Raw genomic sequence first — 57671 nt, forward strand, 5'->3', positions numbered from 1 at the left:
TACTCTGAGCATGGTCCCTCATGTCGTCTACTACGTATTACTAAAACGTAGTAGGTAGTATGGGCACGCCCAACCCGCGGGGTCAAGATCGTCGCGTGGAATTCTCACGATGGAGGACGCAGGCATGGCGAAACGGCCGACCGGCCACGACGTCGCACGGCTCGCGGGGGTCTCGCAGACGACCGTCTCGCTCGTGTTCACCGGGCGCAGCGGCATCTCGTCCGCGACCCGGGAGCGGGTCCTCGAAGCCGCCGCCGAGCTCGGCTACCGCCCCAACCTCGCCGCCCGCTCCATGCGCACCCACCGCACCGGGCGGCTCGCGGTCGTCATCCCTTACACCGGTCTGAACCTCGCCCACGTCCTGGAAGGCGCCGTGAGCACCGCGCGCGACGCCGGGTACGCCGTCGAGATCGTCAGCCTCCCCGACGACGGGATCGACGCGCTCCTCGACTCCGCCGAGTACGAAGGGGTCCTCTCGTTCTCGCCGGTGCCCGCGCCCCGGAAGGCGGCCGGGGAACCGGCCACCGCGTTCCTCGTCCTCTCCGAGTTCGACGCGGAAATGCACGCGACGGGCGCGTTCAGCGACGCGCAGCCGGTGGTGGAGATGATGGAGCGCCTCGCCGGACTCGGCCACCGGCGCTTCCTGCACCTCGCGGGACCAGCCAGCTACCCTTCGGCGGTCGCGCGCCGCGACGCCTACCTCGCGACGGTCGACCGGCTCGGGCTGGAGTCCCTGGGCGTCGCGGCGACCGACTGGAACGGCACGGCCGCAAAGGAATGCGTGCTCGCGCTGCCCGGCGACGCCCCGCCGCTCGCGATCATCGCCGCGAATGACACCCTCGCGGCGGGCGCGGTCCGCGGCGCGGTCGAGCGCGGCTGGTCCGTCCCCGGCGACGTGAGCGTGACCGGCTGGGACGACGCGCCGCTGAGCGCCCTCTTCATCCCGTCCCTGACCACGGTGTTCCAGGACCGGCGGCGCCTCGGCGCCTACTCGATGCGCCGCCTCGTCGCCGCGGTCCGGGGCGAAGAGGCCCCCGAACGCGAGACCGGCCTTCAGAAGGTCGTGTGGCGCGAGTCCACGGCACCGCCCCGCCCCCGCTGAACGCCGCCTCGGTCCACTGAGCACCCTCCGACTACTCGACCGCGGCGGCGCGCAGGAGCCGCTCGGTGAGGCGGTGGAGGCGGGCGGCCGCCTCGTCGTCGCGGGGCGTGGTGCGGGGATCGACGGGGCGGCCGTTCGCCCAGGCGGTCAACGGTTCGGCGGGCGGGTCGTCGATGAGTGCCGACAGCGGTGGCACGGCGGCGGCGACCGGGCGGGCGGTGCGTTTCATGTGCTCGATCATGGCGGCGGTGGCGGGGTCGTATTCGCCCGCGAAGCTGGAGGCGACGCCGCCGGGGTTGACCAGGGTGTAGCGGGTGCGGGCGGCGGGGTGCTCGGCGGCGAAGGCGAGGCCGAGGAGGTCGTTGGCGCGCCCGGCGTGGAACTGGGCCTCCATACCCGAGTAGCCGCGGCGGAAGGCGAGGTCGTCCCAGCGGATCTCGGGCTTGGGCGCGCCGGGCCCGGAGACGTTCACGACGACCGGAGCGGGCGCGGCCTCCAAGGCGTCGAGCAGGCCGTGGCTCAGCTGGAAGCGGCTGAGGTATTCGAGTGCGAAGCACGCCTCGAAGCCGTCGGGCGTCTCGTGCCGGTGCGAGCGGAAGTACCTGGCGCAGAACACGAGCGCGTCGATCGGGCGGGACGCGAGCAGGTCGGTCACGCGGCGGTGCTCCGCCACCAGGCTGAGGTCGGCGGGGATGAAGCGCGCGCCGAGGGCGGCGAGCGCCGCGCCTTTGGCCTCGTCGCGGCCGATCACGGTGACCGCGTCGCCCAGTGCGAGCCGCTGTCGGGCCAGGGCGGCGCCGATGCCGTCGGTGCCTCCGGTGATGACGAGGTGCTTCATGCTGCGCTCCTTGCGGTTTCGGCGGCGGGTGCGGGGATGTCGGTGCGGCCGGGGAGGAGCCACGTGGCGGCGAGGACCGTCGCGAGGGTCGCGGTGAGGAACCAGTACATGCCCTGGAAGCCGCGCACGGGATCGGCGGCGGTCTCCAAGATGAGGGCGACGACGGCGATGCCGATGGAGCCGCCGAGCTGGTTGAGCGTATAGAGGACCGAGCTGCCTTGGGTCACTTGCGATGCGGGCAGGGTCCGGTACAGCGAGCCCATGACCGGGGCGCTGACGAAGCCGCTGGCGAGGCCCATGACGAGGGTCGCCGCGACGGGCCACGCGATGGGCGTGTCTGCGTCGAGCCGCGTCAGGGCCAGCGCGCACGCCAGGAGCACGACGGCGCCGGCGCGGGCGAGGCTGCGGCTGCCGATGCGGTCGGAGATCCAGCCCGCGAGCGGCATCGAGATGGTGCCGCCGATGCCGAAGGGCGCCACGAGGAGTCCGGCGGTGAGCACCCCGGAGGCGTGCACGTCCTGGTAGTACAGCGGCAGGCCGACGAGGCTCGCGTACATGACGACGCCGGTCATGCCCATGATGGCGACGCTGCCGCTGAAGCCGCGGCTGGCGAACAGCCGCAGGTCGATGAGCGGCTCGGCGCCGGACCGCAGCGCCCGGACCGCGTAGACGGCGAGGAGGACCGCACCCGCGGCGAGCGGGAGGAGCGTCTGCCAGGCGATGAACGCATGGTGCTCGGCGGCCTGGGAGGCCGCGAGCACGAGGGCCGCGACGCCGGGCCCGATGAGCGCGAGGCCGATGACGTCGAGGCGGGGGAGCGCCCGGGCCGCGTCGCGGGGCGGGTCGGCGGGGAGCACGCGCAGGGACAGCGCGAAGACGACGGCGGCGATGGCGATGCCCAGGTGGAACATCCACGGCCAGTCGAGGCGCTCCAGGACGGCGCCGCCGAAGACCGGGCCGACGACGGGCCCGAGCGACAGGACGACGCCCATCAGGCCCATGACACGTCCGGCGCGGGCCGGGCCCGCGGCGCGCGCGAGCAGGATGAGCACGAGCGGGTCGAGGATGCCCGCGCCGAAGCCCTGGACGACGCGGAAGGCGATGAGACTGCCCGCGTCCCAGGCGAGCCCGGCGCCGAGGGAGGCCGCGGCGAACAGGATGAGTCCCGCGAGCCACATGCGGCGCCCACCGAAGCGGTCGACGGCCCAGGTGGTGAAGGGGATGGCGACGGTGACGGCGAGGAGGAACCCGGTCGACGCCCAGCCCATGACGGCCAGCGAGGCGTCGAACTCGGCCGCCAGCAGGTCCAGGCCCACCGCGACCATCGTGCTGCTCAGCAGGCCGAGCACGCCGCCGAGGAGGATCACCCCGACCTGGCGCAGCAGCGCCGCGTCGAGGCGGTCGCTTTCATTCGAGGACAAGACGGCTCCGATCAAAACTAGACTGATGAGTCTAAAAACATGACCTCGAAAGTATTGCATACTCACGGGGACGCAGAACTGGACCCGCGAGTCCAGAACCGGCCCTCTCGGCTACGCTGGCCCGATGGGTGCGGCGACGAAGGCCCCGCGGGGGCGGATGGACAAGCGGCAGGCGATCCTCGCGGCGGCGTTCGCGGAGTTCGCGGCCCGCGGCTACGCCCAGACGGGCGTCGACGAGGTCGCCGCGGCCGCCGGAGTCGCCAAGGCCACCGTCTACAACCACTTCGGCGACAAGGAGACCCTGCTGCGCGAGGCCATCGCCGCCAGCGCCGAGCAGGCCACCGCCAAGAACCTCGCCGCCGTCGAACGCCTCGTCGACACCGGCGGCGACCTGCGCCCGGTCCTCGAAGACGTCGGCCTGCGCCTCATCCAGTGCTACTGCGACGAGGACTCCTGGGCGCTGCGCCGCCTCCTCTACGCCGAGCTCGCGCACCTGCCCGACCTCCTGGAGATCGTCCAGGTCCGGGCCGCCGAGCGCGTCCAGCGCGCCCTCGCCGACCGCCTCGCCCGCCTCGCGCTCGCGGGCCGTCTCGGCGTCACCGACCCCGACGCCGCCGTCGAGCACCTGAGCGCCCTCCTCACCGGCCCCCTCGAAGCCCGCGCCCGCTGGGGCACCCGCCGCCTCCCGGTCAAGGAGATGCGCGAGGTCGCCGCCGCCGCGGTGGACGCATTCCTCACTCTTTACGGCCGCAAGTAGTCCCCGGGGAGCGTCACCATCGGCCGAGGCTTCGGCAAGAGGCGTGTGTTCCGTTCGAAAGTTTCGATGTTAAGCTCGAAACGTTTCGAACGTGAGGGAGTGCTCATGAATCGGCAGTCCCGTCGCGGGAAGGTCACCCTGAACGACGTTGCGGCGAGGGCCGGCGTCTCGCCGTCGACCGTTTCGAAGGTCCTCAATAGTCGTTCCGATGTCTCCGCTGCGACGCGCGAACGCGTGCTCTCCGTGGTCGCCGAGACCGGCTACCGGGCCGCGCCGCGGCGCGACCGGGGAGGGCGGCAGGCGCTGACCGTCGTGCTCGACTTCCTGGCGTCTCCGTATGCGGGCACCCTCATGCAGGAGATGCTCGCCGCCGCAACGGAACTGGAGGCGGACCTGCGGCTCAGCCTGCCTCCGGGCGCGCCCGCGGAGGTGTGGGTGGCCGAGCAGCGGGCGGCCGGGGCGGTCGGGCTCATCGAGCTCGCCGTGCCGCTGCCCGGAGCGGTGCTCGCCGCGGCGCGCGATCAGGGGCTGCCGGTCGTCGCCATCGACCCGCTCGGGATCGCCGATCCCCGCGCGGTCACCATCGGCTCCGCGAACTGGGCCGGGGGCCGCACCGTGACCGAGCATGTGATCCGCTTCGGGCACACGGACATCGCGTGGGTCGGCGGGCCGCTGCACTCGGCGCCGTCCGCGGAGCGGTTCCAGGGGTACCGGGCCGCGCTCGACGCCGCGAACCTTGTTGCCGACCCGGCGCTGATCTGCCACGACGCGTTCACCGTCGAGGCCGGGTTCCGGCACGGCGGCCGCCTGCTCGCCCTCGACCGGCCGCCGACCGCCGTCGTCGCGGGGAACGACGAGATCGCCATCGGCGTGCTCGCCGCGGCGAGGGAGCGGGGCGTCGACGTGCCCCGCGACCTGTCGGTCACCGGGTTCGACGGCACCCCGCTCGCCGAATGGGCCACGCCCGGACTCACCTCGGTGGAGCAGCCGCTCGCTGGCATGGGCCGGATGGCCGTGGAGACCGTGCTCGGCATGGCCCAGGGCGTGCGGCCCGCGTCCCGGCACCTGCAACTCGCGACGACCCTGACCGTTCGCGACTCGACCGGCCCTGTCTCCGTTTGAGTGCTTCGAGCGGCCGGAAGCTCGCGAGGCCCCGGCCGCCGATTCCTAAGTGATGGTCCATTGTTGGTTGGTGCCGGTGTGGCAGGCCCACAACTGGACCCGGGTCGCGTTGGCGGTGGCTGCGCCCGAGACGTCCAGGCACGTGCCCGTGGCGGTGTTCCTCAGCGTGCCGTTGGAGCCCAGGACCCATTTCTGGTTCGCGCCGCCGTGGCACGACCAGATCACCGCGGCCGTCCCGTTCGCGCTAGAGGACCCGGAGGCGTCCAGGCACTTGCGCGAGGACCCGGTGTAGACCGACAGCTCCCCGTTCGCGAACGTCCACTGCTGGTTCGCACCCGACCAGCAGTCGTAGATCTGCAACTGCGTCCCGTTCGTCGTCGACTGGTTCGGCACATCCAAACACCGACCCGAACCCACACCACGCACCTGACCGGAGTCACTGCCGCCGCCGGGCGAGCCGCAGTCGGGCGTCGGGTTCGTGTTGGTGAGCAGCCCGAGCCGGTAGGGGAGCTGCGAGTACTCGCCGCCCGAGTTCGGGTTCCTGCCCTGGTACAGGTACTGCATGCTGCACGGGTTGATCTCCATGGTCTGGTTCCCGTCGGTGCGGACCATCTCGCCGTGGCTGATGTCGCTCGTCCACGCCCCGCCCGGGAACGTGACGTTGGCGGCGCCGGCGAAGGGGTTGGACTGGGTGTCGGCCAGCGGGGTCCACTCCCCGAAGTTCGCGTCGAGCTGGTTCGAGGTCCACGACCGGAAGTAGCGGACGCCGCCCGAGCCGATGCCCTCGACCACGAGCAGGTACTGGCCGCTGTCGCCGACCTTGTAGACGTTGGTGGCCTCGAACAGGCTCTGGTTCGGGGCCTCCATGAACAGCTCGACGTCGCCGAAGCCGTTCGGGAACTCCGCCACGGTCGTCTGCGCCCGGTAGAACTTCTGCTTGTCGTTGTTGAAGTACAGGTAGCAGTTCACCTCGTCGCAGGCGATCCAGTAGTCCAGGATGTACGACGAGCCGGCGTCGGCGATCCCGTGGTTGCTCATGAAGTTCCGCGGCGCCGAGGCGCTCTGCGGCTGCCCAGGGTCGGTAAGGGTCGAGAACGACGGCAGTCCGGTCTGGTACAGCAGGTACCACTGGTCGTCGGGTTCGAAGTAGAACACCTGAGGCGCGGCGCGGTAGCCGCCGCCGATCGGGGTGCGGGACAGGTGGTACTGCGGCGCCTGGCCCGCCTGGCTCCAGTCGGTGAAGCCGCCGAAGTAGGTGAGGGACCAGCCGCCGTTGGAGTCGGCGGTGGTGGCGTACACGTGGTACTTTCCGTCGACCTGCACGACCGACGGGTCCTTGACCGAGACGAGGGTCCGTCCCGGCGCGGTCTGCTGCGGGGCGACCAGCGCTCCGGTCGAGGTCCAGCGGAACGTGGTGGGCAGGGGCGCGGCCGATGCCGGGGCGGGCGCGGGGTCCGCTGCCACACTCAGTGTCGCCGCGGCGAGCGCCGCGACCAGTGTCAGCGCCAGCATGGCGAGCCGGGGTCGCCATCGGGTCGGCAGTCTCATGGGATGCCTCTCTGCTCGGGTCTTGCGTGGTTATCGTTAACAACCGCAACGGAACTCGAATGTTTCGAAGTCGGCTCCGAACGTTGACGGTGCACACAGGATAGCCAGCGGCTTCGCGATATGTAAATAGATCGATGTCAACGAAGTCGGCCCGGCCGCCCTGAGCGGCCCTTGACTAGATATCGACTCATGTCTATAGTTCGAATCACGTAAGTTTCGGAACTTCTCCGAAAACTTTCGACGACTCCGGAGCCGCGCGCACCCGGTGCCCCGGCATCCCCGGACGCGCCGCCTGCGGAGTACCTGAGCCACAGGGAGCACCATCGCCATGAGAAACAGTCCAACGAGCCGACGGCGCCGCGCCTGGTCGGCGCTCGCCGCGCTCGCGGTCGCGAGCCTGGGCGCCACCACCGCGCTCGTGCTGTCGGCCGCGCCCGCGCAGGCCGCGAGCACGCTCGGCGCCTCGGCCGCCGAGTCCGGCCGCTACTTCGGCGCCGCCGTCGCCGGCAACCGCCTCAGCGAGTCCGGCTACGCCAACACCCTCGGGACCGAGTTCAACTCGGTGGTCGCCGAGAACGCCATGAAGTGGGACGCCACCGAGCCCAACCCGGGCCAGTTCACCTTCTCCGGCGGCGACCAGATCGTCAGCTGGGCCCAGGCCCGCGGGATGAAGGTCCGCGGCCACACCCTCGTCTGGCACGCGCAGCAGCCGGGCTGGGTCCAGGGCCTCACCGGGAACAACCTGCGCAACGCCATGGTCAACCACATCACCGGCGTCGCGAACCACTACGAGGGCAAGGTCTTCGCGTGGGACGTCGTCAACGAGGCGTTCGAGTGGGACGGCTCGCGCCGCCAGTCGAACCTCCAGCAGCAGTTGGGGAACGGCTGGATTGAAGAGGCGTTCCGCGCCGCCGACGCCGCCGACCCGAACGCCCGGCTCTGCTACAACGACTACGGCACCGACGGGATCAACTCCAAGAGCACCGCGATCTACAACATGGTGCGCGACTTCAAGGCCCGCGGCGTCCCCATCGACTGCGTCGGCTTCCAGAGCCACCTCAGCGCGGGCGACAACCTGAGCAGCTACCAGTCCAACCTCCAGCGCTTCGCCGACCTCGGCGTGGCTGTGGAGATCACGGAGCTCGACGTCGGCGGCTCCGGCTCGGCCCAGGCGGCCACGTTCGGGACCGTCACCCAGGCGTGCATGGCCGTCGCGCGCTGCACCGGCATCACCGTCTGGGGCGTCACCGACAAGTACTCCTGGCGCAATGACGACCCGCTCCTCTTCGACGACAACTACCAGAAGAAGCAGGCGTACACCTCGGTGCTCAACGCGCTGAACAGCGGTACGCCCGGTGGTGGTGAGGACGCTGGTCAGGTTCGTGGTGTGGGTTCGGGGCGTTGTCTGGATGTGCCGAACCAGTCGACGACGAACGGGACGCAGTTGCAGATCTATGACTGCTGGTCGGGTGCGAACCAGCAGTGGACGTTCGCGAACGGGGAGCTGTCGGTGTACTCGGGGTCCTCGCGCAAATGCCTGGACGCCTCGGGGTCCTCTAGTGCGAACGGGACGGCCGCGGTGATCTGGTCGTGCCACGGCGGCGCGAACCAGAAATGGGTGCTGGGCTCTAACGGGACCTTGCGGAACACCGCGACGGGCACGTGCCTGGACGTCTCGGGCGCGGCCACGGCCAACGGCTCGCGCGTCCAGCTGTGGGCCTGCACCAACGGCACCAACCAACAATGGACCATCGTCTGAGCAGATAGATGAGGGAAGCGATCGCCCGGGCCCCAAAGGGACCCGGGCGATCGTGTGCGCGGTAGCGCCTGCTCGGGCGCTATGCCTGGATCAGGCCCGCGAGCGCGTCGGCGAGGGCCGCCGCCGCATCGTCCACCTCCTCCTGCGCGGCGCCTTGATCGTCCGAGGCCGCCGCCGCGGCGTCCCGAGCGGCGACCAGGGCGGCCCAGGTCTCCGCCGTCCAGTCGGACTCGTGCAGCGCGGCAGCGTCGTCCAGCAGCACGGCGAGCCCCGACTTGTCGACGACCGCGACGATGAACTGGAGTTCGGCCACATTGCAGTAGCCGTTGCCTCCGCTGATGCGCAGCGCCCCGAAGTCCACGGGTTCGGCCAGGTCGATCGTGTTCCATCCGCGCACCGGCGTCCCGGTGTTCGCGAACGCGGTCCAGGTGGCGCCTCCGTCGGTGGAGCCGTCGATCGACATGTTCGTCGCGCGGTTCACCGCGGCGTCCTTCGGGAAGTACCTGACGCCGACCACCTCGAACCCGGTCCCGTCGTCCGGGACCACGGTGTTCGTGCACGACTTCGTCGTGGTGTCGGTCCAGGTGCCGGTGTCCCCGTCGAACATCCGCCAGCCGTTGTCGGCGGCGTCGAGCTTGTCGTCCCAGCTCACCGTGCTCGCGGTGACCCAGTCCGGGTCGAGCGCGGCCGGCGCCTCGGTCACCAGGGGGTCCAGGAGGCCCCAGGCGTCGATGAGCCGCCGCGCGAGCGCGTCCTCGTCGGCGCCCGGCTCCTCGGCGGCCTCGCGGACCGCCGCCACCTCGCGCGGGAAGAGGATCCGCGAACCCCGGCTGTACTGCGACAGGTCGACGGCGTCGGCCTGCGCCAGCACGGTGTCGAGGTCCCCGCTGACGTCGCCGAAGATTCTGAACTCCGCGACCGAGACGGCGTACCGGTTGCGCAGCCGCAGGTACCGGTACGGGGTCTCGTCCCCGGACTCGAGGTTCTGCCAGTCGTACCCGCGGAACGCCGGCTCCGTCAGGGTCGTCCAGTGCTCAAGGTCGTTGGAGCCCTGGAAGACCATGGTGTCGATGAGGCCCGGGTACCTGGTGTCCTGGTTGATCAGGAAGTCGACGCGGTCGAGCGCGAGCCCGCGGCCCTCGCCGAAGTCCCAGGTGATGTGGTACTCGCCGGTGGTCCCGCTCAGCGCGCCGACGGAGTTCGCACTGCCGTCGAGCATGAGCGCGGCCTGCGCCTCCCTCGCGGCGTCGGGCGCGCCGCCGTCGTCCACGACTTCGGCGAACACCGCCGGATCGACCATGTCGCGCTCATCGGAGAAGTACAGGCGGCTGAAGTCCGTCGTCCCGAGCACCGCCGGCGCGGCTTCGCCGCCGATGCTGTAGTCGATGCTGAACGGCACGTCGCCCACCGGCTCGTCCTCGCCGAGCTCGATCGCGGCCGTCCAGGACAGGCCGTCCTCGCTGACCGCCTCGACCTCGTGGCCGCCGATCTCGACCGCCACGTCGGAGATCGCCTCGTCGCTGGTGAACGCGAGTTCGGCGGTGTCACCCGAGGTCACCCGCTCCCGCAGCGCGCCAGGAGAGGTGAGGGACGCGGTGTCGATCGCGCCGGGCAGCTCGGTGCGCTCGCCCATGATGTGGAACTCGTCGACGATCCAGATGCCCGGGTAGGCCGGGTCGTTCGGCAGTGCGGGCTCGTCGACCTGGAGCTTGAGGAAGCGGTACTCCTCCCCGCGGTGCTCCTCGACGACCGGGATGTGCTCCCAGCTGTTGACCTCGGCGGTGGGCCGCTCCGACAGCAGGTCCCATTCGATCCCGTCGTTCGAGCCGTACACGTTCGTCCCGGCCGAGCGCATCGCGAACGCGTACGGGCCCTGGAACGCGAACTCCTCTGCGGCGACCCGGAAGCGCGTCCCGAAGTCGAGCACGAAGGAGGTGTGCAGGATGTTACCGGTGTGGCCGGGGCCGACGATGGTGTCGACCTGGGCGGCGGTGACGTCGTGCGGCGTGACGACGCCGCCGGAGATGTCGAGCCCGCCGTCCTCCAGACGCGGGTTGAGGAGCCGGTTCGCCTCGGCCGCATCGCGAAGCGCATCGAGCGCGGCCAGGAACTCCTCGTCCGTGCCCGACTCGGACGCCTCCTTGGCCGAATGCAGCGCCGCGTCGAACTGCGCGGCGCTGGCGGTCTCGTACACGGCGTTGGGGTCGTACACGTCGGCCAGCAGGGCGTCGATCGTCTTGGGCCGGTTGGCCGCGACGACGAGTTCGAAGGTCCGGGAAGCGGTGGTCTCGCCGTCGTCGGCGAAGATCCGCACTTCGTGGCGGCCCCGGTCGGCGTCGCCGGGCGTCCAGGTGAGGTCGCCGGTCGCGGTGTCGAACGAGGCGCCTTCGGGCAGGCCGTCAGCCGAGTACACGACGTCCCCGCCGGTGTCGACCGCCTTGACGTCGAGCGTCCGCTCCATGTTCGCGGCGAGGTAGAGGGTCCCGTCGGCCTGCGGGAACTGCGGCGGCGTCAGGTCCTGGGCGCCCGTGACGATCACCCGGTCCATGTCCACGGTGGTGCCGTCGGCCCCGGTGAGCCTGAAGTAGTTGATCGGGTTTCCGGACATCGGGTAGGCGACGTAGCGCCACTCTCCCCCGGTGTCGGGGAGGTCCTGCGCAGCCAGGACGCTCTCGGGCGCCTCATTCGGGTTGAGCCCCGAGGGCCCGGGGTTGCGGAGCACGTCCAAGTGCGCGGGGCCGTCGCTGCGGTACCGCAGGCCGAACACGGCCCCCTGGGGGAACTCCAAGCGGCTCATGGCACTGGTCGTGCCCTCCTCGCTGAGGCTCGCTCGCGCGAACGTCGCACCGTCCTCGGTGACGAGCTCGGTCCGGTCGTCGAGCATGATCCCGGCCTTGTCGAAGCGCCACGCGGGGTCCTCGCGCTGGGGCGGCGGCTCCGTCCCGGCCAGCTCCTCGGGGAACGCGACCCAGTACTCGGGGTTCTTGTCGCCCGGTCCCCAGAAGTTCGCCGCCGAGGAGCCGCGGGTGTAGAGCGGACCGTCCATCCGGGACGCCAGCTGGGCGAGCCACGGCGCTTCGGCCTCGACGTCGACGCCGCGCTCGATCCCGTACTCGTAGTACAGCTCCGCGACCGAGATCGTGTTGAAGATGCGGCCCCGGTACGACTGCGAGACGGTGCCGAACCAGTCGTCCCCGCGCTCGTCGACCCACGGCATCCAGCCGCCCTGCATGTACTTGTAGAACTGCTCGGCCCCCTGGAGGAGCCGCTGGTCGAGGAAGTCGTACGCGGACACCGCATCCGAGGCCGTGGAGACGGTCCCGGCGGTCGGATCGACCTTCGTGCCCTGCACTTCGAGCATCCGCGCCAGCCCGGCGAAGTTGTCGATGTTGCACTCGCCGTGGGCCTGATCGCGGCCCATCTCGCGGACCTGCACGAAGTCGTACCCGTAGGGGTTGATCGGGTCGTCGGCCCCGATGAGCGGCATCTGCTCGGCCATCGAGCCGTTGTCGTACGCGTCGTCGCCCTCGTTGACGGTGAACCACTCCACGCCCGTGGCGTAGCCCTCGGGGTCGTCCGAGTAGATCGCGGTCGCGATGCGCCCGAACAGGCCGAAGTTGTGCTGGTTCATCCAGGTGTGGTTGGAGTACAGGAACGTCTCCACCACGGGGTTCGCGAAGTTCGCGAGCAAGCGCTCGTCGTCCTGTTCGGACCAGACCACGTCGTAGCCGCCGTACTCGCCGGGGGAGTCGTCCTCGATAGGGTCCGTGGCGCGGATGATCTCGGCGGCCATGAGGAACTGGTACAGCGGGTGCCCGGTGTGGATGTGCGCGTCGGGGAAGTACGTGTACCCCTCGGGGTCCATGTCGGCCCAGACGCGCAGCGCCTGGATCGCGTTCCTGCGGTACACCTCGTCGCCGGTGTTGACCCACATGAGCGCCTGAGTGAGGGCGCCGAAGGAGTCGTTGGTCTCCCGGCCACGCATCCCGGCGTCGACGAAGGTCTCGGTCTTCGCCTTGTCGGGTTCGGCCGCCGACAGGGCGTTCGAGGCCCGCCAGGTCGTGGACGCGAAGCCGGTCTTGGTCATTGCGTCGAAATAGGACGCCCACGGCTCCTGGCCCGAGCGGACCATCTCCTGCGTGGTCCGCAGGTCGTCGGCCGAGAGGCCGACGCCGGGGTGGACGAACCCGGCGTCGCTCACCGTCTCGTTGATCGCGACCACATTCTCGGTGATCAGGTCGGGGGGTTCGGCGGCCGCCGCGGGCGGGGACGCCGCCAGCATGCCCGCCGCGAGCGCCAGCACTGCCGCCGCCGCGGTCGGCCAGGGCCGTCCTCTGGACTGGGTCTGCTTCATCGCAGGTTCCTTCCGTCGTCCGGCACGCGCAGAAGGGGGACAGGGGCGGCGTGCCGGGGTGTGAGGATATCGTTATCCATCGATTGATGCTAATGGTGCCAGGAACAGGAAGCAAGACTCCGATATCGTTTTCCTGAAAACGCGTGCCATGACGGCCGCGGCCCACCGATTGCCTTGCTCTGATCGTAGGATTGGGATATCGTTATCCCTCGATGGAAAACGATCTCTCGAACGGAGTAGTCCCGCTCATGCAACCCCCCACGGCCGCCTCCCGCCGCCGACGCGCCCTGCCACGGCGCGCCGCAGCGCTCATGGCGGCGATGCTGCTCTCCATAGGACTCGTCCAACTCGTCGCCCCCGGCGCCGCCCCCGTACAGGCGGCCGCCACCTGCGACGTCCAGATCAACGCCACGACAAGCGAATCCGGGTTCAGCCATCCCGGCATCGGGCTCACCGAGCCGATCATCGAGAACGTGCGCACCCAGCTCGCGGTCGGAGCCGAGCCCTGGGCCTCCGGGTTCGCGGATCTCCAGGCGTCCGCCTCCGGGGGCGAGAACGTGCGCCCGTCCAACGCCGGGTCCGACCCGACCAAGCCGCGCACGACCGCGTTCAACGCGGGGACCAAGGGCATGTTCGTCGCCGACGGCGAGAAGGCCTACGCCCAGGCGGTCATGTACGTGCTCACCGGGAAGGAGGTCCACCGCAAGAACGCGCAGGACATCCTCCGCAACTGGGCGCAGATGGACCCCGCGAAGTACGAGTACCACGCGGACTCGCACATCTACACCGGCGTGCCGCTCTTCCGCATGGCCTCCGCCGCCGAGCTGCTGCGCTACACCGACTGCGGCGACGACGAGGCCTACCCCTGGACCGAGACCGACACGCAGGCGCTGACCGACAACCTCATCGAGCCGGCCATCGCGACGTTCATGTCCTCGCCGGACCGCTTCATGAACCAGCACAACTACCCGCTGCTGGGCTCCATGGCCGGGGCGATCTTCATGGACGACAAGGACCTGTACGAGGAGAAGGTCGAGTGGTTCACCGTCAACGAGTCCGCCAAGGACGAGGGCTTCAACGGCTCCGTCGCACGGCTGGCCCGCTGGGTGGACACGAACGACAAGACCGGTGAGCCGATCGACGACCCGCACGTGCAGCTCGTCGAGATGGGCCGCGACCAGGCCCACGGCGGCGGCAACCTCACGAACTTCGCGGCCCTGTCGCGCATGCTGATGTCCCAGGGCACCGAGGTCGACCCGGTCGACGGCACGGTCTCGACCGCCGACGACGCGGTGGGCCCCTACGAGTTCCTCGACGACCGCCTCCTCAAGGCCGCCGACTACTTCTGGCAGTTCATGCTCGGCTACGACACCGAGTGGACCCCCGTCGCGTACGCGATCTCGCCGGACGGCACGATCCGCGACACCTACGACCACATCGCGGACGGCTACCGCGGCCGGTACGCGACCGCGAGCTTCTGGGAGTTCTACTACCACTACAAGTTCGAGCGCGGCCTCGACGTCGAGGAGATCGCGCCCTACTTCGCCGAGGCCTACGCCAAGCGCCCCAGGATCGGCTGGGAGGGGCACGACGGCGGCGGCGACTCGTGGCTGTTCGCGCCCGCCGAGGCGGCGGGGGAGGCGGCGACCCCGCCGGGCGACCCGACCGTCCTCGAAGTCGAGCAGCGCTACACGCACCTGTCCGGTGACGTCGAGGCCGGCGACGGCTACGTGAGCATGGCCGACGGCTCGGAGATCGCCTACCTCAGCGGCGCCACCAACCAACCCGAACTGGGCTTCCTCGTCCGCACCGAGGACGACGCCGTGCTCAACCTCCGCACCCAGCGGAACGGCCAGTCCATCGACCAGGTGTACCCGGTGACGATTCCGGACACCGGCGGCGAATGGCGCTACGTCACGACCGACGGGCCCATGGACAACATCCTGTTCATCGCGGCCGAAGGCGGCGCGGTCGACATCGACCACATCAACACCAACGCCGCGGCCGAACTCGACCCGCTCGCCTTCCCCGAGGACGCCGCCGACCGCGTCGTCGGCTGGGACGGCGCCGACCTCGCCCTCGACCTCGCCGCCACCGGAGCCGACGGCATCGCCTACAGCGCCGCCGGACTCCCCGACGGCGCCGCATTCGACACCGCCACCGGGCAGCTCACCTGGACCGGCGAGGACTCGGGGACGGTCACCGTCGCCGCCGACGACGGCACGAGCGCCGTCGCGCGCACGATCGTCCTCGACGCCGCCGCCGACCGCGAAGGGGCGCTGGCCCTGGCAGAGGAGGACTTCGAACCCGAGGACGGATACGAGTCCGCGACCGAGGCCGCTTTCACCGCCGCGCGAGACGCGGCCGAAGCGGCGCTCGACGACGGCACCGACGCGGAGTTCGCGACCGCCTTGGCTGGCATGGTCGCCGCGTTCGACGGCCTCCGCCTGATCTCGCCGAAGACCGATGCGGACGGCAGCCTCGACTTCCCGGACCTCCTCCACTCGTCCACCGCGAAGCAGTACGCGGGGACCCTCGTGGACGGCGACAACCAGACCGGCCTCGGCTATCCCTTGGCCGTCAACATGTCGCACACATTCGACTTCGGCGCCGACTTCCGGGTCTCGGCCAGGGAGTTCGGCTTCCAGAGCAACATCTTCGAAGACCGGCTCGCCAACTCGACGGTGTACGGCTCGAACGACGGTGTGAACTGGACCCGGCTCACCCCGGGGGCCACGCAGTACACGCAGGACTTCAACACCCTCGAAGTGAGTCCGGAACTCCGGGACGACCAGTTCCGGTACGTCAAGGTCCAGATGATCGAACAGCTGCCGGAAGTCCTGTACGGGCACATCAGCACCGTGTTCGAGATGACCGAGTTCCACATCTACGGCGAGCGCCACGAGATCGGCAACCGGATCGCGTCGGCCACGATCGCCTCCGACGACGCGATCGCCGGGAAGGTCTCGAACGGCGACACCGTGAACGTCGCGGTCACCACGAGGGAACCGGTCGACGCCGTCACGGTGAACGTGATGGGCATCGAAGCCTCTGCGACATCGGAGGACGGCGTCAACTGGCTCGCCTCGGTCGCCCTCGACGGCGTCGAACCGGGCACGGTCACCCTCGCCGTCGACTACACCGACGACGGCGAGGCCGGGCCGACCCTCTACGGCGCCACCGAAGGCGCGAGCCTGTTCGTCGGCGGCGACGGCGACCGATTGATCGACGTCGCGAATCTCGCCACGGTCCTCGCCTCCGACAAGCAGTGGCCCGGCAACGGCCTACCCGCCGACCAGGTCGGCTACCTGCTCTTCGACCATGACGGCGCCACCTACGGCGACCTCAACACCGGCACCGGCTCCTACTACACGATCGACTTCGGCGCGGGAACCGAAGCGCACCTCGACGAGGCGTACTTCCTGCCGCGGGCCTCGCATCCGACGCGGGCCAACGGCACGATCGTGCAGGGCTCGGACGACGGGACCACCTGGACCGACCTGACCGCGGCGCTCACCGGCGCTGCCGCGGACAAGTGGATCCAGCGGACCGCCACCGGCGACGACCACTACCGGTACCTCCGCATCTACAACGCGGGAGCCTGGAGCGGCAACCTCGCCGAAGTCGAGCTCTACGGCGACCTCGCCTGATCACCGACCGTTTCGGCCGCCCGCCCCGCCACGCTGACCGCGCGGCGGGGCGGTGCGGTGTCAGGCCTGGATCGACAGCAGCCCGGGGTCGACGGCGTGCAGCAGCGGCTCGCCGGCGGCCAGCCGCTCGGCCTCCTCGACGATGAAGCGCCCCATGCGGGCGAGCTCGTTCCCCTGCGACCCCGCCACATGCGGCGTCAGGAACAGGTTCGGCAGGTCGAACAGCGGCGAGTCTGTGGGCAGCGGCTCGGGGTCGGTGACGTCGAGGATCGCCGAGACCCGCCCGGCCGCCAGCTCGGCGACGAGCGCGTCGGTGTCCACGAGCGAGCCGCGCGCGGTGTTCACCAGCACCGCGCCGTCCTTCATCGCCGCCAGCCGCTTCGCGTCGACGAGCCGCCGCGTCTCGGGCAGGTCGGGGGCGTGGACCGAGACGATGTCGGACCACGCCATGAGCGAGTCGAGGTCGACCAGCCGCACGCCGAGGCGGGCGGCCTCCTCCGCATCGACGTGCGGATCGCTCAGCAGCACCTCGAAGTCGAAGGAGCGCAGCAGCTCGATGACGCGGCGCCCGATCCGCGAGGCCCCGATCAGGCCGACCGTGCGCCCGAAGTTGCCGGTCGTGCCATGGTCCTCGCCGATCACGAAGCCGCGCTCTGCGCGGAACCGGTCGCGCAGGCCGAAGATGTCCTTGCCCGCCAAGAGGATCATCCCGAGCGTGTACTCGGCGACGGGGACGGCGTTGGCCTGCTGCGCGGAGACGACGGCGATGCCGCGCTCGTAGACGGCGCGGTCGACCCACTGGGCGCTGCCCGCGGCGTGGAGCACGGCGCGCAGCTTGCCCGCCGCGGCGAGCACCGGGGGATCGAGCCGGGGCGCGCCCCAGCCCGTGACGACCACTTCCGCCTCGGCCAGCGCGGCGGCCGCCCGATCGTCGGTGAAGTCGCGTGCGACGTAGTCGGGGTCGATGTCGAGGACCGAGCGGAGGCGGCGCAGGTACGGCTCGGGGAACAGCTTCGGAAGGTAGACGGGGTCCATCGCGAACAGCCCGGGGATGCGGTCGGTCATGCGGAATCCTTGCCAGGTCTGAGAGATAACGATTTCTAACTTAGGTCGCGCCGTCGGTTTTGTCGAGACCCGAACCCACGATGCAGGATCGCCGGGCCTTGGTCCTTGTGGGTCTTGATGCTGGTGGCGTTCAGAGGCGATCAGAAAACCGCTAGGCATAGATATTGACATGCCTCGATGATAACCTTATCTTCGTATATGAGGGATAACGTTATCCGCTCGCGGTCCGCGTTCCCTCCCCACCCCCTCGCCACCGAAGCCGAAGGAGCACCATGACCGACAACCGCACCGGCAGCGCCCGCTTCAAGCGACGGAACCTCTTCAAGGGCGCCGTCGCCGCGAGCGCCCTGGCCGCCACCGGAACCGGCGGCATCGCCGTCGCACAGGCCCAGCAGCAGGAGCAGGCCGACGCGCTCGCGTTCGGCCACCCGGGCACCCTCCACGTCCAAGCCGACTTCGACCGCATGAAGGCCAAGGTCGACGCCGGGTCCGCGCCCTGGAAGCAGGGCTGGGACAAGCTGGTCGCCAACGGCCACTCGCAGAGCACCTGGGAGCCCAAGCCGCTCGCCCAGGTCGTGCGCGGCAGCACCGACACGCCGGAGAACTACTGGGTGCTGTACAACGACGTCCACGCGGCCTACCAGAACGCGCTGCGCTGGAAGATCGCGGGCACCGCCGCGAACGGCGACACCGCGCGCGACATCTGCAACGCGTGGTCGCAGACCCTGGAGTCGATCCACACCGGCCCTTCGGAATCGCGCCTCGCGTCGGGCATCTACGGGTACCAGTTCGCCGTCGCCGGCGAGCTCCTCCGCGGCTACCCGGGGTTCGACCTGGCCCGGTTCCAGGGCATGATGAACGACGTCTTCTACCCGCTCAACAGCGACTTCCTGGTGCGGCACAACGGCACCTGCGACACCCACTACTGGGCGAACTGGGACCTGTGCAACATGGTCTCGATCCTCGCGATCGGCATCCTGCGCGACGACCAGTCCCAGGTCGACGAGGCGGTGGACTACTTCTGGAACGGCGTCGGCGCCGGGGCCGTCGACAACGCGATCCCCTTCGTCCACGGCGACCTCGCCCAATGGCAGGAGTCCGGCCGCGACCAGGCCCACTCCATCATGGGCATCGGCCTCATGGGCGCCTTCATGGAGATGGCCTGGAACCAGGGCATCGACCTGTACTCGGCCCGCGACAGCGCCTTCGCGAAGGCGTCCGAGTACGTCGCCCGCTACAACCTCGGCTACGACGTGCCGTTCTCGACCTACCGCAACTGCGACGGCGTCGAGCACACCGTTGTCTCCGCGGGCGGTCGCGGCCAGATCCGGCCGGTGTGGGAGCTGGTCTACAACCACTACAGCGTCAGGAAGGGCCTGCGGATGCCCTACACCGCGCGCATGGCCGCCCTCGCCCGTCCAGAAGGCGGCGGCGGGGACTACGGCGGCAACTCGGGCGGCTTCGACGCCCTCGGCTGGGGCACGCTCGCGCACATGCGGTCCACCCCGGCGGTCGCCTCCGGCGCCACCTACCTCCTGATGTGCGAGCGCTCAGGGAAGTTCCTGGAGAACGGCCGGTCCACGGTCGACGGGAAGCCGGTGATCCAGTGGGCGGAGAGCACCGGCACCCAGCAGCGCTGGAAGATCACCGACGTCGGCGGCGGGTACCACAAACTCATCTGCGAGCACTCCGGCAAGGCCCTCGACAACGCCGACTCCACGACCGAAGGCGGGCAGGTCCGGCAGAGAGCCGAGAACGGCACGGCCGCGCAGCGCTGGAAGATCGCCGACGTGGGCGGCGGCGCGGTCACGCTCACCTGCGAACGCTCCGGCATGCTGCTCGACAACGGCAACAAGGAGGCCGACGGGGACGTCGTGATCCAGTGGCCGAACAAGAACTCCGTGCCGCAGCGCTGGCGTCTGATCCGGGTCTGACGCGGTGGAATGCGAGAGGGCCGAGCGCGAATGCGCTCGGCCCTATCGTGTGTCGCCGTTCAGCCTTTGATGGCTCCGGTGAGGACGCCTGAAGTGAAGTAGCGCTGGAGGAACGGGTAGACCACCAGGATGGGGACGGTCGCCAGGACGATGACCGCCATCTGGAGCGTGACGCCCGGGGGCGGGGGCTGGTCGGGCGAGACGATCGCGCCGGGGATCTGCACGCCCGCGAGCACGTACTGCTGGAGGACCACTTGGATGGGCCACTTCTCCGAGTCGTTGATGTAGAGCAGCGCGTTGAAGTAGGTGTTCCAGTAGCCGACCGCGTAGAACAGGCCCATGACCGCGAGCACCGGCTTCGACAGCGGCAGCACGATCCGCAGGAAGATCCTCCATTCGCCTGCGCCGTCGATCCTCGCCGCCTCGATCAGTTCCTCTGGGAGGCCCTGGAAGAAGTTCCTGATGACGATCATGTTGAAGGCCGAGATGAGGCCGGGAACGATCAGGGACCAGGTGGAGTCCAGGAGGCCGAGGTACTTGACGAGCATGAAGTTCGGGATGATGCCCGCGGAGAAGAACATGGTCGCGAGGATCATCACCAGGACGAACTTCGCCCCCGGGACTTGGCGGGTTCGCACCAGGCCCCAGGCCAGCATCGAGGTGGCGGCGAGGGAGAGCAGCGTGCCCACGACGGTGATGAACAGCGAGTTCTGGAGACCTTGAGTGACGGTGCCGCCGTTGAAGATCGCGCGGTAGGCGTCGAGGGAGAACTCGGTCGGGAAGACCACGCCTGCGCGGGCCTGCGACGGCGCGGCGAAGCTCATCGCGATCACGTACACCAGCGGGTAGATCATGGTGATCACGATCAGCGCGATCACGAGGCCCTTGACGGCCCTCACCCCGACCGACGGCGGGCTCATCCACGGCGGGATGGTCTTGCGCCCCTTGGCGATGGTCGTCATCAGAAGATCCCCTCTCCGCCGAGGCGCTTAGCGAACCGGTTGGCCGCCAGGACGAGGATGGTGCCGATGACCCCCTTGAGGAGTCCGGCGGCGGTGGCGATGCCCCACTGGCCGCCGAGGACGCCGCGGAAGTACACGAACGTGTCGAGCACTTCGGACGCCTCAGCGCCGACCATGGGCTGCTGGAGCAGCAGTTGTTCGAAGCCGACCGTGAGGATCGACCCGATGTTCAGGATGAGCAGGAGCGTCGCGACCGGGACGAGGGCCGGGAGCGTGATGTGCCAGGTGCGCTGCCACGGGGTGGCGCCGTCGATCGCCGCCGCTTCATAGCGGTCGTTCGGAATGCCCGCGATGGCGGCGAAGAAGATGATCGTGCCCCACCCGCAGTCCTTCCAGACGACCTGCGCGACGACGAGGAGCTTGAAGGTGTCCGCGTTCGTCATCGCGTCGAACCCGGAGACGCCCCAGCCGTCGAGGAGTCCCGCGACCAGGCCGCCGCCGCCGAGGACCTGCTGCCACACCGAGATGACGATGACCCAGGACAGGAAGTACGGCAGGTAGACCACGGTCTGGACCATGCGCTTGACGCGGTCCGACAGGAGCGAGTTCAACAGCAGCGCAAGGGCGATCGGCGCAGGGAACGCGAACAGCAGCTGGAGCACCGCGATGATGAGGGTGTTCTCCAGCGCGTTCAGGACCGCCGGGTCCTCGAACAGCACGGTGAAGTTCGCGAAGCCCACGAACGGCGAGCCCGCGAACCCCCGGAACGGCGAATACTGCTGGAACGCGATCACGTTGCCCAGCATGGGCACGTACGCGAAGACCAGGAAGAACAGCGCGCCAGGGACGATGAACGTGTAGGCCCAGCGCTCGCGCCAGATCCGCTGGCGCAGTGAGGTCTTCGGCTTCCGGGACGAGGCGGGGCCCGAGGCCCGCTGGGTGCGGGCCTCGGGGCGTGCTGCGATGTTCACGCTCACTCGGACGCGTCCTTGAGCGCCTGGGCGTACTCGTCCCTGACCTGGGTGCCGCCCTGGGCCATGTAGTTGTCCACGAAGGACTGGAGGCCGTCGATGCTCTCGCGGCCGGTGATGACCCCGTTCTCGAAGTCGGTCCACGACTGCTTGAGCTGGGCGCCCTTCGTGATGAAGGTCTGCGACGCGCTCTCCAGACCGGTCAGGGGCCGGTCGATCGAGTTCTGGGCGAGCGACTCCATGGCGGACACGAAGGAGTCGACCCACGGGAGCGCGTTCGGGTGCACCTGGTACCCGCCGCTGTCGCCCGGGACGCCGACGTACTGGACGCCCAGCTCGGTCGCGTACTCCGGGTTGGGAATCGGGATGCCGTGCTCGTCGAAGTCGAAGTGGCGGCCTTCCTGCCCCGAGTTGAGGAACAGGCTCTCCTCGGAGCCGAACGGCGCGCAGAAGTAGTCGAGCACGTTGAGGACCTCGGTGAGCCGGTCCTCGTCCTCGGCGACCGCGGCGGACACGCAGGTCGACTTGCCGTAGGGGATGTTCCGCACCGCGAGCTGGGCGGAGCCGTCGAAGCCGGGCATGTCGAAGAAGTCGTACGTCGCGCCCGGCAGGTCGGCCTCCCACTGGGGGAGCCCGGTCGCGCTGGTGGCGCCCCAGACCGCGTCGTAGCGGATCGCGGCGCCGGAGACGATGTCGGTCGCGGTGGGGGTCATGGAGACCGGGTCGAAGATCCCCTCGGCCCAGGCGCGGGCGAGCCATTCGAGCATGGCCTTGTAGTTCTCGGTCTGGATCAGGTGCACCAGGTCGCCGTTGCCGTCGAGCTGCCATTCGGGGCCGACCTTGAACAGGCGGTGGAACACCGCCGCGGTCCCGGGGAAGGGGTCGTACCTGTTGAGGCCGTACACCTGCTGGCCGCCGGGGCCCGAGCCGAGGGCGGAGACCTCTTTGAGCATCGTGAAGAGCTCGTCGGCGTCCTTGGGGGCGCGGCCGATCGAGGTCTGGTCGACCAGGTCGGTGCGCATCGTGGGGATGTTCGTCAGCGCCGCGCCGACGGACGGCACCTGGTAGATCCGGCCGTCCTTGAGGCTGGCCTTCCAGATCTCCTCCTTGCGCGCGGCCAGGTTGGGCCACTTCAGGATGTTGTCGCCCGAGAAGACCTCCGACAGGTCCGCGAAGGCCCCGTCGCGGATGCCCTGCAGGCTGACGGCCTTCTGGTCGTCCATGAACACCAGGTCCGGGACCTCGCCGGAGGCGAGCATCGTCGCGAACTTCTCGTAGAACACCGGCTGCGGCACGAACTGCGGCTCGTAGCTGGCGCCGATGCGCTCGTTGAGCTCCTGCCAGTACGGGTTCTCATCAAGGGGCTTCGAGGGGTCGCCCCAGGTCAGCTGGAAGCAGGTGACCTTGCCGCCCGAGCCCGGCTCGCGGTCGACGGACTTGAAGTAGGTCTTCGGGTACTCGGTGTAGACGTCCAGCATCCCGGGCGTCTCGGTCGCGTAGTACGGCTCCACATCGAGCTCGGGGGCGGGCTGGTACGTCGGCATGTCGTAGTCGCCGCCGGTCGCGCCGCCGGCGTTGCCGGAGCAGGCGGCGGTGGAGCCGACGGCCGCGGCCGCGGCCGTCGCCCCTGCGGCACCGAGGAGTGCGCGGCGTGAGAATTCGACCATGAGAGGGGTCCTCCTAGTGATGTCCCTGCGGGAGATGGCGCTGATGTCGACCAGTGGGAGAGGCCGCCAGGTGCCGGAAGGGTCGGCCTCTGTGCCTCACAGCCGAGAGAAGGTTATCAAGACGATTGACGACGGTCAATGATGAGGCCGCGCGGAGGCGTCCGCCCCAGGGGAGCGCGACGATATACGTCGATCATCATCGCAGGTGAACTGGCATGAAACTCAAGTCTTCGGAGCCTGAAGTTGATCATGCTGTCGTCTAGATGTTGAGATAACGATTATCTGAAACATCGATCCCGGCCGTGATGTGGGACGACTGTCTCGTATCCTCGACACCATGGCCTCCTCGAATGCATACCGCGCCCCCGTCCTCGCCGACGTCGCCAAAGCGGCGGGCGTCTCCGTGCCCACCGTCTCCCGCGTGCTCAACGGGACCAAGAACGTCGCCCCCGAACTGGCGCAGCGGGTCCACGCCGCGGTGAAGGAGCTCGGCTACCGCCCCAACAGCGCCGCCCGGTCGCTGCGGCTGAGCCAGCCGAACCTCATCTCGATCATCGCAGAGGCCACGACGTCGGCCTACGGCTACGCGAACACCCTGGCGGGCGTCGAGACCGCCGCCCAGCGGGCGGGGATGTCCGTGTCAATAACGATCGTGGCGTCCGATGAGGACGAATCGGTGATGCGCGCGGTCGACCTCGCGCTGTCGCAGCCCATCGGGGGCGCGATCGTCCTGGAGTTCCGGCGCGCGGGCATCAAGGCGTCGAAGGCGCTCCCCGAGTCGCTCCCGGTCGTCGCCGCCGGAGGCGGGTCGGAGCGCGTGGACGGCTCGCTCGCCGCGCTGATCGACGAGGCCGCGGGCGGCCGCCAGGTCACCGAGTACCTGCTGCGGCAAGGACACCGCACCGTCCACCACATCGCCGGACCCACCGGCGGGAAGACCTCCGGCCGCACTGAGGGCTGGCGCGCCGCGCTGGAGGACGCGGGCGCCGAGGTCCCCGAGGTGATGGACTCCGAATGGGACGCGCCCTCCGGCTACCGCTGGGGCGAGCGCATAGCCGGGCGCGACGACGTGACCGCCGTCTTCTGCGGGAACGACGAGATCGCCCTCGGGGTCATGCGGGCCCTCGCGGACCGCGGCCTCGACGTCCCGGGCGACGTCTCCGTCGCCGGATTCGACGGCCAGCCCCTCGTGTCGCTCTGGCGCCCTTCGCTCACCACGGTCGAGCAGGACTTCGAGGACCTGGGAGCGCGCGCATTCGGGCTGCTGTCGCGGCAGATGCAGGGCGAGCGCGACCTCGTCTCCTCAGTGGTCAAACCGCAGCTGGTGGTCCGGGAGTCCACCGCGCGACCCCGCCGCTGACCGGGTCCCTACCGCGGGGTCACGCCGGCGACGCCGATGGTGAGCAGGAGGTTCGCCCACTGGCGCTGGTCGCCGGTGGCGATGACCACGGCGACGTCCGGCTGCCGGGCGAGGTCGTAGAAGGCGAAGCGCTCCACGGCCTCGAACGCGACGTGCGGTCCGAGTGCGGCGCGGTAGCCCTCGTGTGCGGGGACGGCCGGCCCGCCGGAGTCCATGACCGCCGCGTGCTCGATCGGGACGGCGTCGAGCAGGGTTTCGAGCACCTGGTCGCCGTCGAGCAGGCCGGGGCGCAGGTTGAGGTGGACCGTCGCCGCCGCGGGGTTGGTGTGCGTGGAGCACGGGAAGTGCCCGTCGGCGACGAGGATCCGCGAGCCGTGCCCGGCCGAGGCGAGCGCGGCGAGGAGCGGCGGGTGGATGAGGCCGTAGGTGAGCATGCGGTCCTTTCTGCTGCGGCGGTGGCTACTTCGCGGAAGCCCGCTGCTTCCAGTGGGCGCCGTCCGGGTAGGCGAACTCCTCGATCGAGGCGGTGTGCATCTCGGCGGAGTACCCCGGCTTGGAGGGGAGCACGTAGTTGCCGTTCTCGACGATGCACGGGTCGGTGAAATGCTCGTGGAGGTGGTCCACGTACTCGGTGACCCGGTCCTCCAGGCTGGCCGAGACGGCCACGTAGTCGAAGACCGACAGGTGCTGCACGAGTTCGCACAGGCCCACCCCGCCCGCGTGCGGGCACACCGGCACGCCGAACTTCGCGGCCAGCAGGTACACGGCGATGATCTCGTTGACGCCCGCGAGCCTCGCGGAGTCGAGCTGGAGGTAGTCGATCGCCTCGGCCTGGAGCATCTGCTTGAACAGCACCCGGTTCATGCCGTGCTCGCCGGTGGCGACGCCGATCGGCGCGACGGCGCGGCGGACCGCGGCGTGGCCGAGGACGTCGTCGGGGCTGGTGGGCTCCTCGATCCAGTGCGGCTCGAACTCGGCGAGCGCCTTGACCCACTCGATGGCCTCGGGCACGTCCCACACCTGATTCGCGTCGATCATGAGCTTGGCGTCCGGGCCGATGACCTCGCGCGCGATGCGCAGGCGGCGGCGGTCCTCTTCCAGGTCGGCGCCCACTTTGAGCTTGACGTGGCGGTAGCCGGAGTCGACTGCCTCCTGGAGCAGGCGCCGGAGCTTGTCGTCGCTGTAGCCGAGCCAGCCCGCGCTGGTGGTGTAGCACGGGTAGCCGCCGCGGGCTTCGAGCTCGGCGATGCGGTCGGCGCGGGTGTCGGCCTTGTCGCGCAGGATCGCGAGGGCCTCGTCGCGGGTGAGCGCGTCGGAGAGGTAGCGCAGGTCCGCGGCGTCCACGAGCTGCTCGGGGGTCATGTCGGCGAGGAGGCGCCACAGGGGCTTGCCCGCGGCGCGGGCGGCGAGGTCCCAGACGGCGTTCATGACCGCGGCGAGCGCGATGTGAACGACGCCCTTCTCCGGGCCCAGCCAGCGCAGCTGCGAGTCGGACTGGAGCTCGCGGTAGAGCCCGCCGAGGTCGCCGACCACGGTGTCGAGGTCGCGGCCGATGAGCTTGACGGCCCACTGGAGTGCGGCGGCGGTGACGAGGTCGTTGCCGCGCCCGATGGTGAAGGTGAAGCCGTACCCGGCCAGGCCGGGGTCGTCGGTGCGGACGACGACGTAGGCGGCGGAGTAGTCGCCGTCCTTGTTCATCGCGTCCGAGCCGTCCAGCGTGAGCGACGTGGGGAAGCGGACGTCGTGCGTCTCGACGGCCTCGATGAGCGTCATGCGGTGTCCCTCGGTTCGGGGTGCGCGGCGCGGCTCCGGGGTGAAGCGGCGCTGGGAGCGGCGGGGTGGGGCGGCGGTGCACCACCGGTTGCGCAAACGATTGATCAAGCGCGAGACTATCCGGAAAGCACGGCCCGGCGCAAGGGCGGGCGGCGTCAGTTCCGCGGCGCGGCGGCCGATTCGCGGCCGACGAGCACCGGCTCCGGATCGTCCACGCTGCGGTGGACGACCGCGCCCCCGTCGACGATCTCGGCGAGCGTGGCGACGGCGGTGCGGCCGAGTTCGTACAGCGGCATCCGCACGCAGGTGAGCGGCGGCCAGGTGTGCTCGGCGGTCCACGCGTCGTGGATGGCGACCACCGAGAGGTCCCGGGGCACCGCGAGCCCCTGGGCCCGGGCCTGGGCGAGGACGCCGATCGCGGCGTTGACGTTCGCGGCCACGATCGCGGTGGGCCGCTGGGGGAGTGCGAGCAGTTCCGCCGCGGAGGCCCGGCCGTCGGACTCCCGGTAGCCGCGCCAGGTGACCAGCTCAGGTGCGGCGGCGATGCCCGCCCGCAGCAGCGCTTCGAGGTGCCCGTCGGCCCGGCGCTGCGCGGTCGGCGACCCGGCCAGGCCCCCGGCGAAGCCGATCCTGCGGTGCCCCAAGGCGATCAGGTGCTCGGTGGCGCGGCGCGCGGCCAGCTCGTCGGGCACCACGACCGAGCTCGCGCCCGGAATCCGCTGGTGGATCGTGACCAGCGGCGCGCGCTCGCCGACCGTGCGGGCCAGCTCCTGCGGGTCGGCGCCGTCGCGCGGCTGGAGCACGATGCCGTCCACCCGGCCCTCGCCCACGAGCCGGTCGAACATGGGGCCGCCGGGCTGCATGTCCTCGCTGCGCGCCAGCAGCATCACGCAGCCGCGCGCCACCGCCTCGTCCTCCACGCCGCGGGTCAGCTCGGTGAACAGCGCGTTCGTCACGTCGGGGACGATGAGCGCGATGACGTCGGTACGGGCGAGCTTGAGCGCCCGGCCCGCGAAGTTCGGGTGGTAGCCGACCTCGGCCGCGGCCTTGCGGACCCGGTCGCGCGTCGCCTCGCTGACCCGCGCCGCGGGGTCGCCGGAGAGCACGCGGGACACCGCCGACACCGAGACGCCCGCCCGGGCCGCCACATCGCTGAGCTTCGCCATCGGACCAGTATCGCCTATCGGAAAAACCGATGCTCAAACGATTGCGCAAACAGTCGATGTGTGCAATCCTCATCCGCGACCGTTCCCCACGACCGAGGGAGGCACCCGTGCTCGCCGCACACTACGCCGGGAACCGGACCATGACCGTCGACGAGGCCGACCCGGCGCCCCCGGGCCCCGGCGAAGTGCAGATTGCCGTGGCCTACAACGGGATCTGCGGCACCGACCTGCACATCCTCGCCGGTCACATGGACGCCCGCGTCGACGTCCCCGCGGTCATCGGGCACGAGATGAGCGGGACCGTCGCCGCCCTCGGCGACGGCGTCGCAGGCTGGGCCGTCGGCGACCCGGTCACCGTCATGCCCCTCGCCTGGGACGGCACCTGCCCGGCCTGCCTCGCCGGGAACGCCCACATCTGCCAGAACCTCGACTTCGTGGGCATCGACTCGCCCGGCGCGCTCCAGCGGCGCTGGAACGTCGACGCAGGGCTCCTCGTGCCGCTCCCCGCGACCCTGTCGCTCCAGCACGCGGCCCTCGTCGAACCCACCGCCGTCGCCGTCCACGACGTGCGCCGCGCCGAGCTCGAACCCGGCCAGAAGGCCGTGGTCATCGGCGGCGGCCCCATCGGCGTGCTCATCGCCGCGGTCGCCCGCTCCTTCGGCGCCGACGTGGTCGTGGTCGAACTCGACCCCAAGCGCCGCAGCCAGGTAGCCGACCTCGGCTTCACCGCCCTCGACCCCCGCGACGACACCGTCGCCGCGGTCGAGGAGTGGACCGGCGGCGCGGGCGCCGACGTCGTCTTCGAGGTCTCCGGCGCCGCCGCGGCCGTGCTCGGCGCCGTCGACTACGCCAAGGTCCGCGGCACCCTCGTCGTCGTCGCCATCCACCCCGAGCCCCGTCCGATCAACCTCCAGCGCGTCTTCTGGCGCGAACTGCGCCTCCTCGGCGCCCGCGTCTACCAGCGGCAGGACTTCGACACCGCCGTGGCGCTCCTGGACGCGGGGGAGATCCCCGCCGACGCGCTCATCACGAAGGTGATGCCGCTCAGCGAAGTCCAGGCCGCGTTCGACGCCCTCACCGGCGGCGAGGCCATGAAGATCCTCATCGACGTCCAGGCCGGCGAGCAGAGCGAGGCCGCATGAACCCCTTCGACCTGACCGGCCGCCTCGCCGTCGTCACCGGCGCCAAGCGCGGCATCGGCTTCGCCATGGCCGAGGCCCTCGCCGCCGCGGGCGCCGACGTCATCGGCGTCAGCGCCACCATCGAACCCGAAGGCTCCGCCATCGGTCGGCGCGTCACCGCCCTCGGCCGCTCCTTCCGCGCCCTGCGCGCCGACTTCAACGACCCGCAGGCGGTCGCCGACCTCGCCGCGACGCTCGCGGCCGAACCGGTCGACATCCTCGTCAACAACGCCGGGACCATCCGCCGCGCCCCCGCCGCCGAGCACTCCGACGCCTATTGGGACGAAGTGCTCCAGGTGAACCTGACCAGCCAGTTCGCGCTGGCGCGGGCCGTGGGCGGCGGGATGCTGGAGCGCGGCTACGGGAAGATCGTCTTCACCGCCTCGCTCCTGAGCTTCCAGGGCGGCATCAACGTCCCCGGCTACGCGGCCGCCAAGTCCGGTGTCGCCGGGCTGACGAAGGCGCTCGCGAACGAGTGGACCGGGCGCGGTGTCACCGTCAACGCGATCGCCCCCGGGTACATCGCGACCGACAACACCCAAGCGCTGCAAGACGATCCGGATCGCTCCCGGGCGATCCTCGAACGCATCCCGGCCGGCCGGTGGGGCCGGCCCGAGGACCTCGCGGGCGCGACGGTGTTCCTCGCCAGCGCCGCCTCCGACTACGTCTCGGGTACGGTGCTCCCGGTCGACGGCGGCTGGCTCGGCCGCTGACGAACGTCCATTCCATGAAGCCGAGGAGTCCCGACCAGTGAGTTCCGCACGGCCCGAGTACGCGGGCTACCTGTACGTCCACTTCAAGCGCGAGTCCGCCGACGGCGAGCAGATCCACTTCGCCCTCAGCGACGGCGACGACCCGCTGCATTTCGACGACCTCAACGGCGGCAGGCCGGTCCTGTTCTCGACCCTCGGGGACCGCGGCGTCCGCGACCCGCACATCGTTCGCTCGCCCGAGGGGGACCGCTTCTTCATGGTCGCCACGGACCTGCGGGTCTTCGAGCGCACCGACTGGGACCGCATGCAGCGCTGGGGAAGCCGCTCGATCATGGTGTGGGAGTCGGGCGACCTCGTGGACTGGGGCGAGGGCCGACTCGTCGAGGTCGCGCCCCCTGCGGCGGGCAACACCTGGGCCCCCGAATCGGTCTGGGACCCCGAGCAGGGCGCCTACCTCGTCCACTGGTCGTCCTCGCTGTACGACGACGCGGCGCACGAGGGCCCGAGCTACAACCGGATCATGTACGCCACGACGCGGGACTTCCGCGAGTTCTCCGAGGCGTGCCCGTGGGTCGACCGCGGTTGGAACACCATCGACGCCACGGTCATCGCGCACGACGGCCTGTACTACCGCTTCCTCAAGGACGAGCGGGCCCGCGACGGCGGTGCGCCCCACGGCAAGTCGGTGTTCTCGGAGACCGCGGCCTCGCTGACGGCCGAGCGGTGGGAGCCGCTCGCGGAGGGGATCGGCCTCGGCGCGGTCAAGCAGGGCGAGGGCCCGCTGGTGTACAAGTCGAACACCGAGGACAAGTGGTTCCTGTGGATCGACGAGTTCACGCCAGAGCGGCGCTACGTGCCGTTCGAGACGACCGACCTGGCGGGCGGGGAGTGGCTGCCCTGCACCGATGTCCGGCTCCCGGCCGACCCCTGCCACGGCGTGGTCCTCCCCGTCACCGCCGCCGAGCACGCCCGCCTGAAGGCCGCCTGGGCCTGACGCGCGCGCACTGAGCGGACAGCGGCCGCCGAGCCCCGGATCCGGGCCCGGCGGCCGGTCGTCCCGGCTCCGGGGGCGCCGCCCCCGGGGCCGGAGTCCCGTCAGTCCGCGATGTCGCCGTAGACGATGCCGCGGCCGTTCGTGGTCAGGTAGACGCGGCCGTAGATCTCGGGATCGCCGGTGATCGCCGAGCCCGACCAGGCCCACTGGTGGTCGTCGTCGTTGACGCGGGACCAGTGGCTGCCGCCGTCGGTGGAGCGGTAGATCCCGGCCTTGCCGCCGATCTCGGCCGAGGTGTAGACCGCCGGGTAGCCGGACCGCCTGGCGGCCTTGCCGAAGCCGACGGACTCGGCGGTCTCGAACACGGCGATGCGCTTCCAGGTGGCGCCCCCGTCCTTGGAGCGCCACACGCCCCCGCCGATGCCCTCCTTCTCGTCGCCGCGCCCGGCGAGCCAGACGTGGCTCTTGTGGCCCGGGACGGCCCGGAAGTCCTCGACGGCTCCGGTCGGCAGTCCGGTCGCCCCCGTGTCGGCGAACGTCGCGCCCCCGTCGGTGCTGCGGTAGAACACTCCGCCCGAGAAGGCGTACAGGACCGAGGCCCTGACGCGGTCGGAGCGGATCTTCGCGCCCGCGGGGAGTCCCTGGACCGGCGTCCACGTCTCGCCGAGGTCGGCGCTGTACACCGGGGTCACCTCGGAGTCGCCGGGGGTCCAGAGGATGCGGGACCCGTCGGCGGTGACCGCGACGGTGCCGCCGTGGCCGTCGCCGGGGACGCCTTCCACGGGTGCGGCGTTCTTCCAGGTCTTGCCCCGGTCGGTCGAGACGCCGACGTGGCCCTTCTCGTTGCCGTGCACGTTGCCGGTGCCGACGACGATGTCGGGGTTCGCCTGCGCGAAGTCGACGCTCGTGCCGGTGGACCAGCCGGTGTCGATCATCGGCACGGCCCGGTCGAGGTCGGTGTGGACGAAGCCGCCGACGTCGCCCACGGCGGACACGAGCGTTCCGCCGAGCGCCGCGAGGTCGAGCGACGCGGTCTCCTCGATCCCCTCGGCCCGCACGCCGACGGTGAACTGCTCGACCGGCAGCGGGACCCGCTGACCGGCCTCGTCCTCGCTGATGAGGTCGCCCTGGGCGTCCCACTGCGTCAGCGACTCGGTGCCCCAGATCGTGGCCCCGGTGCCCCACATGATCCGGTCCGAGTCGTGCGGGTCGATCGCGAGGGCCTCGATCATCCAGCCGTGCTTGACCGCGTACTGCGGGAGCTGGTCCTCGCCGTTCCACGACAGCCACGGCGAGCCGGAGCTGTCCATGGCGAACCGGTCGTGCCGGTCCTGGCCCTCGGCATAGTCCCAGCTGAGCGACCAGGTGGCGCCTGAGTCCGTGGAGCGGTAGAGGATCTCGTCGGGCCACCAGTTGTTGCACGTGGACGCCATGAGCGTGCCGGGGTTCTGGCGGTCGACGGTGATGCCGCCGAAACCGGGGATGACGCCGCGCGGGTTGTAGGCGGGCGTGATGTCGGTCCACTCGCCGGTCTGCGTCGCGAGACGCATGATCCTGCCGCCGTCGCCGGACGCGGGCGCGCCGTTGTAGGGGCCGGGGTCGTAGCTCGTGATGACGTACAGGTACCCGTTGGTATTGTCCACTGCGGACTGCTTGGGGATGGTGCGGTTCCCGTCGGCCGAGCCGAGCGCCTCGGCCGCGCCGGGCACGGCCTGCCACGTGGCGCCGCCGTCCTCGGAGACGTAGAGCGGGTCCGCCGGGTCGGCCACGCCCACGTAGATCTTCCCGCCGATCTGGTCGAAGTCGATCCAGATGACGCCCTGGTTGTCCGCGAGCGTGGGGTTCGAGGGGTCGACGACGAAGTTCCCGGGGTTGGGGAAGCTCTCGACCTTCGCCCACGTGCGGCCGTGGTCGACCGAGCGCCACAGGCCGTTGCCGCTCGGCGTGCCCAGGTACACCTGGGCGTTGTCGGCCGGGTTCACCGCGAGGCGCTCGCCCATGCCGCGGCCGGGCATGTTGCCGCCCTGCTTGAACGGCAGCTCGGCTGCGCCCCAGGTGTCGCCGCGGTCGTCGGAGTACAGGACCGCGCCGTTGTTCGGGTCCCAGTCGATCGTGTAGGTGCCGACGGCGGCGTAGACGCGGTCGGGCTCGACGGGGTCGGTCGCCATGGAGACGACGCCGGACCAGCCCCACTTGTCGCGGCCGACCCAGTCGAGCAGCGGCGTCCAGGTGCGCGAGTCCTCCTGCCACCGGTAGCACCCGCCGATGTCGGTGCGGGCGTAAATGAGGCCCGGCTCGGTCTCGTTGAAGACGATGCCCGGGACGAAGCCGCCGCCGTTGACCGCGGCGTTCCTCCAGACGTAGGCGTCGCCGCCGCGACCGCCCTCCTCGCGGGCCCAGGCGGGCAGGGTGCCGGCCGCGACCGCGGCGGCGGCCGCCGCCGCGCCGACGGAGGCGGTGAATGTGCGTCGTCGCAAAGGGTTGCTCCTTCTGTACCGGGAATGCGAGCACGGGCCAGGCGTATAGGGGTATGTGGATGCCTGATCCGGTGCGATGTACGGTACGCAGCATCCATCGAGTTTGTCAATATGTGAAACTAACTTCGGCTCGCGATGACCCGGCGAAGACCCGCGAATGCGGCATTCGATCCCATCGCACGTCGCCCGACCGCCCCGATACCGTGGGCAGTGAACAAACCGAGGAGACCGCAATGAAGCCGACACCGGCACCCGTGGAGGAAGGCGCGCCACCGCGCGCCCCGCTCAGCGGCCTGGAGCGCAGCACGCTCCGCGAACTGCTGATCCGCGGCCCGAAGTCGCGCGCCGAGATCGCGCGCGAACTCGGCATGTCCCGCGCCAGCCTCACCCGCGTCACGCGCGCGCTCATCGAGCAGGGCCTGCTCGCCGACGGCCCCGTCGAGCTCCGCGGCGCCACCGGCAGGCCCAGTGAAGTGCTCCGCATCCGCCCCGAGAGCCGCAAGTTCCTGGGCGTCAAGCTCACCGGCGACCACCTCTTCGCCGTCGTCACCGACCTCGCCGCGCAGGCCCTCGCCGAATACGACGAACCGCTCGCCTCCCGGCGCGTCAAGGACGCCGTCGCCCAGATCGGCGCCGTCCACGAGCGCCTCGCCGAGGAGCACCCCGGCGTCGTCGCCGCCGGGATCGGCCTCGCCGGGGACGTCGTGTCCACCGACAAGGGACAGACCGTCGCGCAGTCGCCGTTCCTCGAATGGAGCGGCGTGCCCCTCGCCGCGCTCGTGAGCGAGCGGCTCGGCATCCCCGCCACCGCCGAGAACGACATGCGCGCCCTCACCGCGGCCGAGCACTGGTTCGGCGTCGGCGCCGGCCACGAGTCGATGGTGCTCATCGCCGTCGGCGCGGGGATAGGCGTCGGCATCGTCGTCGACGGCAAGGTCGTCACCGGCATCAACGGCAAGGCCGGAAGCCTGGAGCACCTGCCGATCGACCCCAGCGGCCCCAGATGCGAACGCGGCCACCGCGGCTGCGCCGCCTCCTACCTCTCGAACGCCGCGATCGTGGCCGCCCTGCGCGCCCCCGGCCTCGACTACGCGAGCGTGCTCGACCTCGCGCGCGGCGGCGACCCCGCCGCCGTGCAGGCGTTCCGCGACGCCGGGCACGCCCTCGGCGTCCTCATCGCCACGCTCGCGAACACCATGGACCCCGAGAAGATCGTCGTCACCGGCGACGGCATCGCCGTCGCCGAACTCGCCCGCGGCGAGATCGACGCCGCCGTCGCGACCTACCGGCAGCACCTCGGCGTCCCGACCCCGCTCGACATCCAGCCCTTCGACTTCGCCGAATGGGCCCGCGCCGGGGCCGTGCTCGCCATCCGGGACTTCCTCCACTTCTGAACCGCGGGTTGGTTCCGCGCGTTGACGAACCCGAACGGCCGTGCCCGGCCCGCGAGGACCGCGGGCCGGGCACGGGTCCTCCTAAGCGAACGTCCACCGCTGGTTCGCGCCGCCGTTGCACGACCACAGCACCACCTTGGTGCCGTTCGCGGTCGCCGCGCCCGACACGTCGAGGCACAGCCCCGACCCGGCGTTGGTGACCGTCCCGTCGGCGTTCCGGTTCCACCGCTGGTTGCTCCCGCCGTGGCAGGTCCAGATGATGGCCGCCGTGCCGTTGGCGGTGCCGCCCCCGGACGCGTCCAGGCACTTCAGCGACCCTCCCGAGTAGACGGTGAACTCGCCCGCGGCCGTGTAGGTCCACTGCTGGTTCGCGCCGCTCCAGCAGTCGTAGACCTGCATCTGCGTCCCGTTGGCCGTCGACTGGTTCGGCACGTCGAGGCACCGGCCCGCGCTGACCGAGCGCAGCGCGCCCGTGGTCGTGCCGCCGCCGTCCGCCCTCGGGCCCGCGTCGGCGATGATCTGCGCGGCCGTCGCCGGCACCGAGCCCGGGCTGTAGGTCGTGTTGTTGCGCACGGTGTTGCCGCGCTGGCCGTCGACCAGGCCGGTGATCGCGCTGTTGGTGGTGTAGTTCCCGGTCAGCGTGATGTCGCCGGTGAGGTTGCTGTTCTGGTTGTTGGCGTGCGCCCACTGCCCGGCCGTGCTGCGGAAGACGTTGCCCGTGGCGGAGAAGTACCGCGAGCCCTCGTCGAAGTACAGGCCGAGCTGCCCGCTGTTCTCGCAGTAGTTCCCGGAGATGGTGCTGGACGGGTGCGCCGACAGCGAGTAGATGCACCCGGCGTCGAACAGCTTCTGCACCACGTTGCGCACGTGGTTGCCGGTGACGCGGACGTCCCGCTGGGTCGTCGCGGTCTGGTAGATCGGCTGGAAGTCGTACAGGCCGCGGTTGAGGTACTCGGGGCTCCCGCCCGGATCGTTGGCGCCCCAGCCGAACCCGACGTTGATGCCGCTGTAGGGCATGTCCGACACGTAGTTGTGCGCGATGGTGAGTCTGGTGGCGTAGGTCCCCAGGATCGCGGCGTGGTCGAGGTACTCCAGTGCGGTGGCGTACACGCTGTTGTCGCTGATCTCGATGTCGCTGTTGAGCATCCGGGTGTCCGACGGGTGGTGCGCGTCGGGTCTGACGCCGCCGACGACGATGCCGCCGCCCGCGCTCGCGGTGAAGGTGTTCTCGCTGACGAGGATGTTCCTGGCGCCGAGGCCGACGCCGGTGCTGTGCGCGTTGGCGTCGTTGCCGATGCCGAGCCCGACCGACCCGAGGTTGCGGAACGTGTTGTCCGCGAACGTGATCCCGTCGGCCGCGGAGACCTGCACGGCGGCGGGGACCTGCGCCCAGCCGTTCCGCGCGGCCTCGAACCCGCGGCAGCCGGACCGGCACGAGGTGAACGCGTCGGCGGGCCGCTGGGACTGGACGCCGGTGATGAACGTGCCGGTCTGCTGGTTGGCGTACCCGTTGTTCGAGCCGGGGTCGAGCCAGCTCGTGCCGGTGAACGTGAGCCCGGTGAACGACAGGGCGCGCACCGGCTGGTCGTAGGTGCCGCCGACCTCGATCAGCGTCTCCAGCCGCGGCAGTTCCACCTTCGCGGTCGACATGCTCTGCCCCGCGAGGGGCTTGTAGTAGAGCCGCCCGGCGCTCGTGTCGAGGTACCACTCCCCGGCCTGGTCGAGGAAGCGCTTCGAGTTGAGCAGGAAGAACTGCGGGCTGCGGAACGGGTTCTGGATCGCGTCGTACCCGTAGGTGTTGTTGTCCCAGGCGGGCTGCTGCATGGTGACGGTGCGCCCGCTGATCCCCTGGACCGGCGCGAACCGGTTGGTGAACGAGAGCAGGGCCTGGAACTCGATGCGCTGCTGGCTCGGCAGCGACGCGAGGTAGTCGAAGTTCCCGTTGTTCAGGGTGAACCCGGACGCGTTGAGCGTCAGGTCCGCGGACGAGATGGAGGTGCGCGCCCGCTGCGCGAGGACGCCGTCCACATAGAGCTGCCGGGTGTCGAAGCCGGTGCCGACGTCGGCCCGGTAGATCCCGGCCGCGGCGTCGTCGAGGACCCAGCCGGTGACGGCCTGGGCGCCGGTCACGACCGGGTCGGCGCCGTCGGCGGCCCGCCAGGCCACGGTGTGGCCGTTCCTCCCTGAGTCGCGCGAGTCGAACCGGAGCGGCGCGGTGAGCCGGTAGGTCCCGTCGAGGAGGGTGACGGCGACGTCGCCGTCGCCCGCGGCGGCGGCCTGCCGGGCCCGCTCCTGGGCCTTCGCCAGGGTCTTCAGGGGCTGGGCGGAGGTGCCGGCGTTGCCGTCGTTCCCGTTGGGGGAGACGTAGATGTCGTAGGAGGTCTGTGCGTGTGCCGGGGACGCGCCGGGGCCCGCGAGGGCTCCGGCGACCGCGATGAGGAGGGCCGCTGCGAGGGCGGGGGCCCGCAGGCGCCCGGGGGGTGAATGCCGCATTGCATTCCCTTTCCGTTGTCGGCGAGGCGGTTCAGTGCTCGATGGCGGGCACCCGTCGGTCGGCGGTCGCTGCCTCGGGGTCGGCGCGCCTCGGACGGGTGGGGGATCGGTCGGGGTCGGCGGGCCGCTCGCCGGCGAGCAGGCGCAGTCCGGCGCGCTCGGGCCGGACGGCGGTCCCGGCGGGGTCGGCCGGGGCCGGGCGGCGGTCGAGCCGGGCGATGGCCTCGGTGAAGACCGTGAGCCCGAGGCCGGGGGCGTCGCCGAGGACGAACGCGCCGTCCTCGATGTCGAGGTCGGCGGTGATGCCGACGGGCGGCCGCAGGTCCTGGAGCTCGCTGACGAGGTGGTTGGGCACGGCGGTCGCGGCGTGGAGGACCCCGACCGGGATGTTCCCGACGGGGCTCACGGGGAGGTCGTGGGCGTGCGCGAGCGCGGCGACGCGCAGGAAGTGGGTGACGCCCCAGACCGCCGCGGTCTGCACGACGTCGACCCCGCCCGCCTTGAGCAGCGGCGTGAACTGCTCCAGCCCGGTGAGGTTCTCGCCGCTGGCGACCGCGGCGCGCACGCCGCGCTGGACGGCGGCGTGGCCCTCGGCGTCCCAGCGGCGCACCGGCTCCTCGACCCACGCGAGGTCCATCGTGCGCTCGATCGCGCCGACGTGCTGCACGGCCTCCTTGCGCGACCACGCCTCGTTGGCGTCGAGCATGAGGCGCGGGCGGGCCGCCCCGGCGTCGGCGAGGACGTCCCGCACGATGGCGAGCCGCCTCCGGTCCGCCTCGACGTCGAGGCCGCCCTTGAGTTTTGCGGCCCGCAGGCCGCGGTCGGCGTAGAGCCGGTAGGCGTCGGCGAGCGCCTCGTCGTCGAGTCCGATGTCGAGGCCGGACGCGTACGCCGGGACGACGCGGTCGCGCCCGCCGAGGAGCCGCCACAGCGGCTCGCCCGCGGCCTGGGCCTTGAGGTCCCACAATGCGGTGTCGAGCGCGCCGATCGCGCCGAACACCGCGCCCGCGTGCCCGGCCTTGAAGGCGCGGCGCAGCATCCGGTCGTACAGGCCCGCGACGGCCCGCGGGTCCTCGCCTTCGATCGCGCCGAAGACGCCCTCCAGCCCCGCGTGCGAGCCGAGCCCGACCCCGGTGGCGCCCTCGTCGGTGTCGACCAGGACCACCGGGAGCGTGGTGACGCCGTCTTCGAAGCGGCCGTTGGCGTCGCCGACCGGCCGGGCCCATTCCTGGACCGTGGTCAGCGTGCGGTACCCGGTGATGCGCATGTCATCCCTTCGTGGACCCGGCGGTGACGCCGGAGGCGATCTGGCGCTGGAAGAGCAGGTAGAGGACGAGCACGGGGACGGCGGCGATGAGCACGCCCCCGGCGAAGGTCGGGATGTCGGCGGAGTACTGGCCGCGCAGGGCGGTGACGCCGACCATGAGCGTCCGGTGCTCGGCCGAGGGCATGAGGAGCAGCGCGATGAGCACGTCGTTCCAGCAGAACAGCGCGTTGAGGATGCCCACCGACAGGAGCGCGGGGCGGCCCAGCGGCAGCATGATCCGCGCGTACACGCCGTACAGGGAGTTCCCGTCGATGCGGGCCGCGTCGATGATCTCGGCCGGGATGCGGCTGTAGTACCCGGTCATGAGGAAGACTGTGAACGGCAGGAACTGCGCGGTGTAGGCGAGGATCAGGCCCGGGTAGGTGTCGACGAGGCCGACCTGCCCGAGGGTCCGGGCCAGCGGGACCATGATGACCTGGAACGGGATGAACAGCGCCGCGAGGCAGCCGAGGTACAGCGCCCGCGAGCCGCGGAACCGCAGGCGGCTCAGGGAGAAGCCCGCCATGGACCCGACGAGGAGCAGGAGTGCGACGGCGCCGGTGACGACGATGAGCGAGTTCGCGAGGTACCGGCCCATGTCGGCCCCGGTCCAGGCCGCGGCGAACGCGTCCCAGCGCAGGCCCTCGGCCGGGGCGAAGCGGTCGAGTACGTACTCGTGCCGGGTCTTCATGGCGACGTTGGCGGTGAACACGAGCGGGTAGACCGTGGCGATCGCCAAGGCGGCCATGGGAATCGCGGCGATCCAGCGCCCTGCGCGCAGAGGTGCCACTCAGTCCTCCCTTCCGGAGCGCCGCAGGACGGCGAGCTGGAGCATCCCGACGACGAGCATCACGCCGAAGAGCACTGTGGACGCGGCCGAGGCGAGCGCGGGGCGGCCCATCTGGCCCTGCTGGAACCAGATGTAGTACTCCGGCAGGTAGGTCGAGCCCTCCGGGCCGCCGCCGGTCATGACGTACAGGAGCCCGAACATCGAGGTGAGCATCCCGATCATGGTGGTGACGACGACGAACTGGATCGTCTGCGACAGGCCGGGGACGACCACGTGCCTGACCACCTTCGGGATCGAGGCGCCGTCGACGCGCGCCGCGTCGATGAGCGAGGGGTCCAATGTGGCGAATCCGGCGAGGAACACCACGAGCGCCATCCCGAAGGTCGCCCAGATGTGGACGCCCACGACGGCGTACATCGCGGTGTCCGGGTCGCCGAGCCAGTCGACGGGCCCGAGCCCGACCGTCCCGAGCAGGGAGTTCGCGGGCCCGTCGAAGGCGAGCAGGAGGTTGAAGATCGCGCCGATGATGACCGGCGACAGGACCGCGGGGAAGAAGTAGACGCCCCGGTAGACCCGGTGCCCCGGCACCCGCAGGTAGATCAGGGTCGCCAGGAGCCCCGGGACGGCGACGGCGACGGGCAGCAGCAGCACGAGCAGCCCGACGTTGCGCATCGCCGCGGTGAACAGCGGGTCGTCGAACAGGGCCGCGTAGTTGTCGAGCCCGACGGCCTGCCCGTTGCGGTCGCCGTCGCCGGTGAACGAGAAGTTGACGCCGAGCGCGAGCGGGTAGAGCCGCAGCCCCGCGATGATGAGGACCGCGGGCGCGACCAGGATGTAGGGGGCGAGGCGGTCGGCGCGGTGGAATCGCTGGTTCCCGCGCCGACGCCCCCGCGCCGTCCGGACCCCCGCCCGTGCGGTGTCCGCGGCCGGTCCGAGCATCTCGGATGCGACCGGGGGAGGCGGGTTTCCGACCGGCATGTCTAGGCCGCCCCGTCGCTCTCGGCGAGCTGGGCCAGCGCATCGTCCACTGTGACCGATCCGCTGAGGAGCTGCTGCGAGAGGCGGCCCATCAGCTCCAGGGTCTCGGCCGAGAGCGCCACGTGCAGCGCGGGCTTGCCGGTCGGCAGCTGCGCCACGATGGCGGCGGTCGCCGGTCCGGCACCGGAGGCGTCGATCGTGGTGTCCGCGGCGATGGCCCCCGCGTCGGCGTAGAACGCCTCCAGCGCGGACGTCGAAGTGAGCGACCGGACCAGGTCGGCGGCCAGCTCGGGGTCGTCGGTCCACTCGGCCACGCCGTAGCCGATGCCGCCGTCGTAGGGGAGGACCGGCGCGGCCTCGGGGCTGACGACCGGGGCGGGCATGACGCCGACGTTCTCGTCGCCGATGAACTCGCCGAACTCCTTCCAGTGGCCCACGTCGGACATGAGGCCGACGACGTGGGCGGCCTCCCCGGAGTCGAAGAGCGCGAACTCGTCGTTGAACATCGCGGTGGAGTTGACGCCGTCGTTGTTGAGCCCGGCCTGCTCGGCCTCGACCCACAGCTCGAAGATCCGCTTCACACCGGGGGAGGTCCAGTCGCGGTCCCCGGCGATCCAGGCGTCGTACTCCTCCGGGCTGAGTATCCCCGGTCCGAGGCCCGACATGAAGAACTGGATGCCGTAGCCCTCCTTGTTGCCCATGGCGAAGCAGTCCGCGCCGGTCGCCTCCTCGATCTGTGCGCAGTCGGCGAGGAACTCCTCCCACGTGGCCGCGGGCGCCTCGGGGTCGAGCCCGGCCGCCTCGTACAGGGCCTTGTTGTAGTAGAGCGGGTGGCCTTGCAGGGTCACCGGCGCGGCGTAGACGTGCCCGTCCGCGGTGAACGCCTCCCACCCGGCGAGGCGCTCCATGTCGTCGGCGACGTAGTCGTCGAGGGGCACCAGCGCGTCGGTGCGGTCGCGGAGCTGGCCGCCGCCGTTGAACAGCATCACGTCGGGGCCTTCTCCGGCCTGGATGGCCGTGCCGAGGAGGTTGTAGTACTGGTCGAAGGGCTGGGCCGTGAACTCGACCTCGACGCCCGGATGCTGCTCGGCGAAGTCGGCCTTCGCGGCCTCGATATAGGACTTGGCGGTCTCGTCGCCCGACTTCCAGTCCCAGACCACGAGCGTGTCGCCGCCGCCCGAGGAGGATTCCGGTGCCGCGGCGCTGCCGCAGCCGTACAGCGCCAGCGGCGCGATGAGGGCGGTCGACCACAGTGCTCGTCGCTTCATTGCAGATCACTCTCCGTGGGGCGGCCGGGGGGTCCGGCCGAGGGTCGCGGTAAACATAACTTGTATGACGTCTTACGTCAATGGAGTGACGTATACTAAGCCGCATCCGCGACCGGCGCGGCGGCACACGGAGGCCCGATGACGACGACGCACGAGGACGGGCCCGCGCGGCCGACGTGGACGCGGCGCCCCGCCAGCCTCGCCAAGGCCGTCACCGCCGAACTGGTGCAGCGCATCGTCCGCGGCGACTACCCCGCCGGCTCGGCGCTCCCGGCCGAGCACGCCCTGTGCGACGCGTTCTCGGTGAGCCGCACCGTGGTCCGCGAGGCCGTCAAGGTCCTCCAGGAGAAGGGCCTGGTGCAGATCCGGCAGGGCTCGGGCACCCAGGTCCTGCCCGCGGCCTCCTGGAACATGCTCGACGAGCTCGTGCTCGCCGCGACCATCGACGAGGACGAGAGCCTCGGCGTCCTCGACGACCTCGTCGTCACCCGCCGCCTCCTGGAGTCCGACATGGCCCACGTCGCCGCGCGCGCCGCCGACGCCGCGGCCCTCGACCGGATGCGCGAGCTCGTCGACCGCATGGACGAGCTGGTGGACGAGCCGGAGTCCTACCACGAGCACGACCGCGCCTTCCACGACACCGTCATGCGCGCCTCCGGGAACCGCATCGCCCGCGCCGTCGTCCGGTCCCTGGAGAGCCAGGTCATCAACACCGCGCGGTACATGGGGCGCACGGAGCGGTCCCTGTGCGAGGCCTCGAACCGCGGCCACCGGCGCGTCTTCGAGTGCATCGCCGCGCGCGACCCCGAGGGCGCCGCCGCCGCGATGTTCGCCCACATCACCGAGGCGTGGCTCGTGCGCCGCGCCGCGGCCGGGGACCCCGACCGCCTCGAACGCTGAACGAGGGCGCAGAGATCCGATGTCTGCGCCTGCGCGGCACGGACATTCCGCGGCGAACTTCCGATAACGCTCGACCCTTGACGGCATACATCCAATCTATATAGACTGACGTCGATATTCAAGGCGTTGCACGGCTTCATCCGAGACGATCTGGGAGCGATTCCAGCACTCGGACGGCCGCATCCTCCTGCACGGACCTCTCATGCGACGCCGGTCCACAGTCCAGACTCCGAAGAGCCTGAACCGCAAGGAGTTCCAACCATGTCGAGATTCAGATCCGCGCTCGCCTGCCTCGGTGCGGCGGCCGTCCTGGCGTTCACCGGCGCCGCGACGGCCCAGGCCGCCGAGGCACCGGCGGCCCCCGCCGCCGACGTCACCGCCGCGGCCAGCAGCGGGTGCGGCAAGGCCCCCACGCTCAACAGCGGCACCCACACCATCCAGAGCAGCGGCCAGAACCGCACGTTCATCCTCAAGGTCCCGTCCGGCTACGACAACACCAAGCCCCACAAGCTGATCTTCGGCAACCACTGGTGGGGCGGCACCGCCAACGACGTCGCCTCCGGCGGCTCCGACGGCGCCGTCTACGCCCACTACGGGCTCGACGCGCTGGCGGGCGGCTCGGCGATCTTCGTGGCCCCGCAGGGCCTCGACAACGCCTGGGCCAACCCGAACGGCCGCGACGTGACGTTCTTCGACGACATGATCCGGACGATCGAGGCGGACCTCTGCGTCGACCAGTCGCAGCGGTTCTCCCTGGGCTTCAGCTACGGCGGGGCGATCAGCTACGCCCTCGCCTGCGCGCGGCCCGACACGTTCCGCGCGGTCATCGCGATCTCGGTCCCCGGGCCGGTGAGCGGGTGCTCGGGCGGCACGGGCGCGGTGGCGTACTTCGGCATCCAGGGCGTCACCGACTCCATGCCGAACGCGCGCGCCATGCGCGACCGGTTCGTCGCCAACAACGGCTGCGCCTCGCTGAGCCCGCGCGAACCCGCCTCGGGCAGCGGCACCCACATCACCACGAAGTACACGTGCCGCGAAGGGAAGCCGGTCCAGTGGGCCGCCTTCGACGGCGGGCACCAGCAGGGCCCGGTCGACGGCTGCACGGGCTGCGAGAGCGGCGCCCGCAGCTGGGTCAAGAACGAGGTCTGGGCGTTCATCAGCCAGTTCTCGTCCTCCACGCCGCCGGCGGGGGCCGACGAGGTCCGCAACACCGCGGCGGGCCGCTGCCTCGACGTCTCGGCGCAGTCCACTTCGAACGGCGCCGTCACCCAGCTGTGGGACTGCCACAGCGGCGCGAACCAGCAGTGGACCCGCACCTCCTCGAAGCAGCTGACCGTCTACGGCGGCAAGTGCCTCGACGCCGAGGGCGCCGCCACCGCCCCCGGCACGCGGGCCATCATCTGGGACTGCCACGGCGGGGCCAACCAGCAGTGGAACGTGAACGCCGACGGCACCGTCACCGGCGTCGCGTCGGGCCTGTGCCTCGGGACCGTGAACGGCGGCACCGGGAACGGCACCGGCGTGGTCCTGGCGGCCTGCAACGGCTCGGCGAGCCAGAAGTGGACCTTCGCCTGACAGGACGCCCGGTGCGCCCTCAGCGCCGGGCACGACAGGACGGGCCTCCCCTCGCAGGGAGGCCCGTTCCGCTGCGCCGCTAAGCGGTGAACTGCCACCAGTTCGCATTGAACAGGTAGCCGCTGCCGCCGGTGAACTTCAGGTACAGGTCGTGCGTCCCGGACGCCCCGCTCACGGCGCACGAGACGCTCGTCCAGGTCTGCCAGCCGCCCGTCCCCGGGACGGTGCAGGTGCCCACGAGCGCCCCGTTCGGGCCGTCGAGCCGCAGCTCGATCCTCCCGCCCGAGGTCGCCGACGCCACCCGCGCGGTGAACGAGCGCGCGCCCGTGCTGAAGGCGGCGCCCTTGACCTTGATCCAGTCGCCGTTCTCGATCCAGCCGACGTTCATGCCGCCCTCGGAGGCCCGCTCGGTCTCGACGCCGTTCGCCCACGCGATCGTCTCGGCCTCCTGGCGCACGAAGGGATTGAGGGTCCCGACCTGCGGCGCCCCGGTCGAGGTCATGTTGATGAGGGGGATCGTGCCGTCGGCGTTGTACGCGAAGCGCTCGACGGCCACCGACCGCGTGAAGCCGCCGCCGCCCGGCAGGGCCCCGTTGTGGTAGAAGAAGTACGAGCTCCCCTTGAAGTCGATCACCCCTGGGTGGTTCGTGAAGCTCGACCCCTGCGTGGGCATGACGGTGCCGCGGTAGGTCCACGGGCCGGTCGGGCCGGGCGCGGTCGAGTAGGCGATGAACTCCGAGCAGCACTGCGCCGCGAACACCATGTAGTACAGGGAGTTCCGCTTGTAGACCCACGGCCCCTCCTCGTACAGCGTGGGCCGGCTCGTGCCCCCGGGCCGGGTCCCGAAGCCCTGCGTGGTCAGCGGGATCTGGTTGACGCCGCCGGAGTAGGACGTCATGTCGGCGTTGAGCTTGACGTACCACAGGTTCGGGTTGCCCCAGTACAGGTACGCCTGCCCGTCGGTGTCGATGAACACGGTCGGGTCGATCTCGCCGTTCTCGACCAGCGGGTGCCCGATCGCGTCGCGGAACGGGCCGGTGGGGCTGTCGGCGACGGCCACGCCGATCGCCATGCGGCCGGTGGCGTCGTTGACCACGGGCACGTACCAGTAGAACTTGCCGCCCCGCTCCACGGCCTGGCCCGCCCACGCGTCCTGGCGGGCCCAGGCGAAGGTGTCGATGTTCAGCGGCGAGCCGTGGTCGGTCCAGTTGACCATGTCGTCGGAGGACCAGACCCGCCACTCCTTCATGGTGAACCAGGTCGAGCCGTCCTCGTCGTGGCCGGTGTAGAGGTAGACGCGTCCGTTGTGGACCAGTGGCGCGGGGTCGGCGGTGTAGATGGTCTGGACGATCGGGTTGTCGGCCTGTGCCGGGGAGGGCGACGGTTCGGCGGCGGGGCTCAGCGCGGCCGCCGCGAACCCGAAGGCCAGCGCGAGCGCGGCGAGCCGCCGCCTTCTCGGGATGGGTGTGGACATGGGGGTGCCTCTCCGGCCGCGCCCGTGCGCGCCCTGGTCGCTGACGACGAAACGTTCGGGGGATTCCTCGAACGTTAGGATGCTGCCCCCAGGGTAGCGATCGAAGTCCTATATGTAAATGGTTCGATACCTGGCCGTTTACCGTGAACATCCGGGCCGCCGGAGCGGCCCCCGCCCGGCCGCCTCAGCGCCGCGGCGGCGCGGTGCTCTCGCGCACCACCAGCTCGGTGGCGAGCTCGACCCGCTGCTGCGGCAGCGTCTCGCCCGCGGCGAGGCCCACGACCATCCGGGCCGCGGCCGCGCCCATGCCCTTGAGCGGCTGGCGGACCGTGGTGAGCGGGGGGATCATCCACTGCGCCTTCGGCAGGTCGTCGAAGCCGACGACGCTCAGGTCCTCGGGGATGCGCACGCCCAGCCGCGCCGCCGCGTGGTAGACCCCCAGGGCCGTGCCGTCGTTGCCAGCGAAGATCGCGGTGGGCGGCTCGTCGAGCCGCAGCAGCTCCTCGGCGAGGTCGCGGCCGCGCTCGATGCTGAAGTCCCCGTGGCGGACGAGCCCGGGATCGGCCGGGACGCCCGCGAGGTCGAGGGCCGCCCGGAAGCCGTCGAGGCGCGCCCGCGCGGCCTCCATGTCGCCGGGTCCGGCGACGACGCCGATGCGGCGGTGGCCCAGCGCCACGAGATGCCTTGCGGCGCTGAGGCCCCCGTTCCAGTTGCTGGCGCCCACCGACGGCGCGTCGTGCTCGGGGTCGCCGGTCGGGTCGAGCTGCACCAGCGGCACGTCGCGGCTGTAGAGCCGGTCGCTCTGGTCGGGCGCCAGCCCCGAGTACACCGAGACGACCCCGAGCGGGCGGCGCGCGAGGACCTCCTCGACCCAGTCCTGGCCCGGCACGTGGCGCCCGCCGAGCTCGGAGACGACGACGCCGAGCCGGTGCTCGCGGGCGACCTCCTCGACCCCGTTGAGGATCTCGATCGCGTAGGACCCGCGCAGCTCGTGGAAGAGCACGTCGATCAGGGCCGCGGTCTTGGCGGGCCGCCGCTGCCTGCGGTAGCCGCGGGTGCGGATGAGCGCCTCGATCTGCTCGCGGGTCGCGGCGGCCACGTCGGCGCGGCCGTTGACCACTTTGGACACCGTGGCGGTGGAGACGCCCGCCAGGGCCGCGAGCTGTGCGATCGTCAGCGGGCCGTCCGGCGTCTCGGACCCGGCCTCCGGGGGGATGGGGCTGCTCATCGCGGCAGTCTAGCGCCATGCGCCCCAGCCGTCCCGCCTCGCGTGGCAAGCGTTGACATAGTATTGACGCATCTCTATATTTAGTTCTGGAATCGCGACCTTCCGGGCGCATGAGATCGCGCGCATGCCCCCCGCACGAGAAACGGTCACTCCATGAACTGCTCACCACCCCGGCCGTCGCGCCGCCTGTCCCGCCTCCTCCTCGCACTCCTGTCCGCGCTGCTGCTCACCCCCGTCGCGGTCCTCGCGGGGGCCGCCCCGGCCGCGGCCGACACCAGCGCCTTCCGCGGCTTCAACTGGGCCGTCCTGGGGGACAACTTCGTCAAGGGCCCGCTCGTCCTCGACCGGCTGAGCCAGTCCGACAGCTACGACACCGTGCGCGCCAAGGCCGACGCGATCTACGCCGACATGGCCGCGACCATGGGCGCCAACGCCGTGCGGCTCCCCGTCAACACCCACACCGTCGGCACCGCCTGGTGGAACGCCTACCGCGGCACCATCGACGCCGCCACCGCCCGCGGCTTCAAGGTCATCCTCGCCTACTGGGAGGACGGCGCGGCCTCCGGCGGGCGCATCACCGACATGAACGCCTTCAACACGATGTGGAACACCGTCACCTCCCAGTACGGCTCGAACAGCCTCGTGTACTTCGAGCCGATGAACGAGCCCCACGGCTACAGCGCCACCGAGTGGACGAACGTCGCCGCCTCCTGGATCAGCGCCCGGCCCTCGATCCCGAAGGGCCGCATCCTCATCGGCGGCACCGGCTTCAGCCAGGACGCCAAGCCGATCTGCGCCGACTCGCGCCTGAGCGGCACGCTCGTCTCCTTCCACCACTACCAGTTCTTCTACGGCACCAAGGACTACGCCGGGTGGGTGCAGAGCGTGCGCGACCAGCTCGGCTCCTGCGGACCCCGCGCCGTCCTCACCGAGTTCGGCGCCCCCATGAACGACGGCCGCGACTACGCGAACGCCGCCAGCACCGACAACTTCGTGCGCTACCTCCGCGCCGTCACCGACGTCGCCCGCGAGCAGCGCATGGGCTCCACCTACTGGCCCGCCATCGGCGGCAAGCCCGGCAGCATCGGCTACGACTGGTACTCCATGTTCTCGGCCTCGGGCAGCGGCACGGCCATCGACCTGACCGTGCGCAACGCCTCCGGCGCCGACCGGATCCGCCACGCCTGGGGCGACGACATCGGCGGCAGCCTCACCACCCCGATCGTGAACCGCCTGTCCGGCAAGTGCATCGACGTCGTCGGCGGCTCCACCGCCGACGGTGCCGAGATCATCCAGTACGACTGCCACGGCGGCGCCAACCAGCAGTGGACGCTCCGCGACGCGGGGAGCGGCTACGTGCAGCTCGTCTCCCAGGGCAAGTGCCTCGACATCAGCGGCGCCTCGACCGCCGACGGCGCCCGGGCGATCCTGTGGACCTGCGGCACCGGCGCGAACCAGCAGTGGCAGGTCCGCGACGCCGGGAGCGGCTACGACCAGCTCGTCGCCCGCCACTCCGGCAAGTGCCTCGACGTGATCGGCTCCGGCACCGCCAACGGCGTGCGCCTCCAGCAGGCCGCCTGCACCGGCGCCGCCAACCAGCACTGGACCCTCTGACCCGAATTCACCTCCCGGACAGCGGCGGTTCGGCTCCCGGACCCGCGGAGCCAGCAAGATCAACTCCGTCCCGGCGCCCGCCGGGCCGCCGCACTCCGGAGGACCCCATGACCAAGCAACACCCCGAAGGCACCGACCGCCGGGGCTTCCTGCGCGGCGCGGGCCTGCTCGGCACCGCCGCGGCGGCCGCTGCCGCCACTCCCGCCGCCGCCCGCGAGCGCCGCGGCGGGTACCTGTGGCTGGCGGGCGACCACCACCTCCACAGCCCCTACCGGTATCCCGGAAAGTGCTCCGGCCTTTAGATCGGAGGTGAATCGGGGGCGATTGCCCGCTCGCGGTCCCTCCTAGCGGGACTGTCGAGCACGGTCTCCAGCAAGTGGACGATCTCGGCGTTGACCGATCGGTGATCGGTTCTGGCCTTGGCCTTGAGTCTGGCGTGGAGATCGTCGGGGATCCGGACGGTAAAGGTCGCCATGGCACCATCCTACACCATTCTGGTATCATTCCGGTGTGCTTCTGCGGTATCGGTACCGGGTCTATCCGACGCGCCCCCAGCGTCAAGCACTGGCTCAGGCGTTCGGGTGCGCCCGCGTGGTGTTCAACGATGCTGTCGCCGCACGCAAGCACGCCCACGCCGAGGGCCTGCGGTACCCGACCACGGCTGCGTTGTCGAAGGCGCTGATCACCGACGCCAAGCGCACCCCGGAGCGAGCGTGGCTGGGCGGGGTGTCGGCGGTGGTGTTGCAGCAGGCCCTGGCCGACGCCGACAGGGCGTACCGGAACTTCTTCGCCTCGATCAAGGGGAAGCGGGCCGGGACGCGGATAGGTCCGCCCCGGTTCAAGCGCCGATCGAACACTCAAGCGATCCGCTTCACCCGCAACGCCAGGTTCAAGGTGCTGGCGGGCGGGCGATTGCGTCTGCCGAAGATCGGCGACCTCAAGGTCGCGTGGTCGCGGGAGCTGCCTTCCGCGCCCAGCTCGGTCACGATCATCAAGGCCCCCACCGGCAGGTACTACGCCTCCTTCGTCGTCTCGGTTGACGACGGCGCTGAGCTCCTGGAGCCAATCAGCGACAACGACGCCGAAACCGGGATTGATCTGGGACTGAAGTCGTTCGCGGTGCTGCGCGGCGGCAAGGTGATCGACTCGCCGAAGTTCTTCCGCAAGCTCGAACGCAAGCTCAAGAAAGCCCAGCGGGAACTCTCGCGGAAACAGCAAGGCTCATCGAACCGGGTCAAGGCCCGGATCAAAGTCGCGAAGATCCACCAGAACGTCAAGGACACCCGCTTCGACTGGGTGAACAAGCAGGTCTATACGCTGGTGAGCGAGAACCAAGCTCTCTACGTCGAAGACCTCAACGTTCGCGGGCTCAGCCGGGGCCGTGCCGCGAAGTCGGTGCAGGACGCCTCGTTCGGGATGTTTCTTGACCGTCTCGAATCCAAGGCGCAGCGCGCCGGGCGCACCTTCGCGAAGGTCGACCGGTACTTCCCGTCCACGCGACTGTGCTCGACCTGCGGCGCGCTCACCGGGCCCAATGGCCTGGAAGGCCTGAAGGTCCGCCAGTGGGCATGCGGGTGCGGCGCGGTCCACGGCCGGGATGAGAACGCCGAGATCAACATCCGGCGAGAAGGACAGCGCATGGTGGCCGCCGGGCAGTCGGACACCTGAAACGCCTGCGGAGGGCTGGTAAGACCGGGGAGACCCGGCGCGGCCCATTGAAACAGGAACCCACCCGTAGCCGGGTCGTGCCAACGGACCGCAAGCCGGGAATCTTCTCCCTTCAGGGAGGAGAGGATGTCAAAGCAACGACGCCATGTACCGCGTCGACGACCAGGCCGTGCGCGCCATCGCGGGCGGCCTGGACTGGATCGCCATCACCGACCACGGCAACAAGCCCTTCGCCGCCCACAGCATCGCCCCGCAGCACGAGGACCTCGCCGCCGCCCGCGACCGCCACGGCGACGACCTGCTCGTCTTCGGCGGCCTCGAATGGAACATCCCCGCGGGCGAGCACACCACCCTCATGATGGCGCCCGGAGACGGCGAGGCCGAGGTCCTCCAGGAGTTCGTGAACGCATACGACGCCAACGTGGTCGGCGCCCGCGACGGCACCCCCGAGAACGAGGCGCTCGCGATCGAGGCCCTCGCGAACCTCAAAGCCGCCGTAGAAGACGGCCACCTCGCCGACGCCCTCGTCCTCCCGAACCATCCGGCTCGCAAGGGCATCGACTCCCCGGCCGAGCTCCGCGCCTGGCAGGACGCGGCCCCCGGCATCGTCATCGGCTTCGAAGGCGCCCCCGGCCACCAGGCCGCGGGCCTGCCCGCGCCCGGCATGGCCCGCGGACGCGGCCTCTACGACTCGAACCCCGGCGGCCACTCCTTCCCCGGCTACCCCGCCGAGGGCTACCGCACCTGGGGCGGCTTCGACTGGATGACCGCCACCGTCGGCGGCGTGTGGGACAGCCTCCTCGCCGAGGGCCGCAAATGGTGGATCACCACCACCTCCGACGGCCACCAGGGCTGCGGCGACTGGGTCCGCAACCCCGTCGACCCCCTCGACCAGACCGGCTACGACACGATCCCCTACAACGACGCGGGCGACACGTTCGAGTCGACCGGCGTCTACCCGCCTCCCGTCGGCACCGGCCGCCCGGTCGCCGAGTACTCCTCGTTCCCGCCCGGCGCCTACAACCGGACCTGGGTGGGCGCCACCGACTTCAGCCACCGCGCCGTCATGGACGCCATGCGCGCCGGACGCATGTGGGTCTGCTTCGGCGACCTCATCGCCGGACTCGACATGCGCCTGCGCGTCAAGGGCCGAGGCGGCTCGCGGCACAGGGCCGGGCTCGGCGGCACCCTCGACGTGCAGCCCGGCACCGAAGTGGAACTCGTGCTCGCGATCGACCTCGCCGACGGCGTCAACCACGCCGGCCTCCTCCCGCGCCTCGCTCGCGTCGACGTCATCGCCGGGAAGGTCACCGGCCCCGCCGCCGACCCCAACACCATGACCGCGCCCGACACCCGCGTCGTCCACTCTTGGGACGTGAGCGGCGAGACCGGCTCGATCGAACTCGTCCACGCCTTCACCGTCGAATCCGGCATGTACGTCCGCGTCCGCGGCACCGACGGCAAGCGGAGCCAACCGGGATACCTCGGCACCGAGGTCGACCCCCTCGGCCCCGCCCTCGACGTCCCCGGCCAAGTCGACCCCTGGGAAGACCTCTGGTTCTACACCAACCCGATCTTCGCGAGCACCGACTAGCGCCCGCCGACGGTCGGCGGGTGCCAGTCGGTCGGGGCTATCTCAAGCTCCAGCGCTGGTTCGCGGCGCCGTTGCACGCCCAGAGGATGATCTGGGTGCCGTTGGCGGTGGCGCCGCCGCTGGCGTCGAGGCACAGGCCGTTGTGCACGTTGGTGATGGTGCCGTTCGCGTTGACGTTCCAGCGCTGGTTCGCGCCGCCCGAGCAGTCCCAGATCACCGCTTTGGTGCCGTTCGCGGTGCCCCAGCCGGACGCGTCGAGGCACTTGCCGCCGACCTTCAGCTCGCCCGATGCGGTGCGGGTGAAGGTCTGGTTCGAGCCCTGGTTGCAGTCCCACAGCTGCGCCTGGGTCCCGTTCGCCGTGGACGAGTTCGGGATGTCGAGGCACCGGTTCGAGGCCGCGCCCACGATCGCGGACGAGCCCGACGACTGCCCGTCGCCGAGGCCGGTCATGATCGCGTCGATAATCCCCTGCTGCGTCACGGTGTTGTTGGACCGGTCGAACAGCCCGAACCCGTACTGGCCGTTCCAGCCGTTGTCCCAGTAGACCGGGACGGCGCCGTACTTCTTGGACGTGGCGGCCATGTAGCGCGCGAAGTCCTGGCGGGACTGGTGGTTCACCGAGTCCTGCGACGACTTGTCGATCGCGCCGAACTCGCCGACGACGACCGGGTAGCCCTTCGCGACGAACGCGTCGTAGGTCTTCTTCAGCTGCGCGTCCATGTGGTCCTCCTGACCCCAGGTGGACGTCTTCGACGGGTCGGTCGCGTTCGGGCCCCACTGCGTGATGGTGCCGTTCTCGGTGCCCGTGAAGTCCCACGGGTCGTAGTAGTGGACGGAGATCATGATGCGCCGCTCACCGCTGGGGATCGTGGGGGAGCGGTAGTCGTCCGTGGGGATCACGAACCCGTAGTTGCCGGTGGTGTAGTCGATGTTGGTGTTCCAGCCGGGGACGAGCAGCCACCGCGAGGCGTTGTTCCCGCCGGTCTGGCGCACCGTGTCGACGAAGATCTGGTTGTAGGCGTTGATGTTCGAGTAGCAGGGCTGGGTGGGGGCGCCGTACTGCCCGTCGAACTCCTCGTTCATGGATTCGAGGATCAGGTGCTCGTTGTAGTCGCGGAACCGGTTCGCGATCTGCTGCCAGGCCTTCTGGTACTTGGCCTTGATCGTGGTCTGGTCGGCGGCGTCGCAGATGAGCCAGCCGCCATTGGTGCTCTTCCAACCGTCGCCGTGCATGTTGATGATCACGTACATGCCGCGGCTGTACGCGTAGTCGACGACCTGCTGGACGCGGTTCAGCCAGGCGGCGTTGATCGTGTAGTCCGGACCTGAGCCGATGTAGTTCAGATAGGACACGGGGATGCGGATGGTGTCGAAGCCGGCCGCCTGCACGCTGTCGATCAGCGCCTGCGTCACGGTCGGGTTGTTCCACGCGGTCTCACTGGGGATGCCGTTGGCGTTGGCCTCCAGGCTGTTCCCCAGGTTCCACCCGGCGCCCATGTCGGCGGTGATCTGCGAGGCGTTCAGCTGCGTCATGGTGTCGGCCGATGCCTGCGGCGTCCAGTTCGCGACCGACACGCCGACCGCCACCGCCAGGAACAGGGCCGCGAACGCGGCCTTGAGTCTTCCTCTGGTTGCGCCCACGAGCGCTCCCCCTTTTGAGTCTGCCTGCCGCACCCCCAGGGAACGGCCCCGATGCGCATTAGTTGGATCGGGCGATGAAATGATGATCCATCGGGACATGCCAAAATGTCAATGGATTCGTCAGATCTTTCGGGCGCGGCAGGCAGACCGCGGGTCTCACACGCGCAGGAGGCGGCTCCCGTGGGCCGGGACGTCGAGGCGGACCTTCCCGCCCTCGACCGGGACGTCGACGCCCCGCCACAGGTCCCGGACGCTGTCGCGCTGCGGCACGCCGGCGTCGGCCAGGTGCACGTCGAGCTCGGCCGGTTCGTCGCCGAACCAGAACACCGCGAACGCCGCGCCGTCGTCGAGGTCGGCCTTCCACACGGCCAGCGAGTGGTCGCGCACCACCTCGCGGCTCCCCTTGCTGTCGAGCAGCGCCAGGACCTCGCGGTTGCGCAGCAGGTCGAGCGTGTCGGCCGGGGTGTCCGGCAGGTGCCCGCCGAACATGAGCGGCGAGCGCATCACGCACCACAGCGTGAGCATCGTCCGCTGCTCCTCCACCGTCAGGCGCGAGAACCGGTCGTCGCCGACGTGCGCGCGGATGCCGATGCGGCCCAAGGGCAGCATGTCGGCGTCGCCCCACGCCCCCGGGACCTGGTGCGGCGCCCAGCGCGCGGCGCGCTGGAACATCTCGTGGAGGGCGCTCCAGTCGTCCCACAGGTCGTCGGAGATGCGCCACATCTCCGAATGCGCCCGCAGATGGTCGAGGTGCGCGAGCGACAGCGCCTTGCCCGGCGAGAGGCTGAGCACGATCGGCCGCCCGCACCGGTCGATCGCGCGCGAGTACGCGGCGATGTCCTCGCTCTGCGTCGGCGGGTGGAGCACGTCGTCGAGCTTGACGAAGTCCACGCCCCACTCGGCGAACTGCGCCACCTGCGAGTCGTAGTACGCCTGGGCGCCCGGCGCGGCGTGGTCGATGCCGTAGTTGTCCGGGTTCCAGGTGCAGGCGTTCTCGCGGTCGGCGATCTGCGAGGCGGTGGTGCCGCCGCCGAGGACCGGCAGGTCGAGCTCCACTGCCTTCTTCGGGATGCCCCGCATCATGTGCACGCCGAACCGCAGGCCCAGCGAGTGCACGCGGTCGGCGAGCGCCTTGAACGACCCGTCCGAGGCCGACGGGAACCGGTTCGGCGCCGGGAGCTGGCGCCCCCACGCGTCCAGGACCGGGTCGGCGACGTCGTTGTAGCGGTGCTCGCCGGGGTCGGGCTCGTACCACTGGATGTCGACCACGATCGTGTCCCAGCCGAACTCCTTCAGGTGCGCGGCCATGAACTCGGCGTTGGCGATCACCTCGTCCTCGGTCACGGAGCCGCCGAAGCAGTCCCAGCTGTTCCATCCCATGGGCGCGCGCCGCGCGGCGAGCTTCCTCGCAGAGGTCGTCGTCATGCGGACAACGGTAGGCCGGATCGGGCCCCCGCGGATCCGGTCCGCTTCGCGGTTCGTCCGGGATCCTTTGTTCGGCTACCATCGCCCCTCGTGAACGTAGAAGCGGTGGTGGAGCTCGCGAGCGCCCGGGTCTGGGTCGCCCGCGGGACGGCTCCGGCGATGCAGCGCGCGCACAGCCACGACGACATCGAGCTGAACATCGTCACCCGCGGCGCGATCGAGTACCTCATGGGGGAGCGGCGCCTGCGCGTCGAGCAGGGCCAGGCGGCGGTGTTCTGGGCGAGCCCGCCGCACCTCCTGCTGGAGCCCGAAGGCGCGCCCGCCGAGGTCTGCTGGGCGCACGTGCCGCTGTCGACCGTGCTCACCTGGGACCTGCCCGCGGCCGACCTGCGCGCCCTCCTCGAAGGCCGGCCCGCGCTCGCGCCCGTGCCCGCCGACGTCGACGCGGTCGGCGTCTGGCGGCGCTGGGAGGCCGACTTCGCCAGCGGGGACGCGGCCACCGCCCTCCTGGAGGTCCAGGCCCAGGTGCGGCGCACGCTCTCGGCCGCACGCGCCTCGAACGGCGGCGGGCAGGCCCCCGTCCCGCGTCCCCTCGCGATGGCGGCGTTCATCATGGACCGCTTCCGCGACCCGATCACCGCCGCCGACGTCGCCGCCGTCGCCCACCTGAACACCGAGTACGCCATGACCGTCTTCCGCCGGGCCTGGGAGATGACGATCGGCGAGTTCCTGCTGCGCCGCCGCGTCGCCGAGGCCCAGCGCCTCCTCGCCACCACCGACCTCGACTGCGCCGCGGTCGGCTACGCCTCCGGCTTCGGCTCCGGCAGCAGCTTCTACGCCCAGTTCGCGAAGGCCGTCGGCACCAGCCCCGGCCAGTACCGCGCCGCACTGGCCCCACGGCGGCAATCCAGCCCGGCGCGGTGAGCCGCACGAGGCGGTCCGCCTCCGGTCCGGCTGGGCTCCGGACGACCCACTGCTCGGTGGGGCGCTGGACGGCAGCGGCTCGAACGACTGACGACACCGCACCTGACCACCACAGCAGCCTTGCGCCGCTGCGATAGCTTTGGAAGACCGCCGATACCCCGGTCGGCGGCCGCCCATCCGCTTAGAGGAGCACGAATGTCGGATCAGTACGGTTCTGACATCACCCAGTACCCCACCCCGCAGCAGGACGGCGCCCTCCGCAACATGGCCGAGGACACTCCCGTCGTCAAGAGCGGCCTGAAGATGGCCGACCACATCTACGACGCTGTCTCTGGCGACGACCGGCTCGCCTCTGCGGCCGCGATCCCCGGCGACATCGCCGCGCTCGCCCTCGAAGCCGCATTCGCGATCCAGGACCCGATCTACGCCCTCGCGCAGGCCGGTCTCAGCATCGTCCTGGAACTCGTCGAACCTCTCAACGAACTCCTCTACATGGTCTCGGGCGACCCCGAGGAGATGAAGCGGCAGGGCGAGGTCTGGGGGCAGGTCTCGGAAGCGCTGGGCGCGTTGAGGGAAGAGAACGCCGCAGCCGTGAACGAGAATCTCAGGACCTGGACCGGCGACGCCTCCGACGCGGCGTTCGAACAGCTCACCGCACTCGAAGCCTCGATCTTCGCCGCGTCCAACGAAGCCGCTGGAGTACAGACCCTCCTCGGCTGGGCGGAACTGCTCGCGGAGACCATCTACGACGTCATCAAGTCGATCCTCGCCGAACTCGTCTCATGGCTCATCACCCGCGGCCTCATCGCGCTCATGAACAGCACCTGGTCCTTCGGAGCCTCGGTGGCGACGTTCCTCCTCTCCGCCGCCTACAAGTCGTTCTCCATGTTCAGCCGTGGCTTCAAGAAGCTCAGTGAGTGCAACCGGATCTTCGGGAAGATCCTCGGCGTGCTCGGCAAGTTCGTGCTCGACAACCCGGTCCTCAAGCGAGGCCTCGGGAACTGGGTCGGCATGCTCGCGGCAATGGGCGCGAAGGCCGGTGTGACGGCGGCGCTCACCGGTGGTCTCGGCGCAGTCGCTTTGGGGGCGGGCGCCATCGGAGGCGGGAGCGACTACCAGGGCCAGATCAGTCGCGCCTCCAGCGCCGGCACCTACGTGGACCCGGACGAGCTCGTGCAGACCGCGACCGCGCTCGAAGGCCTGACAGGCAACGCCGACGCGATCAAGGGCGTCGCAGCTGACGCCACCGCAGCCGAGATGACCTGGGGCCTACCCGGGGTCGCTTTCGCAGGCAAGTACCAGGACGCGGGGAACGGCATGGTCGAGATCATCGGGAATATGTCCGCGGCCCACACCGCCAGCGTATCGAGCCTTCGCTCCTGTGCTGAGGACTACGAGGCCGCCGACAGCGAGGCCGCGACCGCGTTCGGGAATCTGCGGGGGGAACTCGACGGCAGATGAGTGGGAAGCGACCGCCGAAGCTCGACCTGATGCGCGACGCGCGCCGGGTACTCGAACCGAACTGGCTGCGCCCGGACGAGCGGCTGATCGAGTTCGCACCGGTATGGAAGCTGCCGGTGCTCGAAGGCCTCCCAAGGCCGCCGTGGCCGCCTGAGCAGCTCGCGAAGCGCATCTTGACGGTCGTCGGCACGGTGCTGCTGTGGATCGTGGGCTCGGTCGTCATGCTGGCCCTACTGGTGTTCCTGGCCGAGGGACTCAGCGGCGCCAGCGCCGGCGGTGACGTGCCTTCGAAGCAGAAGCGCACCAAGGGACCCGCCGTGGTCGTACACGGCCACGGCGACAATTCCGACGCCGGTCGCCTGCTCACCCCGGCGCTTCGCCGCCGCGGCTGGTGGGTGCTCACCGACCAGCGTCTGGCGTTCGTGGCGCCCGTTGGGCGCAGTTACAGCAAGTTCTGGAGCGGTTCGGGGCCTAAGACGAAGATCGACGGACACGTCCAGGTCGACACCGTTCTCGAAGTGCGCGAAGGCCGCTACACCTGCGAAGAGGTCCACCGCACCCGCAAGACCAGAATCCTGCGCCGCACCAAGCCCGCCGGCCTCTACCGCCGCATGCTGCTGAGCGACGGCTCAGGAATCGACCTCCGCCGCCGCCACCAGTGAGCAGAGCTCGGCAGCGGTGTCACCTCGCGTGCAGGCGAGGGACCGGGAGCGCCGCGCTCGCGGGCGACACCTGGCTCATCCTGTCCGACATCGACGGCCACTAGGTCGGCGCCATGCAGCACGTCGACGACGGCGACTCCTTCCGCGTCTACGACTCCAACAGGGACGGCTACAGCGTCGAGGGCTGCCTCCAGACGTACACCCCGCGGACCGGCTGGGTCACCCTCCGCTGCAAGAACAACGACTCGGGCGCGGGCACCTACGAGAGCTTCAGCTACGACGTCATCACCGGCCTCATCTACCGGATGCGGCTGTGCAACGCCCTGGTGCCCTGCGCATATCAAGGGTTCAACGAGTAGTCGCGCGGGCGCCAGGGACCGCCGAGGCCGACATGATCGCTTCGGCCGTCCCGGGCGCCCGGCCCTGGCACTAGACCGGGTCGAACTCGGTGATGGTGAGGC

44 protein-coding genes (1 of these 44 running past the window's edge) are annotated in these 57671 nt (G+C 70.6%); 21 read left to right on the forward strand and 23 right to left on the reverse strand.

Going from position 1 to position 57671, the window contains the following annotated elements:
- The first annotated feature begins 124 nt into the window (after nucleotides 1–124).
- Nucleotides 125–1102, forward strand: coding sequence for a LacI family DNA-binding transcriptional regulator (locus WA640_RS10300; protein WP_335987562.1), 978 nt, complete (start codon nucleotides 125–127; stop codon nucleotides 1100–1102).
- Between the two features lie 31 nt (nucleotides 1103–1133).
- Here WA640_RS10300 and WA640_RS10305 read toward each other — a convergent pair whose 3' ends face one another.
- Nucleotides 1134–1940 (reverse strand): SDR family NAD(P)-dependent oxidoreductase, encoded by an 807-nt coding sequence (locus WA640_RS10305; protein WP_335987563.1) that lies wholly within the window; start codon nucleotides 1938–1940, stop codon nucleotides 1134–1136.
- Nucleotides 1937–3361 (reverse strand): DHA2 family efflux MFS transporter permease subunit, encoded by a 1425-nt coding sequence (locus tag WA640_RS10310; RefSeq protein WP_335987564.1) that lies wholly within the window; start codon nucleotides 3359–3361, stop codon nucleotides 1937–1939. The genes WA640_RS10305 and WA640_RS10310 overlap by 4 nt, the downstream gene beginning before the upstream one ends.
- 124 nt (nucleotides 3362–3485) lie before the next feature.
- On the opposite strand from WA640_RS10310, the gene WA640_RS10315 reads away from it, so the two are divergent.
- Together WA640_RS10315 and WA640_RS10320 are read left to right on the forward strand one after the other, a co-directional pair.
- The gene (locus tag WA640_RS10315) at nucleotides 3486–4118 is read left to right on the forward strand and encodes a TetR/AcrR family transcriptional regulator C-terminal domain-containing protein (protein ID WP_335987565.1); all 633 of its coding nucleotides are present in this window, start codon (nucleotides 3486–3488) and stop codon (nucleotides 4116–4118) included.
- 105 nt (nucleotides 4119–4223) lie between these two features.
- Complete coding sequence (locus tag WA640_RS10320; protein ID WP_335987566.1) at nucleotides 4224–5240, forward strand: LacI family DNA-binding transcriptional regulator; 1017 nt, start codon at nucleotides 4224–4226, stop codon at nucleotides 5238–5240.
- Between the two features lie 45 nt (nucleotides 5241–5285).
- On the opposite strand, the gene WA640_RS10325 is transcribed toward WA640_RS10320, so the two are convergent.
- Nucleotides 5286–6788 carry a non-reducing end alpha-L-arabinofuranosidase family hydrolase gene (locus WA640_RS10325; RefSeq protein WP_335987567.1) on the reverse strand — a complete coding sequence of 501 codons (1503 nt, stop codon included), beginning with the start codon at nucleotides 6786–6788 and terminating at the stop codon, nucleotides 5286–5288.
- A 328-nt stretch (nucleotides 6789–7116) separates the two neighbouring features.
- Between WA640_RS10325 and WA640_RS10330 the strand changes: the two genes are divergently transcribed.
- Nucleotides 7117–8547, forward strand: a complete 1431-nt coding sequence (locus tag WA640_RS10330; RefSeq protein WP_335987568.1) for an endo-1,4-beta-xylanase — start codon at nucleotides 7117–7119, stop codon at nucleotides 8545–8547.
- Between the two features lie 79 nt (nucleotides 8548–8626).
- On the opposite strand, the gene WA640_RS10335 is transcribed toward WA640_RS10330, so the two are convergent.
- Nucleotides 8627–12901 carry a putative Ig domain-containing protein gene (locus WA640_RS10335; RefSeq protein ID WP_335987569.1) on the reverse strand — a complete coding sequence of 1425 codons (4275 nt, stop codon included), beginning with the start codon at nucleotides 12899–12901 and terminating at the stop codon, nucleotides 8627–8629.
- A gap of 248 nt (nucleotides 12902–13149) precedes the next feature.
- On the opposite strand from WA640_RS10335, the gene WA640_RS10340 reads away from it, so the two are divergent.
- On the forward strand, nucleotides 13150–16551 hold the full coding sequence (locus WA640_RS10340) for a hypothetical protein (protein ID WP_335987570.1): 3402 nt from the start codon (nucleotides 13150–13152) through the stop codon (nucleotides 16549–16551).
- A gap of 60 nt (nucleotides 16552–16611) precedes the next feature.
- On the opposite strand, the gene WA640_RS10345 is transcribed toward WA640_RS10340, so the two are convergent.
- Nucleotides 16612–17616 (reverse strand): hydroxyacid dehydrogenase, encoded by a 1005-nt coding sequence (locus WA640_RS10345; protein ID WP_335987571.1) that lies wholly within the window; start codon nucleotides 17614–17616, stop codon nucleotides 16612–16614.
- A gap of 272 nt (nucleotides 17617–17888) precedes the next feature.
- Here WA640_RS10345 and WA640_RS10350 point away from each other — a divergent pair, with 272 nt between their 5' ends.
- Entirely contained in the window at nucleotides 17889–19550 is a 1662-nt protein-coding gene (locus WA640_RS10350; protein WP_335987572.1) for an RICIN domain-containing protein, read from the forward strand.
- Between the two features lie 59 nt (nucleotides 19551–19609).
- On the opposite strand, the gene WA640_RS10355 is transcribed toward WA640_RS10350, so the two are convergent.
- Genes WA640_RS10355 through WA640_RS10365 form a run of 3 tightly spaced genes read right to left on the reverse strand, consistent with a single transcriptional unit; the run spans nucleotide 19610 to nucleotide 23150 of the window.
- Nucleotides 19610–20512, reverse strand: a complete 903-nt coding sequence (locus WA640_RS10355) for a carbohydrate ABC transporter permease (RefSeq protein WP_335987573.1) — start codon at nucleotides 20510–20512, stop codon at nucleotides 19610–19612.
- Nucleotides 20512–21489, reverse strand: a complete 978-nt coding sequence (locus WA640_RS10360) for an ABC transporter permease (protein ID WP_335987574.1) — start codon at nucleotides 21487–21489, stop codon at nucleotides 20512–20514. Before WA640_RS10360 ends, WA640_RS10355 begins: the two co-directional genes overlap by 1 nt.
- Nucleotides 21486–23150: a hypothetical protein gene (locus tag WA640_RS10365; RefSeq protein WP_335987575.1), complete on the reverse strand. Its 1665-nt coding sequence runs from the start codon at nucleotides 23148–23150 to the stop codon at nucleotides 21486–21488. The genes WA640_RS10360 and WA640_RS10365 overlap by 4 nt, the downstream gene beginning before the upstream one ends.
- A 337-nt stretch (nucleotides 23151–23487) precedes the next feature.
- On the opposite strand from WA640_RS10365, the gene WA640_RS10370 reads away from it, so the two are divergent.
- Entirely contained in the window at nucleotides 23488–24510 is a 1023-nt protein-coding gene (locus WA640_RS10370; RefSeq protein WP_106363845.1) for a LacI family DNA-binding transcriptional regulator, read from the forward strand.
- An 8-nt stretch (nucleotides 24511–24518) separates the two neighbouring features.
- Here WA640_RS10370 and WA640_RS10375 read toward each other — a convergent pair whose 3' ends face one another.
- The 3 genes from WA640_RS10375 to WA640_RS10385 form a co-directional block, all read right to left on the reverse strand.
- On the reverse strand, nucleotides 24519–24944 hold the full coding sequence (locus WA640_RS10375) for an RbsD/FucU family protein (protein ID WP_335987576.1): 426 nt from the start codon (nucleotides 24942–24944) through the stop codon (nucleotides 24519–24521).
- 25 nt (nucleotides 24945–24969) lie between these two features.
- Nucleotides 24970–26283: an L-fuconate dehydratase gene (locus WA640_RS10380; protein ID WP_335987577.1), complete on the reverse strand. Its 1314-nt coding sequence runs from the start codon at nucleotides 26281–26283 to the stop codon at nucleotides 24970–24972.
- 155 nt (nucleotides 26284–26438) lie between these two features.
- Entirely contained in the window at nucleotides 26439–27449 is a 1011-nt protein-coding gene (locus WA640_RS10385; protein WP_106363842.1) for a LacI family DNA-binding transcriptional regulator, read from the reverse strand.
- Between the two features lie 107 nt (nucleotides 27450–27556).
- Between WA640_RS10385 and WA640_RS10390 the strand changes: the two genes are divergently transcribed.
- The 3 genes from WA640_RS10390 to WA640_RS10400 are packed head-to-tail and all read left to right on the forward strand — an operon-like array spanning nucleotide 27557 to nucleotide 30337.
- A complete protein-coding gene (locus WA640_RS10390; protein WP_335987578.1) occupies nucleotides 27557–28591 on the forward strand; it encodes a zinc-dependent alcohol dehydrogenase in 1035 nt (344 codons plus the stop codon).
- Entirely contained in the window at nucleotides 28588–29343 is a 756-nt protein-coding gene (locus tag WA640_RS10395; RefSeq protein ID WP_335987579.1) for an SDR family oxidoreductase, read from the forward strand. The genes WA640_RS10390 and WA640_RS10395 overlap by 4 nt, the downstream gene beginning before the upstream one ends.
- Nucleotides 29344–29380: 37 nt before the next feature.
- Nucleotides 29381–30337 carry a glycoside hydrolase family 43 protein gene (locus WA640_RS10400; protein ID WP_335987580.1) on the forward strand — a complete coding sequence of 319 codons (957 nt, stop codon included), beginning with the start codon at nucleotides 29381–29383 and terminating at the stop codon, nucleotides 30335–30337.
- 101 nt (nucleotides 30338–30438) lie between these two features.
- Here the strand turns inward: WA640_RS10400 and WA640_RS10405 are convergent, their stop codons facing one another.
- A complete protein-coding gene (locus WA640_RS10405) occupies nucleotides 30439–32814 on the reverse strand; it encodes a xyloglucanase (RefSeq protein WP_335987581.1) in 2376 nt (791 codons plus the stop codon).
- A 233-nt stretch (nucleotides 32815–33047) separates the two neighbouring features.
- On the opposite strand from WA640_RS10405, the gene WA640_RS10410 reads away from it, so the two are divergent.
- Nucleotides 33048–34208, forward strand: a complete 1161-nt coding sequence (locus WA640_RS10410) for an ROK family transcriptional regulator (protein ID WP_335987582.1) — start codon at nucleotides 33048–33050, stop codon at nucleotides 34206–34208.
- Nucleotides 34209–34289: 81 nt separating this feature from the next.
- On the opposite strand, the gene WA640_RS10415 is transcribed toward WA640_RS10410, so the two are convergent.
- From WA640_RS10415 to WA640_RS10435, 5 genes are read right to left on the reverse strand one after another with little or no spacing between them, the layout of a single operon-like run.
- Nucleotides 34290–36701 (reverse strand): RICIN domain-containing protein, encoded by a 2412-nt coding sequence (locus WA640_RS10415; RefSeq protein ID WP_335987583.1) that lies wholly within the window; start codon nucleotides 36699–36701, stop codon nucleotides 34290–34292.
- 31 nt (nucleotides 36702–36732) lie between these two features.
- Nucleotides 36733–37968, reverse strand: a complete 1236-nt coding sequence (locus tag WA640_RS10420; RefSeq protein WP_335987584.1) for a mandelate racemase/muconate lactonizing enzyme family protein — start codon at nucleotides 37966–37968, stop codon at nucleotides 36733–36735.
- A gap of 1 nt (nucleotide 37969) precedes the next feature.
- A complete protein-coding gene (locus WA640_RS10425) occupies nucleotides 37970–38755 on the reverse strand; it encodes a carbohydrate ABC transporter permease (RefSeq protein WP_442904741.1) in 786 nt (261 codons plus the stop codon).
- A gap of 42 nt (nucleotides 38756–38797) precedes the next feature.
- Entirely contained in the window at nucleotides 38798–39736 is a 939-nt protein-coding gene (locus WA640_RS10430) for a carbohydrate ABC transporter permease (RefSeq protein WP_335987586.1), read from the reverse strand.
- Between the two features lie 41 nt (nucleotides 39737–39777).
- Nucleotides 39778–41043 carry an ABC transporter substrate-binding protein gene (locus WA640_RS10435; RefSeq protein WP_335987587.1) on the reverse strand — a complete coding sequence of 422 codons (1266 nt, stop codon included), beginning with the start codon at nucleotides 41041–41043 and terminating at the stop codon, nucleotides 39778–39780.
- A gap of 138 nt (nucleotides 41044–41181) precedes the next feature.
- Between WA640_RS10435 and WA640_RS10440 the strand changes: the two genes are divergently transcribed.
- A complete protein-coding gene (locus WA640_RS10440; RefSeq protein WP_106363831.1) occupies nucleotides 41182–41943 on the forward strand; it encodes a FadR/GntR family transcriptional regulator in 762 nt (253 codons plus the stop codon).
- A gap of 261 nt (nucleotides 41944–42204) precedes the next feature.
- Nucleotides 42205–43518 (forward strand): ricin-type beta-trefoil lectin domain protein, encoded by a 1314-nt coding sequence (locus WA640_RS10445; RefSeq protein WP_106363830.1) that lies wholly within the window; start codon nucleotides 42205–42207, stop codon nucleotides 43516–43518.
- A 79-nt stretch (nucleotides 43519–43597) separates the two neighbouring features.
- Here WA640_RS10445 and WA640_RS10450 read toward each other — a convergent pair whose 3' ends face one another.
- Both WA640_RS10450 and WA640_RS10455 read right to left on the reverse strand, forming a co-directional pair.
- Nucleotides 43598–44992, reverse strand: coding sequence for a glycoside hydrolase family 43 protein (locus WA640_RS10450; RefSeq protein WP_335987588.1), 1395 nt, complete (start codon nucleotides 44990–44992; stop codon nucleotides 43598–43600).
- A gap of 184 nt (nucleotides 44993–45176) precedes the next feature.
- Nucleotides 45177–46220, reverse strand: coding sequence for a LacI family DNA-binding transcriptional regulator (locus WA640_RS10455; RefSeq protein ID WP_335987589.1), 1044 nt, complete (start codon nucleotides 46218–46220; stop codon nucleotides 45177–45179).
- A 153-nt stretch (nucleotides 46221–46373) separates the two neighbouring features.
- On the opposite strand from WA640_RS10455, the gene WA640_RS10460 reads away from it, so the two are divergent.
- A complete protein-coding gene (locus WA640_RS10460; protein ID WP_335987590.1) occupies nucleotides 46374–47834 on the forward strand; it encodes a ricin-type beta-trefoil lectin domain protein in 1461 nt (486 codons plus the stop codon).
- A gap of 107 nt (nucleotides 47835–47941) precedes the next feature.
- The gene (locus WA640_RS10465) at nucleotides 47942–48136 is read left to right on the forward strand and encodes a hypothetical protein (protein ID WP_335987591.1); all 195 of its coding nucleotides are present in this window, start codon (nucleotides 47942–47944) and stop codon (nucleotides 48134–48136) included.
- Here the strand turns inward: WA640_RS10465 and WA640_RS10470 are convergent.
- On the reverse strand, nucleotides 48133–48309 hold the full coding sequence (locus WA640_RS10470; RefSeq protein ID WP_335987592.1) for a FitA-like ribbon-helix-helix domain-containing protein: 177 nt from the start codon (nucleotides 48307–48309) through the stop codon (nucleotides 48133–48135). The two genes, WA640_RS10465 and WA640_RS10470, sit on opposite strands and share 4 nt — an antisense overlap.
- 35 nt (nucleotides 48310–48344) lie before the next feature.
- Here WA640_RS10470 and WA640_RS10475 point away from each other — a divergent pair, with 35 nt between their 5' ends.
- Entirely contained in the window at nucleotides 48345–49502 is a 1158-nt protein-coding gene (locus WA640_RS10475) for an RNA-guided endonuclease InsQ/TnpB family protein (protein WP_335987593.1), read from the forward strand.
- Nucleotides 49503–49647: 145 nt separating this feature from the next.
- Complete coding sequence (locus WA640_RS10480; protein ID WP_335987594.1) at nucleotides 49648–51096, forward strand: histidinol-phosphatase; 1449 nt, start codon at nucleotides 49648–49650, stop codon at nucleotides 51094–51096.
- 37 nt (nucleotides 51097–51133) lie between these two features.
- Here the strand turns inward: WA640_RS10480 and WA640_RS10485 are convergent, their stop codons facing one another.
- Complete coding sequence (locus WA640_RS10485; RefSeq protein ID WP_335987595.1) at nucleotides 51134–52738, reverse strand: cellulase family glycosylhydrolase; 1605 nt, start codon at nucleotides 52736–52738, stop codon at nucleotides 51134–51136.
- Between the two features lie 156 nt (nucleotides 52739–52894).
- Nucleotides 52895–54163 (reverse strand): glycoside hydrolase family 27 protein, encoded by a 1269-nt coding sequence (locus tag WA640_RS10490; RefSeq protein WP_335987596.1) that lies wholly within the window; start codon nucleotides 54161–54163, stop codon nucleotides 52895–52897.
- Between the two features lie 90 nt (nucleotides 54164–54253).
- On the opposite strand from WA640_RS10490, the gene WA640_RS10495 reads away from it, so the two are divergent.
- The 4 genes from WA640_RS10495 (at nucleotide 54254) to WA640_RS10510 (ending at nucleotide 57569) form a co-directional block, all read left to right on the forward strand.
- Nucleotides 54254–55087: a helix-turn-helix domain-containing protein gene (locus tag WA640_RS10495; RefSeq protein ID WP_335987597.1), complete on the forward strand. Its 834-nt coding sequence runs from the start codon at nucleotides 54254–54256 to the stop codon at nucleotides 55085–55087.
- A 195-nt stretch (nucleotides 55088–55282) separates the two neighbouring features.
- Complete coding sequence (locus tag WA640_RS10500; RefSeq protein WP_335987598.1) at nucleotides 55283–56548, forward strand: hypothetical protein; 1266 nt, start codon at nucleotides 55283–55285, stop codon at nucleotides 56546–56548.
- Nucleotides 56545–57210, forward strand: a complete 666-nt coding sequence (locus WA640_RS10505; protein WP_335987599.1) for a hypothetical protein — start codon at nucleotides 56545–56547, stop codon at nucleotides 57208–57210. The genes WA640_RS10500 and WA640_RS10505 overlap by 4 nt, the downstream gene beginning before the upstream one ends.
- Nucleotides 57211–57323: 113 nt before the next feature.
- Complete coding sequence (locus WA640_RS10510) at nucleotides 57324–57569, forward strand: hypothetical protein (protein ID WP_335987600.1); 246 nt, start codon at nucleotides 57324–57326, stop codon at nucleotides 57567–57569.
- 70 nt (nucleotides 57570–57639) lie between these two features.
- Here the strand turns inward: WA640_RS10510 and WA640_RS10515 are convergent, their stop codons facing one another.
- Nucleotides 57640–57671, reverse strand: the 3' end of a protein-coding gene (locus WA640_RS10515; protein ID WP_335987601.1) for a glycoside hydrolase family 32 protein. 1501 nt of this gene lie beyond the right edge of the window; the window shows 32 of its 1533 coding nt (coding positions 1502–1533); the start codon falls outside the window, past its right edge; the stop codon is at nucleotides 57640–57642.

The organism is Glycomyces sp. MUSA5-2, from assembly GCF_037034145.1.
Taxonomy (GTDB): domain Bacteria; phylum Actinomycetota; class Actinomycetes; order Mycobacteriales; family Micromonosporaceae; genus Glycomyces; species Glycomyces artemisiae.

Excerpts from the sequence above, each read along its gene's own strand:
- WA640_RS10380 (WP_335987577.1), bottom strand. The coding sequence starts at position 26,283 with ATGACGCTCATCGAGGCCGTCGAGACGCACGACGTCCGCTTCCCCACG.
- WA640_RS10510 (WP_335987600.1), top strand. The coding sequence starts at position 57,324 with ATGCAGCACGTCGACGACGGCGACTCCTTCCGCGTCTACGACTCCAAC.
- WA640_RS10435 (WP_335987587.1), bottom strand. The coding sequence starts at position 41,043 with ATGAAGCGACGAGCACTGTGGTCGACCGCCCTCATCGCGCCGCTGGCG.
- WA640_RS10505 (WP_335987599.1), top strand. The coding sequence starts at position 56,545 with ATGAGTGGGAAGCGACCGCCGAAGCTCGACCTGATGCGCGACGCGCGC.
- WA640_RS10500 (WP_335987598.1), top strand. The coding sequence starts at position 55,283 with ATGTCGGATCAGTACGGTTCTGACATCACCCAGTACCCCACCCCGCAG.
- WA640_RS10320 (WP_335987566.1), top strand. The coding sequence starts at position 4,224 with ATGAATCGGCAGTCCCGTCGCGGGAAGGTCACCCTGAACGACGTTGCG.
- WA640_RS10365 (WP_335987575.1), bottom strand. The coding sequence starts at position 23,150 with ATGGTCGAATTCTCACGCCGCGCACTCCTCGGTGCCGCAGGGGCGACG.
- WA640_RS10430 (WP_335987586.1), bottom strand. The coding sequence starts at position 39,736 with ATGCTCGGACCGGCCGCGGACACCGCACGGGCGGGGGTCCGGACGGCG.
- WA640_RS10375 (WP_335987576.1), bottom strand. The coding sequence starts at position 24,944 with ATGCTCACCTACGGCCTCATCCACCCGCCGCTCCTCGCCGCGCTCGCC.
- WA640_RS10355 (WP_335987573.1), bottom strand. The coding sequence starts at position 20,512 with ATGACGACCATCGCCAAGGGGCGCAAGACCATCCCGCCGTGGATGAGC.
- WA640_RS10335 (WP_335987569.1), bottom strand. The coding sequence starts at position 12,901 with ATGAAGCAGACCCAGTCCAGAGGACGGCCCTGGCCGACCGCGGCGGCG.
- WA640_RS10395 (WP_335987579.1), top strand. The coding sequence starts at position 28,588 with ATGAACCCCTTCGACCTGACCGGCCGCCTCGCCGTCGTCACCGGCGCC.
- WA640_RS10440 (WP_106363831.1), top strand. The coding sequence starts at position 41,182 with ATGACGACGACGCACGAGGACGGGCCCGCGCGGCCGACGTGGACGCGG.
- WA640_RS10325 (WP_335987567.1), bottom strand. The coding sequence starts at position 6,788 with ATGAGACTGCCGACCCGATGGCGACCCCGGCTCGCCATGCTGGCGCTG.
- WA640_RS10345 (WP_335987571.1), bottom strand. The coding sequence starts at position 17,616 with ATGACCGACCGCATCCCCGGGCTGTTCGCGATGGACCCCGTCTACCTT.
- WA640_RS10410 (WP_335987582.1), top strand. The coding sequence starts at position 33,048 with ATGAAGCCGACACCGGCACCCGTGGAGGAAGGCGCGCCACCGCGCGCC.
- WA640_RS10450 (WP_335987588.1), bottom strand. The coding sequence starts at position 44,992 with ATGTCCACACCCATCCCGAGAAGGCGGCGGCTCGCCGCGCTCGCGCTG.
- WA640_RS10330 (WP_335987568.1), top strand. The coding sequence starts at position 7,117 with ATGAGAAACAGTCCAACGAGCCGACGGCGCCGCGCCTGGTCGGCGCTC.
- WA640_RS10480 (WP_335987594.1), top strand. The coding sequence starts at position 49,648 with ATGTACCGCGTCGACGACCAGGCCGTGCGCGCCATCGCGGGCGGCCTG.
- WA640_RS10470 (WP_335987592.1), bottom strand. The coding sequence starts at position 48,309 with ATGGCGACCTTTACCGTCCGGATCCCCGACGATCTCCACGCCAGACTC.
- WA640_RS10445 (WP_106363830.1), top strand. The coding sequence starts at position 42,205 with ATGTCGAGATTCAGATCCGCGCTCGCCTGCCTCGGTGCGGCGGCCGTC.
- WA640_RS10350 (WP_335987572.1), top strand. The coding sequence starts at position 17,889 with ATGACCGACAACCGCACCGGCAGCGCCCGCTTCAAGCGACGGAACCTC.
- WA640_RS10300 (WP_335987562.1), top strand. The coding sequence starts at position 125 with ATGGCGAAACGGCCGACCGGCCACGACGTCGCACGGCTCGCGGGGGTC.
- WA640_RS10305 (WP_335987563.1), bottom strand. The coding sequence starts at position 1,940 with ATGAAGCACCTCGTCATCACCGGAGGCACCGACGGCATCGGCGCCGCC.
- WA640_RS10370 (WP_106363845.1), top strand. The coding sequence starts at position 23,488 with ATGGCCTCCTCGAATGCATACCGCGCCCCCGTCCTCGCCGACGTCGCC.
- WA640_RS10315 (WP_335987565.1), top strand. The coding sequence starts at position 3,486 with ATGGGTGCGGCGACGAAGGCCCCGCGGGGGCGGATGGACAAGCGGCAG.
- WA640_RS10490 (WP_335987596.1), bottom strand. The coding sequence starts at position 54,163 with ATGACGACGACCTCTGCGAGGAAGCTCGCCGCGCGGCGCGCGCCCATG.
- WA640_RS10425 (WP_442904741.1), bottom strand. The coding sequence starts at position 38,755 with ATGGCCGCCTTGGCGATCGCCACGGTCTACCCGCTCGTGTTCACCGCC.
- WA640_RS10385 (WP_106363842.1), bottom strand. The coding sequence starts at position 27,449 with ATGGCGAAGCTCAGCGATGTGGCGGCCCGGGCGGGCGTCTCGGTGTCG.
- WA640_RS10340 (WP_335987570.1), top strand. The coding sequence starts at position 13,150 with ATGCAACCCCCCACGGCCGCCTCCCGCCGCCGACGCGCCCTGCCACGG.
- WA640_RS10465 (WP_335987591.1), top strand. The coding sequence starts at position 47,942 with ATGACCAAGCAACACCCCGAAGGCACCGACCGCCGGGGCTTCCTGCGC.
- WA640_RS10460 (WP_335987590.1), top strand. The coding sequence starts at position 46,374 with ATGAACTGCTCACCACCCCGGCCGTCGCGCCGCCTGTCCCGCCTCCTC.
- WA640_RS10415 (WP_335987583.1), bottom strand. The coding sequence starts at position 36,701 with ATGCGGCATTCACCCCCCGGGCGCCTGCGGGCCCCCGCCCTCGCAGCG.
- WA640_RS10420 (WP_335987584.1), bottom strand. The coding sequence starts at position 37,968 with ATGCGCATCACCGGGTACCGCACGCTGACCACGGTCCAGGAATGGGCC.
- WA640_RS10455 (WP_335987589.1), bottom strand. The coding sequence starts at position 46,220 with ATGAGCAGCCCCATCCCCCCGGAGGCCGGGTCCGAGACGCCGGACGGC.